This is a genomic window from Clostridium simiarum, assembly GCF_018919175.1.
Lineage (GTDB): Bacteria > Bacillota > Clostridia > Clostridiales > Clostridiaceae > Clostridium_L > Clostridium_L simiarum.
This window is the reverse complement of the sequence record NZ_JAHLQL010000001.1, coordinates 519,045-576,715: the sequence shown is the minus strand read 5'-3', so window position 1 is coordinate 576,715 and position 57,671 is coordinate 519,045. Positions and strand designations below refer to the sequence as shown.

General features: G+C 30.3%; 55 protein-coding genes, 5 tRNA genes and 2 other annotated features (2 of these 62 cut by a window edge). Of the genes, 6 read left to right on the top strand and 54 right to left on the bottom strand.

Going from position 1 to position 57,671, the window contains the following annotated elements:
* The 33 genes from KQI89_RS02695 to ytxC all read right to left on the bottom strand — a co-directional run.
* A protein-coding gene (locus KQI89_RS02695) for an FtsK/SpoIIIE family DNA translocase (RefSeq protein ID WP_216455788.1) crosses the window boundary here: on the bottom strand, positions 1-414 show its 5' portion. Its footprint begins 1,839 nt before the window's first position; only the first 414 of its 2,253 coding nucleotides appear in the window; it begins with the start codon at positions 412-414; its stop codon lies off the left edge, out of view.
* An 86-nt stretch (positions 415-500) separates the two neighbouring features.
* The gene (locus KQI89_RS02690; RefSeq protein ID WP_032121593.1) at positions 501-1,202 is read right to left on the bottom strand and encodes a ClpP family protease; all 702 of its coding nucleotides are present in this window, start codon (positions 1,200-1,202) and stop codon (positions 501-503) included.
* A 54-nt stretch (positions 1,203-1,256) separates the two neighbouring features.
* Positions 1,257-2,453, bottom strand: a complete 1,197-nt coding sequence (gene dapG / locus KQI89_RS02685; RefSeq protein ID WP_216455787.1) for an aspartate kinase — start codon at positions 2,451-2,453, stop codon at positions 1,257-1,259.
* A 52-nt stretch (positions 2,454-2,505) separates the two neighbouring features.
* Complete coding sequence (locus KQI89_RS02680) at positions 2,506-2,781, bottom strand: YlmC/YmxH family sporulation protein (protein ID WP_032121591.1); 276 nt, start codon at positions 2,779-2,781, stop codon at positions 2,506-2,508.
* Positions 2,782-2,887: 106 nt separating this feature from the next.
* Positions 2,888-4,162 (bottom strand): M16 family metallopeptidase, encoded by a 1,275-nt coding sequence (locus KQI89_RS02675; RefSeq protein WP_216455786.1) that lies wholly within the window; start codon positions 4,160-4,162, stop codon positions 2,888-2,890.
* 46 nt (positions 4,163-4,208) lie between these two features.
* A complete protein-coding gene (locus KQI89_RS02670; protein WP_216455785.1) occupies positions 4,209-6,323 on the bottom strand; it encodes a polyribonucleotide nucleotidyltransferase in 2,115 nt (704 codons plus the stop codon).
* A gap of 96 nt (positions 6,324-6,419) precedes the next feature.
* On the bottom strand, positions 6,420-6,683 hold the full coding sequence (gene rpsO, locus KQI89_RS02665) for a 30S ribosomal protein S15 (RefSeq protein WP_032121588.1): 264 nt from the start codon (positions 6,681-6,683) through the stop codon (positions 6,420-6,422).
* A 120-nt stretch (positions 6,684-6,803) separates the two neighbouring features.
* On the bottom strand, positions 6,804-7,733 hold the full coding sequence (locus KQI89_RS02660) for a bifunctional riboflavin kinase/FAD synthetase (protein WP_216455784.1): 930 nt from the start codon (positions 7,731-7,733) through the stop codon (positions 6,804-6,806).
* 12 nt (positions 7,734-7,745) lie between these two features.
* A complete protein-coding gene (truB, locus tag KQI89_RS02655; RefSeq protein WP_216455783.1) occupies positions 7,746-8,615 on the bottom strand; it encodes a tRNA pseudouridine(55) synthase TruB in 870 nt (289 codons plus the stop codon).
* A complete protein-coding gene (locus KQI89_RS02650) occupies positions 8,615-9,565 on the bottom strand; it encodes a DHH family phosphoesterase (protein WP_425514072.1) in 951 nt (316 codons plus the stop codon). The genes truB and KQI89_RS02650 overlap by 1 nt, the downstream gene beginning before the upstream one ends.
* On the bottom strand, positions 9,552-9,908 hold the full coding sequence (gene rbfA, locus KQI89_RS02645) for a 30S ribosome-binding factor RbfA (RefSeq protein ID WP_216455781.1): 357 nt from the start codon (positions 9,906-9,908) through the stop codon (positions 9,552-9,554). Before rbfA ends, KQI89_RS02650 begins: the two co-directional genes overlap by 14 nt.
* A gap of 16 nt (positions 9,909-9,924) precedes the next feature.
* The gene (gene infB, locus KQI89_RS02640; protein ID WP_216455780.1) at positions 9,925-12,012 is read right to left on the bottom strand and encodes a translation initiation factor IF-2; all 2,088 of its coding nucleotides are present in this window, start codon (positions 12,010-12,012) and stop codon (positions 9,925-9,927) included.
* Between the two features lie 42 nt (positions 12,013-12,054).
* Positions 12,055-12,360 carry a ribosomal L7Ae/L30e/S12e/Gadd45 family protein gene (locus KQI89_RS02635; RefSeq protein ID WP_032121583.1) on the bottom strand — a complete coding sequence of 102 codons (306 nt, stop codon included), beginning with the start codon at positions 12,358-12,360 and terminating at the stop codon, positions 12,055-12,057.
* The gene (gene rnpM, locus KQI89_RS02630; protein WP_216455779.1) at positions 12,350-12,619 is read right to left on the bottom strand and encodes an RNase P modulator RnpM; all 270 of its coding nucleotides are present in this window, start codon (positions 12,617-12,619) and stop codon (positions 12,350-12,352) included. The genes KQI89_RS02635 and rnpM overlap by 11 nt, the downstream gene beginning before the upstream one ends.
* Before the next feature lie 20 nt (positions 12,620-12,639).
* On the bottom strand, positions 12,640-13,689 hold the full coding sequence (nusA, locus tag KQI89_RS02625; RefSeq protein WP_032121581.1) for a transcription termination factor NusA: 1,050 nt from the start codon (positions 13,687-13,689) through the stop codon (positions 12,640-12,642).
* Between the two features lie 14 nt (positions 13,690-13,703).
* Positions 13,704-14,165 carry a ribosome maturation factor RimP gene (rimP, locus tag KQI89_RS02620; protein ID WP_032121580.1) on the bottom strand — a complete coding sequence of 154 codons (462 nt, stop codon included), beginning with the start codon at positions 14,163-14,165 and terminating at the stop codon, positions 13,704-13,706.
* A gap of 242 nt (positions 14,166-14,407) precedes the next feature.
* Positions 14,408-18,727: a PolC-type DNA polymerase III gene (locus tag KQI89_RS02615; protein ID WP_216455778.1), complete on the bottom strand. Its 4,320-nt coding sequence runs from the start codon at positions 18,725-18,727 to the stop codon at positions 14,408-14,410.
* Positions 18,728-18,781: 54 nt separating this feature from the next.
* Positions 18,782-19,831: a flavodoxin-dependent (E)-4-hydroxy-3-methylbut-2-enyl-diphosphate synthase gene (gene ispG, locus KQI89_RS02610; protein WP_216455777.1), complete on the bottom strand. Its 1,050-nt coding sequence runs from the start codon at positions 19,829-19,831 to the stop codon at positions 18,782-18,784.
* Positions 19,832-19,843: 12 nt separating this feature from the next.
* Positions 19,844-20,854, bottom strand: a complete 1,011-nt coding sequence (gene rseP, locus KQI89_RS02605; RefSeq protein ID WP_032121577.1) for an RIP metalloprotease RseP — start codon at positions 20,852-20,854, stop codon at positions 19,844-19,846.
* A gap of 13 nt (positions 20,855-20,867) precedes the next feature.
* Positions 20,868-22,022, bottom strand: coding sequence for a 1-deoxy-D-xylulose-5-phosphate reductoisomerase (gene dxr, locus KQI89_RS02600; protein ID WP_216455776.1), 1,155 nt, complete (start codon positions 22,020-22,022; stop codon positions 20,868-20,870).
* Between the two features lie 441 nt (positions 22,023-22,463).
* Positions 22,464-22,913: a 2-thiouracil desulfurase family protein gene (locus KQI89_RS02595; RefSeq protein ID WP_216455775.1), complete on the bottom strand. Its 450-nt coding sequence runs from the start codon at positions 22,911-22,913 to the stop codon at positions 22,464-22,466.
* Between the two features lie 14 nt (positions 22,914-22,927).
* On the bottom strand, positions 22,928-25,288 hold the full coding sequence (locus KQI89_RS02590) for an endonuclease MutS2 (protein WP_216455774.1): 2,361 nt from the start codon (positions 25,286-25,288) through the stop codon (positions 22,928-22,930).
* 21 nt (positions 25,289-25,309) lie between these two features.
* Positions 25,310-27,670, bottom strand: a complete 2,361-nt coding sequence (locus tag KQI89_RS02585; protein ID WP_216455773.1) for a U32 family peptidase — start codon at positions 27,668-27,670, stop codon at positions 25,310-25,312.
* A 131-nt stretch (positions 27,671-27,801) separates the two neighbouring features.
* Positions 27,802-28,404 carry a cell division protein ZapA gene (locus KQI89_RS02580; RefSeq protein ID WP_032121572.1) on the bottom strand — a complete coding sequence of 201 codons (603 nt, stop codon included), beginning with the start codon at positions 28,402-28,404 and terminating at the stop codon, positions 27,802-27,804.
* An 89-nt stretch (positions 28,405-28,493) separates the two neighbouring features.
* The gene (gene pheT, locus KQI89_RS02575) at positions 28,494-30,866 is read right to left on the bottom strand and encodes a phenylalanine--tRNA ligase subunit beta (RefSeq protein ID WP_216455772.1); all 2,373 of its coding nucleotides are present in this window, start codon (positions 30,864-30,866) and stop codon (positions 28,494-28,496) included.
* A gap of 17 nt (positions 30,867-30,883) precedes the next feature.
* Complete coding sequence (pheS, locus tag KQI89_RS02570; RefSeq protein ID WP_032121570.1) at positions 30,884-31,903, bottom strand: phenylalanine--tRNA ligase subunit alpha; 1,020 nt, start codon at positions 31,901-31,903, stop codon at positions 30,884-30,886.
* A 53-nt stretch (positions 31,904-31,956) separates the two neighbouring features.
* Positions 31,957-32,174, bottom strand: a binding site (T-box leader).
* Positions 32,175-32,220: 46 nt separating this feature from the next.
* Positions 32,221-33,000 (bottom strand): TrmH family RNA methyltransferase, encoded by a 780-nt coding sequence (locus KQI89_RS02565; RefSeq protein ID WP_246582940.1) that lies wholly within the window; start codon positions 32,998-33,000, stop codon positions 32,221-32,223.
* A gap of 17 nt (positions 33,001-33,017) precedes the next feature.
* Positions 33,018-33,683, bottom strand: a complete 666-nt coding sequence (locus KQI89_RS02560) for a potassium channel family protein (protein WP_032121568.1) — start codon at positions 33,681-33,683, stop codon at positions 33,018-33,020.
* A 10-nt stretch (positions 33,684-33,693) separates the two neighbouring features.
* Complete coding sequence (locus tag KQI89_RS02555; protein WP_216455771.1) at positions 33,694-35,040, bottom strand: TrkH family potassium uptake protein; 1,347 nt, start codon at positions 35,038-35,040, stop codon at positions 33,694-33,696.
* A gap of 144 nt (positions 35,041-35,184) precedes the next feature.
* A complete protein-coding gene (gene rplT, locus KQI89_RS02550; RefSeq protein ID WP_032121566.1) occupies positions 35,185-35,544 on the bottom strand; it encodes a 50S ribosomal protein L20 in 360 nt (119 codons plus the stop codon).
* A gap of 29 nt (positions 35,545-35,573) precedes the next feature.
* Entirely contained in the window at positions 35,574-35,771 is a 198-nt protein-coding gene (gene rpmI, locus KQI89_RS02545) for a 50S ribosomal protein L35 (protein ID WP_032121565.1), read from the bottom strand.
* Between the two features lie 22 nt (positions 35,772-35,793).
* Positions 35,794-36,315, bottom strand: a complete 522-nt coding sequence (gene infC, locus KQI89_RS02540) for a translation initiation factor IF-3 (protein ID WP_032121564.1) — start codon at positions 36,313-36,315, stop codon at positions 35,794-35,796.
* Between the two features lie 22 nt (positions 36,316-36,337).
* Positions 36,338-36,462, bottom strand: a sequence feature (ribosomal protein L20 leader region).
* 52 nt (positions 36,463-36,514) lie between these two features.
* Entirely contained in the window at positions 36,515-37,420 is a 906-nt protein-coding gene (gene ytxC / locus KQI89_RS02535; protein ID WP_032121563.1) for a putative sporulation protein YtxC, read from the bottom strand.
* A gap of 123 nt (positions 37,421-37,543) precedes the next feature.
* Between ytxC and KQI89_RS02530 the strand changes: the two genes are divergently transcribed.
* Entirely contained in the window at positions 37,544-38,242 is a 699-nt protein-coding gene (locus KQI89_RS02530) for a DUF6873 family GME fold protein (protein ID WP_216455770.1), read from the top strand.
* 41 nt (positions 38,243-38,283) lie between these two features.
* On the opposite strand, the gene KQI89_RS02525 is transcribed toward KQI89_RS02530, so the two are convergent.
* The 10 genes from KQI89_RS02525 to KQI89_RS02480 form a co-directional block, all read right to left on the bottom strand.
* Positions 38,284-38,598, bottom strand: coding sequence for a YbjQ family protein (locus KQI89_RS02525; protein WP_216455769.1), 315 nt, complete (start codon positions 38,596-38,598; stop codon positions 38,284-38,286).
* Between the two features lie 226 nt (positions 38,599-38,824).
* Positions 38,825-39,184: a YxeA family protein gene (locus tag KQI89_RS02520; RefSeq protein ID WP_032121560.1), complete on the bottom strand. Its 360-nt coding sequence runs from the start codon at positions 39,182-39,184 to the stop codon at positions 38,825-38,827.
* Between the two features lie 370 nt (positions 39,185-39,554).
* A tRNA-Cys gene (locus KQI89_RS02515) sits at positions 39,555-39,629 on the bottom strand.
* 5 nt (positions 39,630-39,634) lie between these two features.
* Positions 39,635-39,709, bottom strand: a tRNA-Gly gene (locus tag KQI89_RS02510).
* Positions 39,710-39,716: 7 nt separating this feature from the next.
* Positions 39,717-39,792 (bottom strand) — tRNA-Phe (locus KQI89_RS02505).
* A 6-nt stretch (positions 39,793-39,798) separates the two neighbouring features.
* Positions 39,799-39,875, bottom strand: a tRNA-Asp gene (locus KQI89_RS02500).
* Positions 39,876-39,886: 11 nt separating this feature from the next.
* Positions 39,887-39,962: transfer RNA gene (locus KQI89_RS02495), tRNA-Val, on the bottom strand.
* Positions 39,963-40,031: 69 nt separating this feature from the next.
* A complete protein-coding gene (hslO, locus tag KQI89_RS02490) occupies positions 40,032-40,910 on the bottom strand; it encodes an Hsp33 family molecular chaperone HslO (RefSeq protein ID WP_216455768.1) in 879 nt (292 codons plus the stop codon).
* Positions 40,907-41,662 carry a class I SAM-dependent DNA methyltransferase gene (locus KQI89_RS02485; protein WP_032121558.1) on the bottom strand — a complete coding sequence of 252 codons (756 nt, stop codon included), beginning with the start codon at positions 41,660-41,662 and terminating at the stop codon, positions 40,907-40,909. Before KQI89_RS02485 ends, hslO begins: the two co-directional genes overlap by 4 nt.
* 80 nt (positions 41,663-41,742) lie before the next feature.
* Entirely contained in the window at positions 41,743-42,000 is a 258-nt protein-coding gene (locus tag KQI89_RS02480) for an alpha/beta-type small acid-soluble spore protein (RefSeq protein ID WP_216455767.1), read from the bottom strand.
* A 214-nt stretch (positions 42,001-42,214) separates the two neighbouring features.
* Between KQI89_RS02480 and dapA the strand changes: the two genes are divergently transcribed.
* The gene (gene dapA / locus KQI89_RS02475) at positions 42,215-43,096 is read left to right on the top strand and encodes a 4-hydroxy-tetrahydrodipicolinate synthase (protein ID WP_216455766.1); all 882 of its coding nucleotides are present in this window, start codon (positions 42,215-42,217) and stop codon (positions 43,094-43,096) included.
* A 12-nt stretch (positions 43,097-43,108) separates the two neighbouring features.
* A complete protein-coding gene (gene dapB, locus KQI89_RS02470) occupies positions 43,109-43,867 on the top strand; it encodes a 4-hydroxy-tetrahydrodipicolinate reductase (protein WP_216455765.1) in 759 nt (252 codons plus the stop codon).
* 44 nt (positions 43,868-43,911) lie between these two features.
* Here the strand turns inward: dapB and KQI89_RS02465 are convergent, their stop codons facing one another.
* The 6 genes from KQI89_RS02465 to KQI89_RS02440 form a co-directional block, all read right to left on the bottom strand.
* Positions 43,912-45,579 (bottom strand): peptide ABC transporter substrate-binding protein, encoded by a 1,668-nt coding sequence (locus KQI89_RS02465; RefSeq protein WP_032121554.1) that lies wholly within the window; start codon positions 45,577-45,579, stop codon positions 43,912-43,914.
* Between the two features lie 78 nt (positions 45,580-45,657).
* Positions 45,658-46,638 carry an ABC transporter ATP-binding protein gene (locus tag KQI89_RS02460; protein WP_032121553.1) on the bottom strand — a complete coding sequence of 327 codons (981 nt, stop codon included), beginning with the start codon at positions 46,636-46,638 and terminating at the stop codon, positions 45,658-45,660.
* Positions 46,631-47,650, bottom strand: coding sequence for an ABC transporter ATP-binding protein (locus KQI89_RS02455; protein WP_216455764.1), 1,020 nt, complete (start codon positions 47,648-47,650; stop codon positions 46,631-46,633). Before KQI89_RS02455 ends, KQI89_RS02460 begins: the two co-directional genes overlap by 8 nt.
* Positions 47,651-47,668: 18 nt before the next feature.
* Entirely contained in the window at positions 47,669-48,601 is a 933-nt protein-coding gene (locus KQI89_RS02450) for an ABC transporter permease (protein ID WP_032121551.1), read from the bottom strand.
* Positions 48,602-48,624: 23 nt separating this feature from the next.
* Positions 48,625-49,557, bottom strand: a complete 933-nt coding sequence (locus KQI89_RS02445) for an ABC transporter permease (protein ID WP_032121550.1) — start codon at positions 49,555-49,557, stop codon at positions 48,625-48,627.
* A 674-nt stretch (positions 49,558-50,231) separates the two neighbouring features.
* Positions 50,232-51,380 (bottom strand): pyridoxal phosphate-dependent aminotransferase, encoded by a 1,149-nt coding sequence (locus KQI89_RS02440; RefSeq protein ID WP_216455763.1) that lies wholly within the window; start codon positions 51,378-51,380, stop codon positions 50,232-50,234.
* A 200-nt stretch (positions 51,381-51,580) separates the two neighbouring features.
* Between KQI89_RS02440 and dapD the strand changes: the two genes are divergently transcribed.
* Positions 51,581-52,291 (top strand): 2,3,4,5-tetrahydropyridine-2,6-dicarboxylate N-acetyltransferase, encoded by a 711-nt coding sequence (dapD, locus tag KQI89_RS02435; RefSeq protein ID WP_032121548.1) that lies wholly within the window; start codon positions 51,581-51,583, stop codon positions 52,289-52,291.
* A gap of 48 nt (positions 52,292-52,339) precedes the next feature.
* Here dapD and KQI89_RS02430 read toward each other — a convergent pair whose 3' ends face one another.
* Both KQI89_RS02430 and pdaB read right to left on the bottom strand, forming a co-directional pair.
* Entirely contained in the window at positions 52,340-53,005 is a 666-nt protein-coding gene (locus KQI89_RS02430; RefSeq protein ID WP_216455762.1) for a single-stranded DNA-binding protein, read from the bottom strand.
* Between the two features lie 148 nt (positions 53,006-53,153).
* Positions 53,154-53,915, bottom strand: coding sequence for a polysaccharide deacetylase family sporulation protein PdaB (gene pdaB, locus KQI89_RS02425; protein ID WP_216456649.1), 762 nt, complete (start codon positions 53,913-53,915; stop codon positions 53,154-53,156).
* Between the two features lie 192 nt (positions 53,916-54,107).
* Here pdaB and KQI89_RS02420 point away from each other — a divergent pair, with 192 nt between their 5' ends.
* Positions 54,108-54,635: a DUF4364 family protein gene (locus KQI89_RS02420; RefSeq protein ID WP_032121546.1), complete on the top strand. Its 528-nt coding sequence runs from the start codon at positions 54,108-54,110 to the stop codon at positions 54,633-54,635.
* A gap of 4 nt (positions 54,636-54,639) precedes the next feature.
* Here the strand turns inward: KQI89_RS02420 and KQI89_RS02415 are convergent, their stop codons facing one another.
* A complete protein-coding gene (locus tag KQI89_RS02415; RefSeq protein WP_216455761.1) occupies positions 54,640-55,527 on the bottom strand; it encodes a YncE family protein in 888 nt (295 codons plus the stop codon).
* 180 nt (positions 55,528-55,707) lie between these two features.
* On the opposite strand from KQI89_RS02415, the gene KQI89_RS02410 reads away from it, so the two are divergent.
* On the top strand, positions 55,708-55,956 hold the full coding sequence (locus KQI89_RS02410) for a TIGR03905 family TSCPD domain-containing protein (protein ID WP_032121544.1): 249 nt from the start codon (positions 55,708-55,710) through the stop codon (positions 55,954-55,956).
* A 116-nt stretch (positions 55,957-56,072) separates the two neighbouring features.
* Here the strand turns inward: KQI89_RS02410 and KQI89_RS02405 are convergent, their stop codons facing one another.
* Together KQI89_RS02405 and KQI89_RS02400 are read right to left on the bottom strand one after the other, a co-directional pair.
* Positions 56,073-57,383 carry a bifunctional folylpolyglutamate synthase/dihydrofolate synthase gene (locus tag KQI89_RS02405; RefSeq protein WP_216456648.1) on the bottom strand — a complete coding sequence of 437 codons (1,311 nt, stop codon included), beginning with the start codon at positions 57,381-57,383 and terminating at the stop codon, positions 56,073-56,075.
* Positions 57,384-57,575: 192 nt separating this feature from the next.
* Positions 57,576-57,671 carry the 3' portion of a valine--tRNA ligase gene (locus KQI89_RS02400; RefSeq protein ID WP_216455760.1) on the bottom strand. The gene runs 2,547 nt beyond the window's last position, so 96 of the gene's 2,643 nt are visible here — the last part of the coding sequence; its start codon lies beyond the right edge, outside the window; it ends in the stop codon at positions 57,576-57,578.

Below are 57,671 nucleotides of genomic sequence, written 5' to 3'. Positions count from 1 at the left end.
AGGAACATCTATAATATACCCTAAAATTCCTCCATGTAACTTGCTAGAGGTATTTATAATAACTTTTATACCTTCATAAAAACTATCTACATAATAGTTATCTATATATATCATTTGAAGGAATAGTATAGAATTAAATAGAAATACTGAAATCCCTATAAATCTTCTATCCATAGTATCTTTTCTCAGTAATATGCTTATCCCATAAAATACAAAGATCATAGGCAAGAAGTAAGTTCCTATACCTAATAAAGACCAAGTTATTTTGTTTAAAGCTTGGCCTAGTATTCCTAAGGAGGAAGTTATAACATTTATAAATAAAAATATACCTATTGTTATAAATACTATACCTATAATTTCTTTTTTAAAATCTTCATCATAATCTTTTTTCTTCTTTTTCTTTGTGTTTGCCATATATTTCACCCCATAGTTATATTCTACGAAATAAATAAATATCCTTTTAAATAATTTTTAGAAAGTAATAAACCACAGGAATAAGCCTATGGTTTATCATTAATCATAGATTTTAATTTTTTAATAGAGTCCTTTATTCCACCAACTTCATTTATTAATCCATAATTTACAGCTTCATCTCCAATGAGTATTGTGCCCATATCATTTAATAACTCATTTGTTTCCATCATCAAACTCTTTAAAGTATCTATTTCAATATTTGAAGTTCTTAATATGAAGTCATTTACTCTCTCTTGCATTTTATTAAAATAATTAAAGGTTTGAGGTGCTCCTATAACTAATCCGTTCATTCTTATAGGATGTATTATCATAGTAGCTGATGGGGATATAAAGGAGTACTCTGCTGAGGTGGCTAAAGGTACACCAATGGAGTGTCCACCACCTATAACTAGGGATACTGTAGGCTTACTTAAGCTGTTTATCATTTCCGCTATGGCTAAACCTGCTTCAATATCTCCACCTACGGTATTTAATACAATTAAGACTCCTTTAACCTTATTACTTTGCTCCATAGCTATAAGGTTAGGTATTACATGTTCATATTTTGTGGTTTTAGTTTGTGGTGGTAGTACACCATGACCTTCAATCTGACCTATGATTGGCAATATTTGAATTTCTTCATTAAAAATGGATGATTCAACTCTTCCAAGTTCTTTTATATTATCTATCTGTTCCTTTACTTCACTATTAGTTTCATCAGAGTCATTGTTACTATTTATAAACTTCATTTTCATCCCTCCATATGAACTTATTTTGTTCATATGGAGGGTATATTATACTTGTTATTTTAAAAAGTTGTTATGAAGTAAATTAATAGCTGTTTCTACATCATTACTAGAAATTAAACACCATATAGTAGTATGCGAATCCGCTGTTTGTAGTATTTCAATGTTTGCTTCTCTAAGTATTTTTAATATTTTAGCCATTACTCCTGGCACCCCTCTTATTCTATTACCTATAATAGCTACCTTGCTACAGTTACCTATAGCGGTATATTTTAATTCTAACTTATCCATTATACCCATTAATTTCAGTTCGTCTTTAGAGTCAATAGTAAATATTTTTTCCTTTGGAAATACATTGATTAAATCAATACTTATAGAGTTATCTGCTAACATATCGAATATATCATCATAGTAATTACTGTTTTCATTGCAGTCAAACTTAACATGTATCTGTGTTCTACTACCTACATGGGTTATTCCTGTAACTATAGAATCTTTAGATTTTTCTCCTAGACTATTTATCAATGTACCTTCAGAATCACTTAGAGTATTTTTTATCTTTATAGGAATATTACCTTCCATGGCTATTTCAATAGCTCTAGGATGTATTACTTTAGCTCCTTGCTCAGCTAATTGAAATACTTCATTATAGCTTATAGCATGTATTAAATTTGGTTCTATAACTATTCTTGGATCTGCTGTCATTATTCCATCTACATCTGTATATATGTCTATTTCTTCAGAATTCAATGCAACTCCAAGTAAAGAAGCTGTAACATCACTTCCACCTCTACCTAATGTAGTAAAGTGTCCTTTTTCATTATATCCTTGAAATCCTGTAACAACAGGAATAATATCTTCTTTTAATAATTCCAATATTCTTTCTGGTTTCACCCTAACTACAGATGCATCGTTATAATTTTCATTAGTAACAATCCCTGCTTGCCCGCCTGTTAAAGGCAAAGCTTTTAATCCGTGTTTATAAAATTCATCACACATTACCACGGAGCTTATAATTTCTCCGCAACTCATAAGCAAATCTGTAGCCAAAGGATTATCCTCCTTAAAGCCATCTCTAATCAAAGATAATAAAGTATCTGTAGCATAGGGATCTCCTTTTCTCCCCATGGCAGATACTACGATAACTGGGCTATACCCTTGTTTTTTGGCTTTAACTACCTTTTCAATAACTAACTTTCGTCTATCCACTGTGGATACAGAAGTGCCTCCAAATTTTTGAACTAGTATTTTCATACACTCATCCTCCCTAAAGGGTCTTTTTGAAGTTAATTTAATATATTATAAATTAAAGCTTGGTTTTTTTTATAATCTTTTCTTCTATATCAATAATAATAGTCCTAGCTCCTATTTTTTTTACATACTCCCAAGGTATTTCATAAAATTCTTCATTGCCAAAGAAATTAAATTTACCTTTAAAGTTATGTACAATTAAAAGTTTAAACAAACCTTGGTTATCAATAACTATATCATTATTACCTAAATAGTTATACTTTTCACCATCATTAATATTAATAATCTCATATTTCTCCATTTCGCTATATAATTTAATATTATCTCCCATTAAAATTTCCTCCCTAAAATTGTACTGTTATAATTTATGTAGAGGTTACAAGATTTATTACTATAATTAAAGGCAATAATAATGGGATAAATCTATAGCCTAGATACTAAATTAGTTCCTTAATATCCATTCCAGTTTTCATAGATAAACTATTTAAATCTATATTTCCTACAAAGGCAGAATTTAAAATGCCTTCTTTAAAACAACTACTAAAAATATGATTAATAGAATCCTGACTTATTTTATCTATTTTCATCATCACATCTTCAGGTTTATTCACTCGATTTAAAAACAAAACAGATTTACCATTGCTGAACATTCTGCTACTCATACTTTCTAATCCTAATATATAATTAGCTTTTATTTGTTCCTTAGATTTAAATAATCTTTCTTTGCTGATTCCGTTAATTACAAATTTGTTTAGTTCTTCATTTATTACTTTAATAGTCTCTGCCCCTTGATTTGGGTTAACTCCAGTATAAATATTTAGTATTCCTGTATTATTATATGATGAAAGATAAGAATAGACACTATAACATAGCCCTAATTCCTCTCTTACCTTTTGAAATAATATGGATGACACACTTCCCCCAAATACGCTATTTAAAAGAAGTAATGTATACACATCATCATTTCCTAAGGGGACTCCTCTTACACCAAGGTTTATATGTAATTGTTCTATGGGTTTTTGCTTATAAAAATGTTGATTTAGTATATCTGGTGAGGAATATTCTGCTACCTTTTTATTGGTAGATTTCCAGGTGCCAAAGTACTTTTTAACTAATTTCTCAATTATAGCCATATCTACGTTTCCACATATGGATAAAACTGAGTTTTCAGGTATATAATATTCTTCTATGTACTCCTTTAAGATATCCTTATTAAAAGATCTAATAGTATCTGCAGTTCCTAATATTGGATATGATATAGGATCCTTTCCCCATACTGAAATACTATGAATATCAGAAAGTACATCTTCTGGAGAATCTTCATTCATATTTATTTCTTCAATTATTACACTTTTTTCTTTCTCAATATCTTTATCCTCAAATTTACTATTAAAAAGCATATCTGAAATTACATCGAGACTAAGTTCTAGATGAGAATCTAAAGTTTTAGTATAAAAACAAGTGGCTTCTTTACCTGTAAAGGCATTTATTTGTCCACCTACATCTTCTATTTCTTCTGCAATTTGCTTTGCGGTTCTATTTTCTGTGCCTTTAAAAAGCATATGCTCTATAAAATGAGAGATACCATTATTTAATAAATTTTCATTTCTTGATCCATTTTCCACCCAAAGCCCCACACTAACAGATTTAACATAATCAATTTTTTCTACAATAACTCTTAATCCGTTATCTAGTTTAAATAAATTATACATAAAAACCTCCAGTAAAAAATAAAAAGGCACTTATGCCCTTCTATTTTTATTTATCATCATTATCATCTTTATTTTCAGTATCTTTTATTGCATCTTTTCTAGATAAATTTATTCTGCCTTGGTTATCAATTTCAGTAACCTTTACTAATATTTCATCTCCAACAGATACAACATCCTCAACTTTATTTACTCTGTTAACATCTAACTTAGAGATATGAACTAGCCCTTCTTTATTAGGAAGAATTTCAACAAAAGCTCCAAATTGAGTTATCTTAGTTACTTTTCCAAGATATATTTCTCCTGATTTAACTTCTTTTGTTAGATCCTCAATGATTTTCATTGCTTGTTTTCCACCTGCTGAATCATTGGAAGTTATAAATATCTTTCCATCTTCCTTTATGTCAATCTTAACTCCGGTTTCAGCTATTATTTTATTAATAGTTTTTCCACCTGCTCCGATTACTTCTCTTATCTTATCTGGATGTATGTTCATACTATAAGTCTTAGGAGCATACTTAGAAACCTCTTCTCTAGCTTCAGGTATACACCCATTCATCTTTTCTAAAATGTGCAACCTAGCTTTTTTAGCTGCTTCTATACTATTTTTAATGCAATCCTTAGATAATCCTTTTATTTTAGTATCAACTTGTATTGCTGTAATTCCTCTCTCAGTTCCTGCTACTTTAAAGTCCATATCTCCAAAGAAATCCTCAATACCTTGTATATCTGTTAATATTTCTTCTTCAGACAAATCTTCACTAGTAACAAGACCCATAGCTATACCTGCAGCAGGGCGTTTTATAGGTACTCCCGCGTCTAATAAAGCTAAAGTACTTGCACAAACACTAGCTTGTGATGTTGAACCATTAGAGCTTAATACTTCGGATACTAGTCTTATAGTGTATGGGAAATCTTCTTCTGAAGGAATTAATGGTTCTAGAGCTTTTTCTGCTAGAGCTCCATGGCCAATTTCTCTTCTTCCTGGTCCTCTTAAAGGTCTTACCTCTCCTACACTGTAGGATGGGAAATTGTAATGATGCATATATCTTTTAAATTCTTCTTCACTTATGCCATCTAATATTTGAACATCGCTTAATGCTCCAAGAGTTGCAACTGTTAATACTTGAGTTAATCCTCTAGTAAAAAGTCCTGTTCCATGAGTTCTTGGTAATAAAGCAACCTCACAACTTAGAGGTCTTACTTGGTCAAAAGCTCTTCCATCTGGTCTTTTCTTTTCTACTAGGATCATTTTTCTAACCACTTGTTTTTGAATTTTATAGATTACATCAGCAATATCTGACTTATTGTCTGGATATTTTTCATCAAATTCAGCGCTTATCTTTTCTTTAACTTCAGACATAGCTTTATTTCTATCATCTTTATCTGTTATGTGCATAGCTTCATTTATCATATCAAAACTAAAGTTTTTAACTTCTTTTTGAAGTTCTTCTTCTACTACATATAAGTTTGGAAGCATTTTTTCTTTTCCAAATTTAGACATAGCTTCTTCTTGAAACTTAACTATTTCTTGGCATTTTTCAAATCCAAATATTATAGCATTGTACATAACATCTTCTGGTATCTCATCTCCACCAGCTTCAATCATTATTACTCTATCTTTGGTAGCACATACTGTTAAATTTAAAGTACTAGATTCTCTTTGTTTAGAAGTTGGATTTAATATAAACTCTTCATCAATAAGTCCAACAGACACTGCACCTACTGGATCTTGGAAAGGTATACTAGATAGGCATAATGCTGTAGAAGCAGCATTAATTGCTAATATTTCAGGTAAATTATCGTTTTCTACAGATACAACAGTGCACACTATTTGTACATCATTTCTATATCCATCTGGGAATAGTGGTCTTAAAGGTCTATCTATTGCTCTACCATGTAAGATTGCCTTTTCTGAAGGTTTTCCTTCTCTTTTTATAAAGCCTCCTGGTATTTTGCCTGCAGCATATAATCTTTCTTCATACTCAACGCTTAAAGGAAAGAAATCAATACCCTCTCTAGGTTTCTCTGAGGCATTTGTGTTTACTAATACAACTGTATCTCCATAACTCATTAAAATTGCAGCATTAGATAACATTCCCACTTTTCCGAATTCAAGTTTTAATGTTCTACCTGCAACAGATGTTTCAAGTCTATGGTTCATACAATTACCTCCTTTCAATTAATCAATTATATTATTACCTTATTTTTCTTAATTATTAATAATTTAAAATAATAGAGCGGTTAAACCGCTCTAAGATTACTTTCTTAATCCAAGTTTTGCAATTATATCACGATATCTTTGGATATCTTGTGATTCTAAGTAATTTAAAAGACCTCTTCTTTGACCAACCATCATAAGTAATCCTCTTCTTGAGTGGTGATCTTTCTTATGAGTCTTTAAGTGTCCAGTTAATGAGTTTATTCTTTCAGTTAAAAGTGCTATTTGCACTTCTGGAGAACCAGTGTCTCCTTCATGTCTTCCGTGTTCTTTTATTAATTCTTCTTTTCTTGCCTTATCCATTAGTTTACACCTCCAAGTATTTATCCCCTATATCCAAGATGCAAGTCGGCACTCTACCACCTTAGAAATAGGTTCCCAACAGTCATTATAGCAAATAAGCATGCTGTTGTAAATTACTTTTTATCTATTTATATATATTTTTTTCTGTCTTGCAATGTTCTCATCTTCTTTAAGTTGAATTATCAAATCTTCCAAGGAAGGAAACTTTATTTCTCCCCTTGTTTTTTCAATAAAATACAATTCAATTTCTTCCCCATATATATCCTTATTAAAGTCTAGTATATAAGTTTCAACAGTAAGCTTAGATCCATTTACAGTAGGATTATTACCTACACTAGTCATACCTTTATAAATTTTACCTTCATAATTTACATTGGTATAATAAATTCCAATTCCCGGCAATATATATTCCTCGTCTAGTTTTAGATTTGCTGTAGGATAGCCTAGATTTTTACCACCTATACCTTTTCCATGTTCTATTTTTCCTCTTAACATAAAAGGTTCTAATAAAAGACTATTTGCTTTTTCTATATCGCCTTCTATAATTAGATTTCTTATGCTAGAGCTACTTATTATATCTTCATCAGTAGTCTGAGGTTCTATAACTACAAGTTCTACTCCATATTCTTTACATAAAACCTTTAAAAGTTCTACATTTCCAGAATTTTTATAGCCAAATCTATAGTTAAATCCCACTACTATCCCTCTAACATTATATCTATCATATAAGTCCTTAAAGAATTTTTCTGGTGTAAGTCTCATAAAATCTTCATCAAATTTTACTAAGCAAGTTATATCAACACCTATTTTTTCAAGTAATTGAATCTTTGTATTATTATCCATAATAAGTTTAGGTGCAATTGCTTTATTTACTACAGTTAAGGGATGATTTTGAAAAGTATAAACCATGCTTTTTATATTCATCTCTTTTGCTTTAGTTATAGCGGATTTTATAAGACTCATATGTCCTTTATGAAGACCATCAAAACTACCTAAAGCTATAAAAGTTTGTTCTTTTAAATTATCTGTATAAAAATCAATTATTTTCATAGTAAATACCTCTTATATCAATAACTTAACTATTTTAAATCCCTTATTATATTTTTTTCCTATACCTATAAAATCAGATTTATTAAATACCTTATAAAGCTGATTTTCTAATAACTTCTCTTCACTTAAAGCAGGGTCTTGTACAGTAACACCATTGATTAACAATTTAGAAAATTTATCATCTACGGATATTATAGGATAACTTATCACATCTTCCATAGATAATAAATAATCTTTTATATTTTCTGATGTTAAATCTAATAAGTTTATTGAGTTATCCAAAGAAAATTTTCCTGTAGACTCTCTTTCTAACTTACTCATTACTGCTCCACAGTTTAATTTTACACCTATGTCCTTACACAAACTTCTAATATATGTACCCTTAGAACAATTCACCTTAAATGAGATAAAGGGAAGGTTTATGTAATTTACTTCTATGTAATTTATATTTATTTTTCTTTTTTCCCTTTCTACCTCAATTCCTTCACGAGCTAATGAGTAAAGTCTTTTACCATTTATTTTAATAGCAGAATACATAGGAGGCTCTTGGTAACCTTCACCTAAAAAAGACTCTATTATAGGTCTGATCTGTTCTTCATTAATATGTTCTATAGAACTTCTAGAAATAACAGTACCCTCTCTATCATAAGTATCGGTTTCCAGACCTAATTCTAATTCTACATTATAGGTTTTATCTTCACTCATAAGATACTCAACAATTTTTGTTGCTTTACCTAAGCAAATAGGTAGTATTCCAGAAGCTAAAGGATCTAAGGTTCCAATATGCCCTACCTTTTTTTCTTTACTTAAATATCTAATTTTTTTCACTGCATCAAAAGAAGTCATCCCTTTAGGTTTATAAACATTAATAACTCCATCCATTATATCAACTCTTTTTCTAAAATGCTTATAATTGTTTCTTTGGCTTTTTCAATATAATTTATATCTTTCAATAGAAAACCAGCAGCTCTTTCGTGACCGCCACCACCAAAAGACTCAGCTATTTTTCTTACATCTACTTTCTCTTTAGATCTTAAACTAACTTTTACCCCTTCATCTACTTGTTTTAAAAAAGCTCCAACTTCTATGGTATCAATCTGCATTTGTAAAGATATTATCTCTGCATTATCTCCTAAAGTTTCTCCTTGTTCTTTGTTTATAGCAAGAATAGCTAATCTATCATTTAAGAACAACTCTATCTTATCTAACAATTGTCCATAAAGTTTTAATTTCTGAAGAGGTTTATTTTCAAAAATTCTTCTGTGAATTAAAGGAAAATTAATACCTGTATTTATAAGATCTCCTGCAATGCTATGAGTATTAGATGTTGTGCCTGGATATTTGAAAGAACCAGTATCCGTAATTATAGCTGTATATAAACATTCTGCAATACTTGCATCTATAGGTACATTTAATCCTTTTAATAGAGAGTAAATTATCTCTCCTGTAGCAGAAGCTGAAGTATCAACATAGTTTATATCTCCATACTCATTGTTTGAAAGGTGATGATCTAAGTTTATTATAGTTCTAGAATCTGATATATCTATATTTCCAGAGATCCTTTCCACATTACCACAGTCTACTATTATTAAACATTTTGTATTTTCTTTAGGTGACGCAAAATCCTCACTAACCTCTATGGCAGAAGGGAGAAACCTATATATATCTGGAACTCTGTCTCTAGATATAATATAGGCATCTTTACCTAACTTCCTAAGTCCTAGCATCAACCCTAGAGCACTTCCTAAAGCGTCTCCATCGGGTGATTGATGATAGGTTATAGCAATAGAATTAAAATGCAAAATGTTTTGAATAACTCTATTCATTTCTATTTTCCTTTATTTTTTCTAATAAAGAATCTATATGCATACCTTGCTCTATACTTTCATCAAGTTCGATCATAATCTCTGGAGTATATCTAAGTTTAACTCTACTTCCAACTTCTTTTCTTATAAAGCCAGAAGAACTTTTTAAAGCGTTAAATGTATCTTTTTTTTGTTCATCATCTCCGAAGATACTAACATAAACTTTAGCATAACGTAAGTCTTTAGTTACTTTAACATCTGTAACACTTACCATAGCGTTTATTCTAGGATCTTTAAGTTGATTTCGGATTATATCACTAACCTCTTTTCTAACTTCCTCATTGATTCTTCCATTTCTGTAATTAGCCAATACAATCCCTCCTTTTTTATAGTTTATCTTTTTTAATTTCTTCCATTGTATAAGCTTCTATTATGTCGCCTTCTTTAATGTCGTTAAACTTCTCTACGCTTAAACCACATTCATATCCAGTATTTACTTCTTTAACATCATCTTTAAATCTCTTTAAAGATGCTAACTTAGATTCAAAAATAACTATTCCATCTCTTATTATTCTTATATCACTATTTCTAGTTATTTTTCCTTCTATTATATAACATCCCGCTATAGTTCCAAGGCTTGATATCTTGTAAGTCTGTCTAATTTGAGCTTTTCCTAGGACAACCTCTTTATAATCTGGTTCTAGCATACCTATCATTGCAGATTTAATATCTTCAATAGCATCATATATTACTCTATAAGTTTTTATATCAACCTCTTCTTTTTCAGCTAAAGAAACTGCATTGCCATCTGGTCTAACATTAAATCCAATTACTATAGCATTAGATGCTGCTGCAAGACTTATATCTGTTTCTGTAATTGCCCCAACAGCTCCGTGAAGAACTCTTACTTTAACAGTATCTGTAGATAGTTTTTCTAAAGATTGTCTTATAGCTTCTACTGAACCTTGAACGTCAGCTTTAACTATAACACCTAATTCTTTTATTTTACCTTCTTGGATTTGACTATATAAATCTTCTAAAGATACTCTATGACTAGATTGAAGATATTTTTCTTTATCCTTGTCTTTTCTAGTTTCAGCCATAGTTCTAGCAGTTTTTTCATCTTTTACTTCATTAAATCTATCTCCAGCTGCTGGAACTTCAGATAATCCTAAAATTTCTACTGGAATTGAAGGACCTGCTGACTTAATTTTCTTTCCCTTGTCATCAAACATAGCTCTTATTCTTCCGTAAGTGTTTCCAACAAGTATAGCATCTCCTACATTTAATGTACCGTTTTGTACTAATAATGTAGCTACAGGACCTCTACCTTTATCTAATTTTGCTTCAATTACTGTTCCTTTAGATTTTCTAGACGGATTTGCTTTTAATTCCAACATTTCTGAAGTAAGTAAAACCATCTCTAGTAAAGTGTCTATTCCTTCCTCTGAACGAGCAGATACAGGAACACAAATTGTATCTCCACCCCATTCTTCTGGCACAAGACCATGATCAGAAAGTTCTTGTTTTACTCTATCAGGATTGGCTGTAGGTTTATCCATTTTATTTATAGCAACTACCATAGGAACATTAGCCGCTTTACAATGGTTTATAGCTTCTTTGGTTTGTGGCATTATTCCATCATCCGCAGCAACTACTAGTATTACTACGTCAGTAATTTGCGCTCCACGAGCTCTCATAGCAGTAAAAGCTTCATGTCCTGGAGTATCTAAGAATGTTATTTTTTCTTTATTTACTTCTACAGTATAAGCACCAATATGTTGTGTAATCCCGCCGGCTTCTCTTTCAGTAACCTTAGCTTTTCTTATAGCATCTAACAAAGAAGTCTTTCCATGGTCAACGTGACCCATTACAGTAACTATTGGTGGTCTTTTTTCTGCTTGAACATCCTCTTCTATATCTACTTCTTCTAATTTTCCTATTTCTTCTTCTTTTAATACTAAAGATACTTCAAATTTTTCTGCTACCTTTTCTGCAGTTTCAAAATCAACTTCTTGATTTAAAGCTGCCATAACACCGCTGAATATTAATGCCTTTATTACCTCTGCGTTAGGCTTATTAAGCTTTTCTGCTAAATCCTTAACGGTTATGGTGTTTCCTATTTCGATTACAACCTCTTCTTCTGTATTGTCACTCATATTTGAGCCATCCTCTTCCGAATCCAGAGGTTTTCTAGTTCCTCTTTTATTCTTATTTTTAGATTTTTTGACTTGTTTGTTTATTTCTTCTGATACTAGTTCTTCATACTCATCTACTATGGTTTTGGCTTCATTTTCATCATTATTTTTGCCTTTTTCGTCAATTAATTCTTTTATAAGTTCTGCATCTTCATTTTCAATGACACTCATATGATTTTTAACCTCTATGCCGAACTCCTCCATAAGTAAACTAATAAGATCTTTACTAGTAATTTCTAGTTCTTTTGCTAATTCATATACTCTTATTTTTGACAATTCATTCACCCCCGAAATTTTCTTTAAAAAACTCCAGCAAAGCTAATTTACATTGCATTCTATCAGCTTATCGCTCATGTTTTTATCAATAACTGCTAAAATATTTATTTCAGCTCTTCCTAAACTACTACCTAAATCATACTTTGAATAGTTTTCAATATAGGGTATATTTTTATCGTTGCAGTATCTTAAAAATTCTTTTTTGCTTTTAGGAGAAAGATCTTCCGATAATATCATTAGGTATATCTTTTTATTTCTCTTTATAGCATCTTCACAGCGATTATATCCCTCTATTAAATTTCCAGACTTTTTGACTATTCCTAAAAATTGAAAAAATTTATTTGTCATTATCAATTTCATCCTTTAACTTATTATAAATCTCTTCACTTATGTTTACCTCAAGATTTTTATTTAACCTCTTAGTTTTGAAAGCTTTTTCAAAGCAAGATAAATTTTTACAAACATAAGCGCCTCTTCCAGACTTTTTACCTGTTAAATCCACTGAAACTTCTCCTTCAGAACTTTTAACAACTCTAATCATTTCTTTTTTAGGTTTCATTTCCATGCAGCCATTGCACATTCTTAGTGGTATTTTTTTTACTTTCATATCACAACACCTCTTTATGATTATTGTGAAACCTGAGATACACTCTTAATGTCTATTTTCCATCCTGTTAGTTTGGCAGCTAATCTTACATTCTGTCCTTCCTTACCTATGGCTAAGGACAATTGATTATCTTCAACTACTACCTGGGCAGATTTATTATCTTCATCAATAGAAACATCTAAAACTTTAGCAGGGCTTAAAGAATTGGCAATATACTCTTCAGGTAATTTACTCCATTTAATTATGTCTATTTTTTCATTCTTTAATTCATTTACTATATTTTGTACTCTTATTCCTTTAGGTCCAACACAAGCCCCCATAGCATCTACAGCCTCATCATTTGAATGTACTGCAATTTTAGTACGTGATCCCGCTTCTCTTGCTATGCTTTTTACTTCTACTATACCTTCATATATTTCTGGAACCTCTAACTCAAATAGCCTTTTTACTAATCCAGGATGAGTTCTAGAAACTATAACCTGTGCACCCTTTGTAGTATTCTTTACTTCTACTATATATAGTTTTAATTTTTCATTAAAAATATAGTCTTCTCCTTGCATTTGTTCATTTGGACCTAGCACAGCTTCTATCCTTCCTAAATCAACAAAGACATTACCCTTATCTCTCCTAATAACTGTACCAGTTATTATATCGAATTCTTTTTCTATAAATTCATTATATACTATATTTCTTTCTGCTTCCTTTATTCTTTGTACAACTACTTGTTTTGCTAATTGAGCAGCAACTCTTCCAAAAGTCCTAGGTGTAACTTCTATTTCTACAATATCATCTACTTCATAACGAGGGCTAATATCCTTAGCATCCTCCACTGATATTTCAATGACATCATCATAAACTTCTTCTACAACTGTCTTTTGAGAGTAAACATGAATTTCACCTGTTTCTCTATTCATACTAACTCTTACATTTTGTGATGAAACCCCAGAATTAGCATAATTTTTTTTATAGGCAGCAACTAAAGCATCCTCAATTGTAGTAAAAAGTAAATCTTCGCTTATCCCCTTCTCTTTAACTATTTCTTTTAATGCACCTATAAACTCTTCATTCATCTTTATAGACCTCCTTATATCTCCCCTTCTAAATTGGTAGACCTTACTATATCTCTAGGTATAGACATTTCTTTATCTTCTATAGATAAAACTATGGTTTCATTATTAAATTGAACTAGTTTACCTTTATATAACTTATTGCCATTTAAACTTTTATTTAGCCTAACTAATACTTCTTTATGAAGATTATCTTTATAGTGTTTTTCTGTATATAAATATCTATTGATTCCTGGGGAAGATACTTCTAGGTAATAAGAACTAGAAATTGGATCTTTTTCATCTAGCATATCACTAATAGGTCTGCTTACCTTTTCACAATCTTCTAAGGATATCCCTCTTTCATTTTCAATATATACTCTTAAATAATTTTCACCATCATCTTTTACAAACTCTACATGATATAACTCGTAGCCTTTTTCTTCAACTATGGGTCTTATCAACATCTCTAAATTCTCTACTAAGGAATTAAGTTTCATTTTATCCCTCCTTTTATTTATGATACTTTCTTTTTTATTTTGTGTATTTATCATATTTTTATTAAATATAACCTTATAATTGAAGCAAAAACGCAACAAATGTTGCGTTTTACCATACACAAATATAAAGAGCGGGTTTTTTGACCCACTCTGTTTAAAGCATAGGATATTAAGTAAACTTTACAATATTATATTAACATAGTAAAAAGTTTATTACAAGTAATTTTTCAAATATGTTGATACTATAAGGTAAATAAACTCAACTGGTTAGTTTCAGGTAATCCATTCAAACACCCATGAATACTTAAAGTCTCTATAACAGTTTTTGAAACTCTTGTTCTAATTCTTAGATCTTCTTTAGAAATAAACTCACCCTCACCTCTAGCTTCAACTATATTTTTAGCTGCATTTTCTCCTACCCCTTGAAGTCCGTTTATAGGTGGTCTTATGCCATCTTCTTCAATTAAGAATTTAGTAGCATGAGACTTATAAATATCTACTTTTAAAAACTTAATACCTCTTTTATACATTTCGTAAGATATTTCTAATACCGTTAATAAGCCTTTGTCTTTCTGTGTCATGCTATTACCAAGTTGACTTACTTCCTCCATTTTACTCTTTATAACTTCTTCACCTTTTACAATAAGATCTGCGTCAAAATCATCTGCTCTTACAGTAAAATATGTAGCATAATACGCTTCTGGGTAATACACTTTAAAATATGCTATTCTTACTGCCATCATAACATATGCCACAGCGTGACCTTTAGGGAACATGTATTTTATTTTATTACAAGATTCAATATACCAATCAGGTACCTTATTTTCCTTCATTACTTTTATATCATCTTCTTTTAAACCCTTACCTTTTCTAACCTTCTCCATTATAGTAAAGGCTGTTTTGGGTTCTACTCCTTTATACATTAAATAAACCATTATATCATCTCTAGTAGATATACAATCTTTTAATGTAGTATATCCTTCCTTTATATAATACTGAGCATTATTTAACCATACATCCGTTCCGTGAGAAAGACCTGAGATTCTAACTAAATCAGCAAAATTTTTAGGCTGAGTATCTACCAACATCTGCCTTACAAACTTTGTTCCAAATTCAGGTAACCCATAGGTTCCAACCTCACAACCTAATTCCTCCTTTGTTATGCCTAGAGCTTCTGGTGAAGTGAATAAGCTCATAACTTTTTCATCATTTAAAGGAATTTTTTTAGGATCTAAACTAGTAAGGTCTTGAAGCATCCTTAATACAGTAGGATCATCGTGACCTAGTATATCTAGTTTTAGTAATCTACCACTAATAGAATGATAATCAAAATGAGTAGTGATTATTTCTGTGTTATTATCATCAGCTGGACGTTGAATAGGTGTAAAATTAAATATTTCATTATCTCTTGGTACAACCATTATCCCTCCAGGATGCTGTCCTGTAGTTCTTTTTATTCCGGTACAACCTAAGGTTAACCTATCTATTTCGGCTTGGGGAACCACCATGTTTTTTTCTGCAAGATATTTTTTAACGAAACCATAGGCTGTTTTTTCAGCTATAGTTCCAATAGTACCAGCTTTAAAAACATAACCTTTTCCAAAAAGTACTTCTGTATACTTATGAACCACTGCTTGATATTCTCCAGAAAAGTTAAGGTCTATATCTGGTTCTTTATCTCCTTCAAAACCTAAAAAAGTTTCGAAAGGTATATCATGACCGTCCTTTTTATATAAAGTTCCACATTTTTCACAATTTTTGTCTGGCAAATCTGCTCCTGAACTTATAGACCCATCTAATATAAATTCACTATGTTTACATTTAGGGCATACATAATGAGGCGGTAATCCATTTACCTCTGTAATATCACACATAGTAGCAACTAAAGAAGACCCTACAGAGCCTCTAGAACCAACTAAATATCCATCTTCTAAAGATTTGGCAACCAGCTTATGAGCAATTAAATATAGCACTGCATATCCATTACTGATTATGGAATTAAGTTCTTTATCTAATCTCTTTTTAACTACTTCAGGTAGGTTTTCTCCATATAAAAAACTTGCCCTTTCCATGGTCATTTTTTTTACTTCTTCCTCTGCTCCATCTATTTTAGGAGGAAAGGTCTCATCTGGTATTGGTTTAACATCTTCAACCATATCCGCAATCTTTTGTGTATTATATATAACAACCTCTTTTGACTTCTCTTCACCTAAATATGCAAACTCTCTTAGCATTTCAGTAGTTGTTCTAAGATATAAGGGAGGTTGATTATCTGCATCCTTAAATCCTTGACCAGACATTATTATCCTTCTAAAGATTTCATCCTTTTCATCTATAAAATGAACATCGCAGGTCCCAACTATAAGTTTGCCTTTTCTATTGGCCAATTCACATATCTTTTTATTTATTTGAATTAATTCATCCTTATCTTTCACTCTGCCATCTCTTATTAAAAATTCATTATTTTCTAAGGGCTGAATCTCTAAATAATCATAAAAATCTGCTATATTATCTAGTTCTTCTTCATTTTTACCTTCAAGAATAGCTCTATAGACTTCACCAGCCTCACAGGCAGAACCTATTATAAGCCCCTCTCTATACTCAGAAATTAAAGTTTTAGGTAATCTAGGTCTTTTAAAGAAATTTTCCAAATGGGATTCTGATATTAACTTATATAAGTTTTTTAAACCTATCTGATTTTTCGCAAGCAAAATTATATGGTATGTAGGTTGTTTTTTAATATCCACATTCTTTAAAAACTCATTGTTTAATTGATGTAAGTTAACTATCTCTCTATTTTTTAATTCCTCTATACATTTTATTAAAATATCCGCTGTAGCCTTAGCATCATCTACAGCCCTATGATGATTTTCTAAAGAAATACCTAAATGCTTTGCTACTACATTTAATTTATATCTTTTTAACTCAGGATATAAAAACCTTGTTAAAGGTATAGTATCCATTACAGAGTTATGGAATTCTATATTAATATCTCTACAATTTTTTCTTATAAAAGACATATCAAAGGATGCGTTATGAGCTACAATTATACTATCTCCTACAAACTTCATGAATCTTGGAAGTACTTCCTCTATAGAATCACTATCCTTTACCATATCGTCAGTAATACTAGTTAATTCAACAATCTTAGCAGGTATTGATCTTTTAGGATTAACAAATTCACTAAATTGATCTATGATTTTTCCTTCCTTAATCTTAACGGCTCCTATTTCAATTATACTGTCATTTTTATTTGAAAAACCAGTAGTTTCTATATCAAAAACCACAAAGGTATCCTCTAAATTTTGTCCTTTTTCTCTTTCTACTATAGGTGTTCCGTTATCCACTAAGTATCCTTCTACACCATATATAACTTTTATATTATGTTTTTTTGCTGCATCCATAGCTTCAGGGTAAGCTTGAACTACACCATGATCTGTAATTGCTATAGCTTTATGTCCCCACTTTGCTGCTCGCTCTATAAGTTTACTTACAGGAGTTATAGCATCCATAGCACTCATAGTTGAATGTACATGTAACTCTACACGCTTTTCTTCATTAGTATCCATTCTTTCTATTTTAGGAATCTTAACTATATTTCTTGCCATAATAACTATTTCTTTTGCGTAAGGGTCATTTACCACTTCCCCTTTAATCTTACAATGTAATCCTGTCTTTACATTTTCCAATACCTTTTCTATATCCTTTGGTCTTGGAAAACATTTAACCGTAATAGAACTAGTGTAATCTGTAATGGAAAATGTTACTATTTTCTTCCCGGTTCTAGTTTCAATTATATCTGTTTTAAACACATCTCCAGAAACTGTTACAAAACCAGAAGTTTCATCTAAGGATATTATAGGAATATTATCCTCTGTAATGTTTCTACCCATTATTATATTATCATTTGAGTCATCATTATTATTTTCAGCGAATCTATTACTTCCTTTGTTTGAAATATTGGTTGTTTTAGCTTCTTTCTTTATTGGTTTTATATCCTTAAATGCTGTTTCTATTATAGTTACGTCTTCTTTGTTCTTTACACCTATATAATCCTTTTCTTCAAGCTTTTCGTCATAAATTATTTTAATTCCACAATTAATTCCAAAAAGATTAACTATACTTTCCTTTATAATTTCATTAACTTTTCGTCTTTTAAGCATTCTACATATAAATTCATTACCATAGTATATTTCAATCATATTTCCATTTATATTTTTCTTACTTGAAGTTAACACATCTTTACATAAAGGCATTTTTTCAATTACATCTGTCATTATATTAACCCAATATTTATTTAATACATCCTCTAGAGATACATTTTTAATATCCCTATAGAAAACCAAATCTATATTGAAATTTTCACCTATTTGCTTTTGTATTAAAGATTTAATATTATCCTTTTGTAACTCATCTATTACCTCTGGGGATTTAAATATGACTTTAACACAATTGGTTTTTTTATAAAATTGTATCTTTACTAATTTTAAGTTTTTAAATATATCTTCACTAAATAAACTCTTTTTTGAAGTTGGAGTATTTTGAGTGACATCTATACTCATTACCATTCCTCCCACATCACTTAATAGTTAATTAAAAATATGTAGGCTCTCAGCCTACATATTTTCTATTTCTTTTATTAAAGCTTCTACTAACTCTTCTTCTCTTACTTTTTTTACTATCTCACCCTTTTTAAATATTAAGCCTTCACCATTACCACCGGCAATTCCAATATCCGCTTCTCTAGCCTCACCTGGGCCATTAACTACACATCCCATAACAGCAACTTTGATATCTTTATTTAAATTTGTTATTTTATCTTCTACTTCTTTTGCAATTTTTATAAGATCAATTTGAGTTCTTCCACAAGTTGGACAAGATATAAATTGTACGCCACCTTTTATCATGCCTAAAGATTTTAAAATTTCTTTACCAACTTTCACTTCTTCTATGGGATCTCCCGTTAAAGATACTCTTATGGTATCTCCAATTCCTTCTGCTAATAAAGTGCCTATTCCTACAGAGGACTTTATAGTTCCTCTCCATATAGTCCCAGCCTCTGTAACCCCTAAGTGAAGAGGATAATCTACTTTTTTAGACATTAATCTATAACTATCTATCATCATTATAACATCAGAGGATTTAATAGATATAACAATATCATTAAAGTTAACCTTCTCCAATATACTTACATGTTCTAGAGCACTTTCCACTAATGCTTCTGCCGTTACTTTCCCGTATTTATTTAAAAGTTTTTTATCTAAAGAACCGCTATTTACTCCTATTCTAATAGGGATATTCTTTTCTTTAGCAGCCTTTGCTAATAATTCTACCCTATCTATACTACCAATATTCCCTGGATTTATTCTTAATGCTGATATACCATTATTTATTGATTCTAGAGCTAGTTTATAATCAAAATGTATGTCAGCCACTAGAGGGATATCTATAAACTTCACTATTTCTTTTATAGATTGTGCAGCCTCCATATCTGGCACTGCACATCTTATTATATCACAACCTGCTTTAGCTAGATTATTGATTTGCTCTATAGTAGACTTAACATCTCTAGTATCCGTATTAGTCATAGATTGAACAGTTATAGGAGCATCTCCTCCTACATATATATTTCCAACCTTAACCTTACGTGTAATTCTTTTATCCATTGCATTCATCTCCTAAAAACTTATTGGAAACAATATATCCTTTATGGTTACTGCTATCATCATTATTATAAGAAGAGAAAATCCTATATAATTTAATGTTCCAATTATTTTGTCATTTATCTTTTTTCTTGTTATAAGTTCTATAAACATTATAAATATCCATCCACCATCTAAGGCTGGAAAAGGTAATAAATTAAATATACCTAATTGAACACTTAAAAGTGCAGCGAAGAATAATAGATTCCATATGCCAGACTTAGCTGCTACTCCAGTTGCCTTTATTATGGTAACTGGTCCTCCAAAATCATTTAATTTTGCTTTTCCAGTAAAAATAGTCTTCAAAGCTCCAAAGGTTTGTTTTATTAAAAATCTACATTCCACAAAGCTATGTTTTATGGATTCACCAAAGCTAGGTTTTTCAACTGCAGTAGGACCTATACCTATGGCATATTTACCTAATTCTTCATTGAATCTAGGTGTTATAGTATAGCTTTTAATCTCTCCTGCCCGTTCTACTTCTAAATTTAAAGGATTTCCATTATTATTAGATGCAGCCATAGAAAAGTCTTCCCATGTTAAAATTTTATTACCATTAAGACTTTTTATTTCATCTCCAGAAATAAGTCCAGCTTCCATAGCAGGAGAATTAGGAGAAACCTGATTAATCTTAGGTAATACAAACCCATTATTCATTGATATAAGTGTAAATAAAAGCAAAGCTAGTATAAAGTTCATTATAGGACCTGCCGCAATAACACTTATTCTTCTTAATGGGGATTTAGAAGAAAAGGCTCTTTCGTCATCTACATTGTCCTCTTCTCCTAGCATCTTAACATACCCACCAATAGGTAGAGCTTTTATCATATACTCCGTTTCTTTCCCTTTAAAACCTAAAATTTTAGGTCCCATACCTAAAGAAAACTCCTCTACCTTAATTCCGTTAAGTTTTGCTAGTGTGAAGTGTCCAAATTCATGACCTACTATTAGTAAACTAAAGGCCAATATACCCCAAATTATATACATATATCTATCCCTCCTAATTATATTCTAAATTTATATATCTTCTTACTTCCATATCCATATCTTTTATATTATTCAAACTCATCTCTAGTTTATAATCAAATTTTTTCATACATCCCTCTATTATTTTAGGTATATGTAAAAATTCTATTTTATGATTCAAGAAAAGACTAACACAAACTTCATTAGCTGCATTTAAGATTGTAGGCATAAGACCTCCCATTTTACCTGCTTGAAAAGCTAAATCCAAACATCTAAAAGTCTCTATATCAGGCTTTTCAAAGGTTAAAGGCTTTAATGAAAAAAAGTCTAATTTATCTACCACACAATCCTTTCTCTTTGGATAATTCAAAGCATATTGTATAGGTAATCTCATATCTGGATTTCCCATCTGAGCAATAACAGATCCATCTTTAAATTGAACTGCTGAGTGTATTATACTTTGAGGATGAACCACTACATTTATATCCTCATAATCAGCATTAAACAGGAAATGTGCTTCTATTACTTCTAAACCTTTGTTCATTAAGGTAGCTGAGTCAATGGTTATTTTACTTCCCATAGCCCAATTAGGATGTTTTAACGCCTGCTCTACCTTCACCATCTTTAATTCTTCTAAGGTTTTTCCTCTAAAAGGTCCACCAGAGGCTGTTAATATTATTTTATCTAAGTCATTTGTTTCACTACCCTGTATACATTGAAAAATGGCACTATGTTCCGAATCCACTGGCAATATATTAACATTATTTAGCCTAGCTTCTTTCATAACAATTTCTCCAGCTACCACTAAGGTTTCTTTATTGGCTAAGGCTATATCTTTTCCAGATCGTATTGCGGTAATAGTAGGATCTAATCCTATCATTCCAACTATAGAAGTAACTACAACATCTACTTCTTTTAGAGAAGAAATATAATTTAGTCCTTCCATGTCTTTTAATAGAGAGGTTTTCTTTTTTTCTTTTTCTAGGTAGGTTTTTACAATAGAATAACTTTCGTAATCATTAATAACCATATATTTAGGTTCAAATTCTTCTATTATTTCAATGGCTTTTTTATAATTTTTATTTAAAGATACTCCTATAACATTAAAGTTTTCTCTATCCTTTCTTATCACATCTAGAGTTTGTGTTCCTATGGAGCCAGTGGCACCAATTATGCTAATATTTTTCATTAAAATTCCTCCCGATCTTATACTCCCATGTTTTATAAGTTTCAGTTTGATTATTACATCATAAATAAATCCTATTAATTAAAATCTTTATAAAGTTTAATATATCATATTTATCTTCTAATATAAAGAAACATTATTATTTTACCTTTATACTCAACTTTTTTATATTATTATATTAAATTACTTAAAATATAAAAACAAATCTGCATAGGAGATTTAGAATAAGTGGACTTTAAATTACTTATAATATCTTATTATTAGCATTACTTTTTATTCCTTTTTGCTTTTATTTAATTATATTCTTATTTTTTTGAATTTATAATGTTTTTAAGTTTACATTTTATTTTTAATTTACATAATATTTATTATGTAAATTAGTTGTTTTAGCTTTAAAAAAAGGATTGATTTAAATTATACAAAACCAATCCTTTTTTTAAATTTTTATTCTTTTAAATCTTTTTCGCTAATTACTTCTATTCCATTATCTAAAAGTAATTGAGCTGTAACGCCATTACCCTCTTTTAAGATTCCTTTGAAATCCCCATTATAAATCTTTTTATAGCCACAGGAGGGGCTGTTGGATTTTAAAATAGCCTTTTTCACCTGAAATAGCTTAGCTATTTTTAAAGTTTCCTCTGCACCCTTTATAAAATATCCTGTATAATCTTCTCCATTTATAGATATTACCTTTCCTTTACCCTTTAATACTTCTTCTCCCGTACCATTAGATATTTCACTAGGATCTCTCGGTGTAGGAAGTCCCCCTAGTTGCTCTGGACATACTGGAATAATATCTTCTTTTTCTAATTTTCTAATTATGTCAATAGCCTCATTGTTTTTTCCATTATACTTACAATTTAATCCACAAAGACAAGCGCTTACTATTATCATAAGATCACTCCTAGTTATTTTAAATGTACCATTGTGACTCCATCGCCACCTTCTCCATATTCCCCTAGTCTATAATTCTTTACATGTGGATGGCTTCTAAGCATATCATTAATAGCTTTTCTTAATATCCCTGTACCTTTTCCATGTATAAGGGAAACCTCTCCAAGACCAGCTAAATAGGCTTCATCTAAGTACTTATCAGCATTATAACATGCCTCTTCTGAGTCTAAACCTCTAAGGTCTATAGAACTACTTACAGCATTTAGATTTAGCTTTACTTCTTTTTTCCTATTTTTTCTTTCTTTACTCTCAGTGCCACCAGTGCTTTTTCTCAAATCCTCTAATTTAACATTTATTTTCATTATGCCTGCTTGTACTTGAACCTCACCTTTGTTATCAGGAGTAGTAAGTACAATTACCTTTTGATTTAATGAAGGTATGTATACCTCCTCACCAGGCTTTACCTCTAATAATTTTTCTCCTTTATGATTCTTTGGCAATATGTCTACTTGCTGCTTATCTAATTCCTTATTTAGCTTATTTCTATATTCCTCTAATTCTTGTCTTGCTTTAGAAGAATATCCTAATTTTTCTAAATCTCTCATGTTTTTTAATATAGAATCTGCTTCCTCTTTTGCTTCCTTTAATAAACTTCTAGCCTTCCTTTTAGCTTCCTCTAACATGTTCTCTTTAGATTTTTCAAGCCCTTGAAGTCTTTGTTCATATTTTTCTTTAAGTCTTTCACTTTCATCTTTAAAAACCTTAGCATCTCTTTCAAATTTTTCAGCTTGTATGCTCTTTGATTGTAAATTTTGAATTAAATCTTCAAATTCTAAGCTATCCTTTGATATACGCTCTTTAGAATTATCAATAATATAATCAGGTAATCCTAATCTTCTGGATATTTCAAAAGCATTGGATTTTCCTGGAATTCCTATTAACAATCTATAGGTAGGTCTCAAAGTCTCTACACTAAACTCCACTGATGCATTTTCTACTCTTTCAGCTTTAAGAGCATAAGCTTTTAATTCACTATAATGTGTAGTTGCAATTATTTTTACACCCTTAGATTTAAGGTTTTCTAATATAGAAATAGCTAAAGCAGCTCCTTCTGTAGGATCTGTACCAGCTCCTAATTCATCAAATAATACTAAGGAATTTCTATCTGCTTCATTTATTATACTTACTATATTAGTCATATGAGAAGAAAATGTAGATAGACTCTGCTCTATGCTTTGCTCATCACCTATATCAGCAAATACTTCTTTAAAGAAGCTAATAGATGAATTATGAGAAGCTGGAATCATTACACCACTCATAGCCATAATATGAAGTAATCCCACAGTTTTTAAGGTTACTGTCTTTCCTCCAGTGTTAGGTCCCGTAATCACAAGGGATGTAAATTTTTCCCCCAAATAAATATCCGAAGGCACTACTACTTTAGAATCAATAAGTGGATGTCTTCCTTGTATTATATTAAAACTTCCATCTTCCTTCACAGTTGGCTTTATAGCATTTATTTCATTTGCATATTTAGCCTTTGAAAAAATAAAATCCAATTCCCAAATGATATCAGCGTTAATTTTTATAACTTCAATTTTTTCATAAACTTTAGCACATAACTCTGATAAGATTCTTTCAATTTCAGTTTTTTCTTTTAACATAAGTTCTTTTATCTCATTATTCAAATTCACCAAGCTCATAGGCTCTATAAATAGAGTAGCACCCGAAGAACTTTGGTCATGTACAAGTCCTGGCACCATTCCTTTGTGTTCAGCTTTAACAGGTATTACATACCTGTCTCCTCTTACAGTATAAAGGTTTTCCTGCAAGTATTTAGAATAACTTCTTATTAAAGAGTTCACTTTATCCTTTACTGAGCTATTCTTATCTTTTAGACTTCTTCTTATATTATATAATGTATCACTAGCTCTATCGGATATCTCTTCATCACTAATTATAACCCTAAATATTTCCTCTTCTAGAGCTTTTAAGGGAACTAGTCCTTCACATATATCCTCTAACATAGGAAAGGATTCCTCTTCAGTTTTTCTAGAAATATATTCCTTTAAACCCCTGCTACACCTTAATAAATCTGCTATTTTTAATAGGCTTCCTGCTAAAACACTAGCTCCCTTTTCAATTCTGCTTAAATATTCTCTCACATCATATAGTCCATAAAAGGGAGGAGCCCCTTTCTTTACCATAATCATAAATGCCTCTTCAGTTTCATTTAAACTTCTATTTATTTCATAAACATTGTCATAGGGCTTCAAAGAATCTATTATATCTTTTGCAGCTTGAGTAGATGTGTATTTTTTAATTTCTTCTTTTATTTTGTTAAACTCTAAAATCTGTAATGCTCTATTATTCATAAATAATCAACTCCTTACCCTTTACTCTACGCCTCTTTTGTAATGACCTCTAGTATAATTAATTTTTAAATCCTCTAGACTTCCTTCTTTTAATGATTTTAACACATTATTTACCATATTATAATCTTCATCAATAAAATCTAATCTAAAAGAGTCCACCCCAAAGGATTTTAACTCATCTATTTTATCTATTAAGTTTATTGGTACCGTATTATAAATGTGACTTCTACAGTATCTATCAGTTTTCAATAGAAATTCTTCATTTTTTCTATCTCTTAATATATAATTTCCTTCTAAGCATTTTAAATTCCCATTTGAGAAATTATCCTGTAATGCTGAACATTGATTTAAGCTACCTATAGGACAATATTCACTTACCATAAGCTCCGGCTTTCCGTATACATATATTTGGGTAGCATGATTTTTATTTTTTAATAATTCCCTTATTTCTTTTCTATTTAATTCTATACTTAAACAGTTTAAATCAGTAAAATCATACAACATGCTTAGTGCTAAGTTATTATACACATTTAGTTTATAATTTCCTATTATATTAGTTTTATTTTTAAATTTATTTATTATCCCTAAATTTGAAGTTACAATACCTGATATGTTCTCTATATTATCTTCAAGAAACTTTACTATACTACAAAATTCTTTCCTTATTATATTAGGTACTTCTATATATATCCTCAAATCCCTTTCTATATTTGAAAAATCTATGAAGTTTATTGACCCCTCTCCTCTAAAATAAGGATTTATAATTATATCCTTAATATTATTTTCTAAGGCGGCAGTGAATTGGGCATAGGTATTTACTGACACCATTATTTCTGGTCCCTTAAATTGTTTTTTATTTTTTAAGGTATAGTTTTTTACTTCTTCTTTATCTCTTCTGTAGGATTTTATTATTTTTTCTTCTATTCTCTGAAGAAGATTCCTTCTAAGTTCATTTATACTAGAAATAGGTAAAAAACCTTCTTCATAATTTATAAAATCCACTTTAGCTATCCTTAAAACCTCTCCAGATGCCTTACATAAATTCTCCACTATCCTATCTTTACTTAAGGGTCTATTCTTAGCCTTTTCTACTATATCACCTTGAATTTTTTCTACTACTCCATCATGTTTTACTTCTAAATAGAAAGGTTCTCCTATAGTGAAATTGGCTTTTGCTTCTAATAAAATATTGCTTTTTTTCTTATAGGAATCCTGATACTCATTCATAAGAACAGTATCTAGGGTTTTAAATAACTCTGTACCTTTTTTATATTCCATAGGATATAACTTTACCTTATCTCCAACCTTAGCAAAATCAACTTCTTTATTATTTAAAAGTATTTTAGATACAGTAAACCCCTTATCTTCGTATCTTATTCCATCCTTTAAATTTATAGGCTCTTTTAGAAGAATACTTCCATCCTTATTTACAATACCTATAGCTATTCCTGTATTTTTAGGATAATTATAAGCCATATTTTCTTTACCCTTATTTCCATAAAGATAAGCTTTTGAAAAGCCTTCCCTATTAAATAATTGTAATAATTTCTTTCTTCCTTTTTCCAAGTCTAAATCTTTCTTATCTTTTAAAATATTATCTATGGCTGACCTATAGGTTTCTACTACCCCTGCTACATATTCTGGCCTTTTCATTCTTCCTTCAATTTTTAAAGAATAAGTTTTTGTATTTATTATATCTTTAATATCCTCTATGGTGCACATATCTTTAGGGCTTAATATAAAAGCACTTTTTTCATCTCCAGTATCCTTGTTAACTAAAGTATAGGGTAATCTACAGGGTTGAGCACACCTTCCCCTATTGCCACTTCTTCCTCCAATAATACTACTCATTAGGCATTGTCCAGAATAGCATATACAGAGCGCTCCATGGATAAACATTTCTGTTTCTATGCCCAAATCGTCGGATATGTACTTTATTTCCTCTATGGATAACTCCCTTGATAGCACAATCCTTTTAAATCCTAGATTCTTAAGAAAAGTTGCTCCTTCACCATTATGTATAGTCATTTGAGTGGATGCATGTATTTCAAAATCTTTAAATAAATTTTGTATTATGTATGCAACACCTAAGTCCTGTGTTATTAAAGCATCTACTCCTATTTTATATAAAAACCTTATATAGTCTATTACCTCATCTATCTCATGTTGTTTTATTAGAGTGTTTAAAGTTATATATACCTTCTTACCATTTAGGTGTACGTAATCTACTGCTTTTATTAAATCCTCATTATTAAAGTTAGTTGCATATGCCCTAGCAGAAAACTTACTTCCCCCCATATATACTGCATCAGCTCCACTATTTATTGCCGCATATAGACTTTCTATACTCCCTGCTGGAGCTAAAAGCTCAATTTTTTCCATCTATATCTCTCCTAATTTAAAATATCAAGTTATATTATACAGTATTTAGTATAAAAAAAGAACTTATTCTAAAATATTAGAAATGGTTCTTTAATTATAAAAAAAGCCCTGTGTTTCCACAGGGACTTTTTTTATTTTACCTTATCAGCCACTAAAGGATTTCTCTCTTTTTTAATTTTTACCAAATCAATTTGATTCTCTAGCAATCTATGCTGCATATCAATAAGCTTATACTTTGAAGACTGCAATTGGAACTTCAACTCTTTATTAAAAGCTTTGAGTTCTTGATTCTCTTTTAGATAAATCTTAGCATTCTCTTCTAAATGCTTATTTTGCCCTTTTAGTTTATCTAGTTCATCTTTTAATTCACCACTATTATTTTTTTGAGATTCAATGGAATTGATTTTACTTTGAAGCTCATTATTGTAATTCTCCATATGAACCAATTGCTTTTTAAGCACTTCTAGCTGCTCTTTTAAATCTATCTCTGTATTTTCTAATCTCTCTATTTTTTCTGTTAAACTTATCAATTTAGTTTCACTTTTAAAAAGATCATCTACCACATTCATAGATGTTAAAATGGAAGCTGAGGAAACACTTAGCTTTTTATTATTGTCCATTATGGATTTTAATTTTTTATCTACACAATTGGCAATCTTATGTAAATATTCTTCGCTTTCATCGCCTTTTAGATTATAATCTATTCCATTAATTTTTACAGTGATTACATTCATGCAAAACACCCTCTTAGATAAAATCATATTTTAAAAAAATCATATAATTATATTCTAACACATAATTCATTTTCAGCAAATATGAAGTTTTATCTTAATTGACATCCTAACTTATATTCTAAAGATCTAAGGATTTTATCATGTACTTTATTCACTTCACTGTCTGTCAGTGTTTTGCCTTCTGCTCTATAAACTATAGCATAAGCCACACTTTTCTTTCCTTCAGGTATTTGTTTTCCTTTATATACATCAAATAGCTTAACACTTTCTACCAAACTACCGCCAGTCTTCTTTATTACAGCTTCAATTTCTTGAACAAGTATAGTATCCTCCACTAATAAAGCAATATCTCTTGTTACTGCAGGGAATTTAGGTAATGGTTTGTAGCTCTTAATAACATTAGAGTTTTTATATAATAGATCTAGATTTACTTCAGCTATATAACATTCAGTGTCAATATCATACCTTTCGCATATATCTGGGTGAACTTCTCCTAATATTCCAGCACATTCTTTATGAATAAATAAATCTGCTGTTTTACCTGGATGGAAAGTTGGATTTTCTTTTTGTCTTTCATAATGGGTTTTATCCACATCTAAAGTTTCAATTAAATTTTCTATAACTCCCTTTAAGTTAAGGTAATCGGCATTTCCATACATCCCCACTACCAATATATTTCTTTCTTCAGGTAATTCTTTGTCAGTTTTTATATATACCTTACCTATTTCAAATAATCTAGCCTCTTCATTATTTCTAACATAATTTCTTGATAAAGATTCCATCATAGAAGGTATTGTAGTAGTTCTCATAATACTATAATCTTCTCCTAATGGATTTTTTATAGAAATAACATCTCTTAAGCTACTTTCCATTGGAATATTAATGCTATCAAATACCTTAGGACTTACAAAAGAATAACTTATGGATTGATTAAGCCCACTACTAAGTAAAGTTGATATAACCTTATCATCTAAATGCTGCTTTTCATTTTTTCCACCCTTTAAGTTTACAGTTTCACTAAAAGTAGTTGGTATATTATTGTATCCATAAATTCTTGCAATTTCTTCTGCTATGTCTTCTTTTATATTTATGTCTATTCTAAATGTTGGTACATCTATAACTAACATATCCCCATTAAAAGATGTCTTTAACTCTAATCTGTCTAGATATTCTTTCATAGATTCTTTGCTTAAAGAAATACCTAAAAACTTATTAATCCAATTGTAATCAACTTCTAACCTTTTAGGTTCAATTTTACTTTCATACTTATCAATGGTTCCTTCAATAATTTCTCCTATCTTTAATTCCTCTACTAAATTACACGCTCTATCTAATGCCATTTGAACTAAATCAGGATCTATGTCTTTTTCAAACCTTGAGGAAGATTCTGTTCTAATACCTAACTTTTTAGAGTTAACCCTTATGTTGGTTCCATCAAAATTTGCACATTCAAATATTACAGACTTTGTATCTTCTTTTATTTCTGAATTTAATCCACCCATAATACCTGCTAGGGCAACAGCTTTTTCTCCATCTCTTATGGTTAAAATACTTTCATCTAAAACTCTTTCCACTTCATCTAAAGTTATAAATTTCTCTTCTGCTTTAGCTCTATCTATAACTATTGAATTACTTTTGATTTCCCTCATATCAAAAGCATGCATTGGTTGACCTAATTCAAGCATAACGAAGTTTGTAATATCAACTATATTATTTATTGGTCTAACTCCAGCTTCTAATAATCTTTCTTGCATCCAAGATGGGGATGGTTTAATCTCAACATTTTTAATAACTCTTGCCATATATCTTTTACATAAAGGATCCTTTACTTCAACTTTAATAAGATCTTTTATATTTTCTTTATTAGAAGTCTTATAATCTATATTAGGTATTTTATATTCTATTCCAAGAGTAGCTGCCGTTTCTCTTGCAATACCTACTATACTCATGCAATCTGGCCTATTAGAAGTTATTTCAAAATCAATAACAGCTCTGTCAAGTCCTAGCACCTCTTTTATATCTTTACCTATAGGTGTATTTTCAGGCAATATCATAAGTCCCTGTACTGTTCCCTCTTCTGCAATGCCTAGCTCCTCTTCAGAACACATCATTCCATTAGAAACTATGCCTCTCAATTTACCTTTTTTTATTTTTAATCCATTGGTAAGTATAGCCCCATGAAGAGCCACTGGAACTATATCTTCCTCTTTCATATTGTTTGCTCCTGTCACGATTTGAACAGGCTCTTCCTTACCAACATCTAATTGACAAATCACAAGTTTATCTGCATCTGGATGAGGTTCAATTTTCATAAGTTTACCTGTAACCACATTTTGAATCTCGTCACCAGTAGTTATAACTTCCTCTACCTTTGAACCTGAAAGAGTCAATTTATCTGCTAAATCTTTTACATTAATATCTATATCCACATAATCTTTAAGCCACGTAAATGGTACTTTCATCTAATATTCCTCCTTAATTAAAATTGATTTAAGAATCTCATATCACTTTCATATAATAATCTTATATCATCAATGCCATATTTTAGCATAACCATTCTATCTACACCAAAACCAAAAGCAAAGCCGCTATAAATTTCAGGATCTATCCCGCAGTTTCTTAAAACTTCAGGATGTACCATTCCACATCCTAATAATTCAATCCATCCGCTTCCTTTACAAACTCTACAACCTTTTCCTTCACATACAAAACAAGTAGCATCCATTTCTGCTGAAGGTTCTGTAAATGGGAAATGGTGAGGTCTAAATTTAGTCTTTACAGAATCACCAAACATTTTTTTAGCGAATATTTCTAAAGTTCCTTTCAAATCTGCAAAGGTTATACCTTTATCTATAACTAAACCTTCCATTTGATAAAATATAGGCGAATGAGTAGCATCCGCTGCATCTGATCTATAAACTTTACCTGGAGAAATCATTTTTATTGGGGGCTTTTGATTCTCCATAACCCTTACCTGCACAGGTGAAGTTTGAGTTCTAAGCACTTGTTTTTCACTTATGTAAAATGTATCTTGTTCACTTCTAGCTGGATGGTTTTTAGGTATATTTAAAGCTTCAAAGTTATAGTAATCTAATTCTATCTCTGGACCTTCTTCTATAGAAAACCCCATAGATATAAATATTTCCTTCATACTTTCTAAAGTAAGATCTAAAGGATGTCTTTTTCCTATTGTTTGTCTCTTTCCTGGAAGAGATATATCAATAGTCTCATTACTTAACTTTTCTAATTTTTCTTTTTCTTTTATCTTCTTGGCAGCTTCGCTAATAAGCCCCTCTATTACCCCTCTTACTTCATTTGCTAATTTACCTATTTTTGGTCTTTCCTCCTCAGATAATCCACCCATGCCTCTTAATATACTTGTTAACTCACCTTTTTTTCCTAAATATTTTATCTTTATAGATTCAATATCATTAGAAGACTTAACTATTTTTAATTCTTCCATAGCTTTTTCTTTTATTAAGCTTAAATTTTCCTTCATAAACTTTTCTCCTTTCTATATTGGATAATTAAATACAAAAAAACCGTCCCTAAAAAAGGGACGGAATATCCGCGGTACCACCCTACTTAGTAGTATTAATACTACTCTCTTTGGTATAAAATAACGGTTTTATCCGCTAACTACTACTAAGCTTCACAGTTAGGACTCAAGAGTGAACTTCAGTATAAACTACATTTAAAGAGGCTTACAGTCTATGACCTCTTATCCCTTAAAATAAATTTATACTTACTCTCTCCTTCATAGTCAATATTTATTTCATTAAAAATATTATACATAGTATGTTAAATAAATTCAACCTAAGAATTTATTTGTCTTACAATTTCAAACATCATTATAGAGGAAGCTATTGATACATTTAGAGATTCCGCTCCTCCAGGCATAGGTATCTTAACCTTAATATCACTTAGCTTATATATATCATCACTTATACCCTTTCCTTCATTACCAACACATATAACTAAATTTTGTTTTAGATCTACAGAGTAAAAATTTTTATCTGTATCTAAACTGCTAACTATAAACTTAAATCCATTTCGCTTAAGTTCATCTATATAGCTAAGATTTCTATCTTCTATTACAGGTATATAAAATATAGATCCCATAGTAGCCCTTAAAACCTTTTGATTATATACATCCACTGTACCTTTTGTAGTTATAACAGCTTTCGCACCGCTAGCATGTGCAGATCTTATTATAGTACCCAAATTGCCTGGATCTTGCACTTTATCTACTAATACATAAAAGCCATCTTCTACATTAAAGTCTTTAACTATAATATTACAAACAGCCATTATTCCCTGTGGAGTCTCTGTGTCACATAAAGACTTAAAAACTTCATCCTCCACTATAAATATATTATTCGGTGTTATATTTGAGCTATTTATTATGCTTTCATACTTCTCCTTATAACTTTTACCTACAAACAGATATTCTATGGGATAGTTTTCATTTATTGCTTCCTCAACAAATCTAAAGCCCTCTACAATAAACTTATTCATCAAAGCTCTATATTTTTTCTCTTGAAGTTTTTTTATTTCCTTAATCAATGGGTTGTTTTTACTCTCAATTAAATTCAAAACATTCACCCCTTAATTTAGTCTCTTCCTATAATACTCTCTAGTTTAGCTAAATCATCAATGGATCCTATAACTACTAGTATGTCATGTGGTTCAATTACGTCCTCTGCTGTTGGAGAAACATTAATTTCATTATTCTTTCTTACTGCCATTATATTAATTCCAAAATTTGCTCTTACATTTAAATCTCTCAAAGTTTCTCCAACCCACTCTTTAGGTGATTCAATCTCAATTATGCTATAATCTGGCGATAATTCAATATAGTCTAGTATGTTAGAAGAAACTAAGTTGTGAGCAACTCTTACTCCCATATCCTTTTCCGGTAAAACAACTCTATCTGCTCCAATTTTATATAATACTTTAGCATGTAATTCACTATGTCCTTTAGCTATTATATACTTAATTCCAAGTTCTTTTACTAAAAGAGTAACCATAACACTAGCTTGAATATTTGATCCAATGGTTATAACCGCCACATCAAAGTTTCTAACACCTAATGTTCTTAATGCATTTTCATCTGTAGCATCCATTTGAACAGCATGGGTTACGCTATCAGATATATCCTGCACTAAATCTTCATCCATATCTATTGCCAAAACATCATGTCCCATGGCATAAAGAGTTTTAGCCACAGAAATTCCAAATCTACCAAGTCCAATAACTACATATTGTTTACTACTCATAAAAACACCTCTATCCAACCATTATCTTTTCTTCAGGATACTTAATTGCATTATTGCTCTTTTTATTTGTTAAAGCTAAAGCTACAGTCATAGGTCCTACCCTTCCACAATACATAGTAAGTATTATAAGAATTTTTCCTATGGCACTTAATTTAGTTGTAAGTCCCAAGGTCAATCCTACAGTAGCAAAAGCTGAGGTAACTTCATATAATAAATATTCAAAGCTAGCTCCTACTTCAGTTATAGATAGTATCATTGTTACACCAACAACTATAGCTAATCCAATAGTAGTAACAGCAAAAGCTCTATAAACTATATCTTTTGAAATCCTTCTTTTAAATACTTCTGTATCTCCTCTTCCTTTAATAACAGACACCACAGTCATAAGTAAGATTCCAGCAGTAGAAGTTTTTATACCTCCTGCTGTAGATCCTGGGGATCCTCCAATAAACATTAAAATTATAGTTAAAAACTTACCTGCTGTAGTCATATCAGAGGTAGAAACGGAATTAAAACCTGCTGTTCTTGGCGATACTGAGGCAAATACTGAAGATAAAAACTTACCTTTAAAAGACATATCTTTCATAGTTCCTGGGTTTCTAAATTCAAAAGCAAACATTAAAACCGTACCTACTACTATTAAAAATATAGTCATGGAAACAACCACCTTAGTATGTAAGGATAGTTTCTTAGATGCTTTATAATTATATAACTCTGACCAAACTGCAAATCCTAATCCACCTATAACAATCAAAGATCCTATAGTAAGTATAATAACAGAATTATCAGCATATCCAGTTAAACTTGAAAAATTACCTATAAGATCAAAACCTGCATTACAAAAGGCTGATATAGAATGAAAAACACTATAATAAATACCTTTAGCAAGGCCAAAATCTGGTATAAACTGTGTTGATAATAGAAGTGCTCCAGCGAACTGGACAGAAAAAGTAAACACCAGCACATATTTAACCAGCTTTACCAATCCTTGAATGTTGGAGGCATTTAAAGCCTCTTGCATAAGTAACCTCTCTTTTAAAGTTATCTTTTTTCCTATTAATAAGGCTATTAAAGTAGCAAAAGACATAAATCCAAGTCCGCCTATTTCAATTAATAGCATTATAACAGTTTTGCCAAAATAACTCCAGTGAGTTCCCGTATCTACAGTAATTAACCCTGTTACACAAACTGCTGAAGTCGATGTAAACAATGAATCTAAAAAATTTGTAGATGTTCCATCTGAGGACGCAACTGGCAAAGTTAGCAGTATAGCCCCTGTAAATATTACTATTGCAAATCCTAGTGCTAATATTTGCACTGCATTTAATTTTACTTTTTTAAAAAATTTTATTTGCATATACTCACCTCAAGTGATGTAATAGTCTATTATGCCCACTTTTAATATTATAATAGTATTCTATGATAAAATAAAACCATATATTTTCTATTATTCTTTATAATATAAATAAAAATGCGACTATAGTCGCATTAGTATCATTTATTATGCATTTACGTGTTTTTTAGCTACTTCTACTAATTCTGTAAAAGCCTTTGGATCATTTATAGCTATTTCTGATAACATCTTTCTGTTTATATCTACTCCAGCTAATTTGATTCCATTCATGAATTTTGAATATGAAAGACCATTCATTCTAGCTCCTGCATTTATTCTTGCAATCCAAAGCTTTCTATAATCTCTCTTCTTTAACTTTCTTCCTACATAAGCATTTCTAAGTGCTCTTATAACTGATTCATTAGCTGTTTTAAATAACTTGCTTTTTCCACCATAATATCCTTTTGCAAGCTTTAGTACTTTTTTATGATTTTTACGAGAATTTACCGCTCTCTTTACTCTTGCCATCTTATAACCCTCCTAACAAGTAATATCTATTATAGATATGGTAATAGTTTCTTCATTGCTTTTTCTTGAGTGCATGAAACGTAAGCTGATTTTCTTAAGTTTCTTTTTCTTTTAGATGATTTCTTTGTTAATATGTGGCTTTTAAAAGCTTTCGCTCTTTTTAACTTTCCACTTCCTGTTAATTTAAATCTTTTTGCTGCTCCTCTATGAGTTTTCATTTTTGGCATGATAAAATCCTCCCTCCAGAATCTATGCTTTTTTTGGAGCCAAAACCATAGTCATATTTCTTCCCTCTAGTTTGGCAGGTTTCTCAACTACACATATATCTTCCATCTTTTCTAAAAATGTATCTAAAATTTTCTTTCCTACATGAGCGTAATCAGCTTCTCTACCTCTGAATCTTACAGTTACTTTAACTTTATCGCCATCTAATAAGAATTTTTTAGCATTTTTAGCTTTTATAGTAATATCGTGTTCTTCTATAGTTGGGCTAAACCTTATTTCCTTAATATTTATAACCTTTTGCTTTTTCTTAGCTTCTTTTTCCTTCTTAGATTGTTCATAGATATACTTGCCAAAGTCCATAATTTTACAAACAGGCGGTTTAGCATTTGGTGATATCATAACTAAATCTAATTCTTTTTCTTCAGCTAAGGCCAAGGCATCTCTAGAAGTCATAATCCCTAATTGGCCTCCATCATCACTTACTACTCTAATCTCTTTTTCTCTAATATTTTCATTTACAAGTAAATTTTTATTAATATTCTTCACCTCCACATTAATTCAAAATATATTAAATTAAAAAAGACGGCATGAAATGCCGTCTCAATATACTAATTAACTTCACTTTAAAAGCTAATATGCTTTACCTTACTAGCAATGCTGTAAGGTGAGAAACGGCTGTTTCTTCTTGACGTTATTATTTTATCATCATATATTTGTATTGTCAACAATAATTTTAAAATCATTATCAGTATTCCTTAGATAGTATAATGGTTTTCTCTTTGCATAATTTACAACCTTCACAAAATTCAACTCTATCTCCAAATACGTTTTTTATAGTATCTATAAATTCCTTATTCAAACAGTTTAATCTTCCATGAATGGTTATAAACTTTGGAACATTGGTTATTAATCCACTCATAATAACATCCTCCATATTAATGGAAGGATTATTAAATCTAAATTCTATAACTTCCGATATAAAACTATTTAATAAATCATTACCTTCTTCATCTTTTATGCTATAAGTTCCGTCTTCTGCTATTATAATATTCACTTTATCAAATTTACTTTCCTGTATTTCAACAAAATACTTAAGCAATTTAATAAATTCGTTGTATTCTTTTTCTACCATATATCTTTCTATTGCTTTATTTGATATCTCCTCTATATCACACATTATTTCTTTAACTCGAAATGTCATATACCCATCTATATTCAGTTCTCCTCTTTCCTCCATACATTCTTGTATTTTGGTTAATATATTATTTTTTTTATTTGCATAATATATATCAATCTCTTCCTCTATACCCTTATTCACCTTTAATATATTAACTATTTTTTCTTCCACTTCTCTTATTTCATCTTCTCCAAGAAAAAAGTAATTATCCTCTATATATTTATATATTTCCTCTTCACATATCAAATTTATTATTATATCATATATGCAGTTACTTATATGATAATTAAGTTTTTGCATTAAAGACTTATCATAATTTTTATCATCACATATTATTTTAATGAAGTGAGTATTGTTATTCTGGCTTTCGCAAATACCAAGATTAACATTTTTATTTTTAAAAACTTGGATTGTATCTTGAAGATTAGCACAAATATCTAAATTTTTCTCATAAACTAAAGTAAGTAAAAGCATGTTATCACTCCCTTCTTAAACATAGTATGTGTTTTAAATCAATGTCTATACAAAAAAACCTTAACAATTATCGACATATAATTTACTATTTTAAATACACATATATAGAAAGTGAGTTTTTCCATGAAAACAGCTATAGTAGATTTTAGAATTTCAGAGGAAGAAATTAAAAATTTAAAGTTATTAGGACTTAATGTTTTAAAATGTCCACCTTATGATGGCGTTTACAATGCCATTTGTGGTCATCCTGATATTCAAATAAACATATTATCTGAAAAAAAAATAATGGTACATCCCAAAATAAATAAAGATTTTTTAAATAAAATCCTTAACCTAGGTTATGACATAAGCTTTTCTTCTTCATTAATAGGTTATAATTATCCAGAGAATATAATATTAAATGCAGTAAATACAAATAAAGTCTTTATGCATAATTTAAGCTATACAGATAAAAATTTATTAAAATCTTTACATAGTAAAAAAATTTTAAATGTGTCTCAAGGTTATACCAAGTGCTCTACCGCTATAATTTCAGAAGAAGCTTTTATAACCAGTGATACTAAAATAAAGAAAGCTTTAGAATCTATGGATGCAGACGTGTTGTTACTGCCTCCTGGGGATATAGAACTACCGCCATTAAATTATGGCTTTATAGGAGGAACTTGCGGTCTTATAAGTGAAGACACTATAGTTTTTTTCGGTAACCTAGAAAAATATGAATACGGCAATAAAGTTCATGACTTTTTAAAAAAGCATCATATAACCCCCATATATCTAAAGGATGATATTTTAACAGACAGGGGAAGCTTATTTATAATATAAAAAAATAGAGAGCTCTTTTAAAGCTCTCTATTTTTTATTCTCTATTTAACTTTTACAGCAGTAGCTGTAGCCATAACAGCAAGGGTTGAACCTTGTGCCATAGATGTCATTGTATATTTTACATTTATTAAAGCTTCTGCTCCAATTCCTTCAGCTTTTTGTATCATTTTACTTAAAACTAAATCTTTAGCATCCTCCACCATCTCTGAGTAACTCTTAACTTCTCCTCCCACCATATTTTTAAATCCAGCCATAATATCTTTTCCTATATGTTTAGAGAAAACAGTAACCCCATCCACCATATTAATTACTTCAATTTCTTTTCCTGGTACATAACTTAAATTTGATACAATCATAATTTACCTCCATTAAATTTAGTATAGATTTCATTAAAATGATTCTAATTTATAATTATTCCATAAAAATAGCTAAATATCCTTTTATAAAAATAAATTTTTGTTATATGAAACTGAGTTGTAATTTAATGGTTTTTACATTTTGCTAATATGCTGTTTTAAAATATTAATAATTTCTATTTACTTTATAAAAACTATATTATCTATATGCTTCTTTCTTTAAAAATTAATTTTTCTTTACTCCTAACCCTTCCTTTGCTTTTTCAGGAATATCTTTTTCTTCTACCTCTTCGTAAGTTATAGCCTTATCTTTTTTCATATAAACCTTTAAATATGCATCTTCTCTTAACTGTTTCATTCCATTAAAGGTTATATCCTTTTTTTCTCCTTTATCATCATAAGCTGGCAACGTATATTCATAAATCTGAATATCATCAGCCCCCTTCTTTTCTCCTTTGCCCTTTATTTGAGTATAATATTTCTTAGATCCAACCTTCTTTACGTTGACAGTGTTACATCCAGAAAGCACCGTACCAAATGTTAATAGCATAATAAATATAGCTATATATTTCCCTGATTTTTTCATATTTCTACCTCCTTTTTATAAATCTATGATATAATAACGAGTTTTTATAAACCATAAGAAAAACTTACAATTACATTGATCTGCCTTACATTTTTGTAACCTTTAGATAATATTTTATATAAAATATTTATGAACAATCCTCTTCTATTTTGACCTTAATTAATAATTTCAAATTAAATAAAAAAATCTACTACTGATATACTTACCAATCAGTAGTAGATTTAAAATAACCTTCTATTTGCAACAAGGAGCATTTTTTTATATTTTTGTCCTTCTGTACACTTAAGAAATACGAAGGGTGCATTTTCTATTTTAAAAACCATATTAAAATTAAAACCTTTGGAAGCACTAGATTCCAAAGGTTTTGATATGGAGGCGCCACCCGGATTTGAACCGGGGGATAGAGGTTTTGCAGACCTTTGCCTTACCACTTGGCTATAGCGCCATATTTGGAGCGGAAGATGGGATTCGAACCCACGACGTTCACCTTGGCAAGGTGACGCTCTACCACTGAGCCACTCCCGCATTAACCTGGTGGCCAGACCAGGAATCGAACCAGGGACACGAGGATTTTCAGTCCTCTGCTCTACCGACTGAGCTATCTAGCCAGGTTATGGCGACCCAGAAGGGACTCGAACCCTCGACCTCCGGCGTGACAGGCCGGCACTCTAACCAACTGAGCCACTGGGCCATAAAATAAAATGGTGGGCACAACAGGGATCGAACCTGTGACCCTCTGCTTGTAAGGCAGATGCTCTCCCAGCTGAGCTATGCGCCCTCAACCATTTACTGCATTTATATTATAATGTTAATAAATATATTTGTCAATATATTATATGCACTATTTTTATATATTATTTAATAAATTTCCTATTTCTTCATGTGTAAATTTATAGGATTCATTACAGAAGTGACATTTAAGTTCTTCAGTTTTTCCATCATCATATAACTCTTGTAAGTCTTTTTTTCCAATGCTAATTAAAGCCTTCTCTACTTTTTCTTTAGAGCAATTACATTGAAATTTAGGGGTAGTTGACTCCATAATATTCAAATCCATATCTTCAAAAATATATTTAATTATTTCTTCTATACTCATCCCTTTTGAAAGCATTTCCGTTACTGGCGGTATCTCTTCTAATCTATAGGTTAAAAGATCTGCTATAAGTTCATCTGCTCCTGGCATCATTTGTATTATAAACCCACCAGAAGCCTTTATTGTGTAATCTGTATCCACTAGAACCCCTAAAGCTACTGCTGAAGGTACTTGCTCTGAAACTGTAAAGTAATAAGCTAAATCTTCTCCTATTTCTCCAGTATATATAGGAACTTGTCCTATGTAGGGTTCTTTTAATCCCAAATCTCTTATAACTGTAAGGTTTCCATTCTTTCCTATAGCTCCACCTACATCTAGTTTACCTTTTTCATTAAGAGGAATATCTACATGAGGATTACCTATATATCCTTTTACACTTCCATCACTATAAGCAGTGACTACAACTCCTTGAGCTGGACCACCCCCTGACATTTGAAGTGTTAATGTATCTTTTTCTGATTTTAACATAACCCCCATAATGGATCCTGCTGTTAACATTCTACCTAAGGCTGCAGCTGCTGTGGGTGTGCAATTATGTATTTCAACAGCTTTATTTGTAAGCTCAGTGGTATTTGCTCCTATTATTCTTATCATTCCATCTTTTGCTGTACATCTAATTAAATTATCTTTCATTGTTTACCTCCACTATATTTTTTAACCACATATACTATTCTTTCTGTGTGGTCACTTATATCTCTTTTTGAATAGCCATCAAATCTATTTATTATATTAAGATTTGCATAACTTAACATATGCTTTATTTCACTATCTTTATAAGCCCTTTCTAAGTGCTCTTCATGAAACCTTTCATAAAGATCTTCTTTTTTAAAGAAAAATGTAAGATACATATTTAATACATCCTCTTCAAAAGTATTTTCCCATGTATAAAATATATCTTCTTCATCATATATAAAGCTGTTATTTCCTAGAACTTCACTTAATTTATAATAGGAGTTTATATCAAAAATAAATACTCCTTCCTCTTTAAGATGTTTTGATACACTGCAGAAAAAACTTTGAAGGTCCTCTTCTTCTATTATATAATTTACCGCATCTAATGTGCATGTAATAAGATCAAATTTATGATTAAGATTTAAACTGCACATATCTTGACAAATAATCTTAGGATTTAACTTTTTACTTTTAAATTTATCAAAAGCTTCACTTAACATAGGTGAAGATGAATCTACAAGCCATGTATACTTGAAATAAGGCGAGATAATAAGTGATAAATTCCCTGTTCCACAGCCCACATCAAGATAATCTTCCCTGCTTACATTTAAATCTTCCACTATATTCATTATGCTTTTTGAAAAAAAGTTATAATCAATATCTTCTTTTATAAGCCTATCGTAAACTTCAGATAGTTTAGTATAACTCTCCATTACTGTCCCCCTAGTTTTTTATAAACAAAATCATACTAACTATTATTATATATCTTTTGTGATTTAGTCAACTACTTATATCACTTTTTTAAATTTGCTAATATTTCTTTATTACTTGGAATATTTCTATCTTTTTTTCTTTTAGTCATTATACCACCTATTCTACCTGTTTCTTCTGAGGTAAGGGCAGACCATCCTAAAGCATCTACTTTATCTTTAAGTCCTAGTTCTTCTGCTATTTCATATTTTAATTCTTCTCTTAATTGTTCTGCCGGAGTTAACTCTTTGTTGGATTTTAATTTGGATTTTATAACCTTCTTTAATTGAGTTTTTGCCATAATATCTGTCCCTTCGTACTTTTAATATAATTAGATATTTTTATTTTTGCCTAAGAACACATATTTATTCATAGTAAAACTCCTTATAATAAAATCAAAATATAAATAAAGTATATATTTTTATCACCATTGACTATATAATATAGTATAAAGAAATCATAAAGGATAATTAATTATTCTTTATATAAATAATTATGAAAAGCGAGGGATTTTTATGGCATTATTTAAAGGTTCAGGTGTAGCTATTGTAACGCCTTTTAACGAAAGAGGAGTAGACTTTGATAAATTAAAGGAATTATTAGAGTGGCATGTTAGTTCTAATACAGATGCCATAATCATATGCGGTACTACTGGCGAAGCTTCTACTATGTCAGAATCTGAGAGAAAAGAAGCTATAAAATTTACAGTAGATGTGATTAACAAAAGAATTCCTGTTATAGCAGGTACAGGAAATAACGATACAAAGGCTTCTGTTGAAATGAGTAAATGGGCTGAATCTGTAGGGGTAGATGGTTTACTAGTTATAACGCCTTATTATAACAAAACTACTCAAAAAGGATTAATAGAGCATTTTAAAGCTATCTCTGATGCAGTAAATACACCTATTATACTTTACAATGTTCCTGGAAGAACAGGAATGAATATTTCTCCTTCAACTCTTTTAGAACTTACAAAACTTAAAAATGTAAAAGCCGTTAAAGAGGCTAGCGGAGATATTTCTCAAGTAGCTAAATACAAAGCTCTTTGCAAAGATAAAATAGATATTTACTCTGGAAATGATGATCAAATTATACCTATATTATCTTTAGGTGGCATAGGGGTAATATCTGTTTTAGCTAATATAATACCTAAAGCTGTTCATGATATGTGTACACTTTATTTAGAAGGAAATACAGAAGATGCTTTAAATATACAGCTTAAAGCTTTAGACTTAACCAATGCTTTATTTATAGAAACAAATCCAATTCCAGTAAAAACTGCTCTTAATCTAATGGACATGAATGTAGGTCATCTAAGATTGCCTTTGTGTTCTATGGAAGATAAGAATTTAGATATCCTAAAAAATGAAATGAAGCAATATGGTTTATTAAAATAAGGAGAATTTTTTATGGTTAAAATATTATTAAATGGTTGTAATGGAAAAATGGGAAGAGTTGTTACTGAAGCTATAAATAATTTTAAAAACATATCCATAGTAGCGGGAATAGATAAAAATAAGGAATCTTACTCTTCTTATCCAGTATTTGAAAATATTGATCAGTGCAATGTTTCAGTTGATGTTATACTTGACTTTTCAAGAAAAGAAGCCTTAAGTTCTCTTTTACAGTATGCAAAGTCAAAAAATACACCTATAGTTTTATGTACCACAGGATATACAGAGGAAGATATTGATTTAATAAATGAATGTAGTAAGCATATTCCAATATTTAGATCTGCTAACATGAGTATAGGTGTAAATGTAGTTAATAATATACTAAGAAACATTTCTTCTTCTCTATACAAAAATTTTGATATAGAAGTAATAGAGAAACATCATAACCAGAAGGTAGATGCCCCTAGTGGAACAGCACTATTATTAGCTCACACTATACAAGAAACTATAAAAGAACCTACGGATATAATATATGGTAGGGAAGGAAACAAAAAAAGAGAGCATAAAGAAATAGGTGTGCATGCTATAAGAGGGGGAAGTATAGTTGGAGATCACGATATAATCTTTGCCGGTTCTGGAGAAGTAATAGAAATAAGCCATAAAGCTATTTCTAGAGAAGTATTTGCAGTAGGTGCAATAAATGCTTGTGAATTTATTTTGAACAAACCTCATGGAATATATAATATGGATCATATGTTAAATCTATCTAAGTAAAAGATAAAAAATAAAGTGGCATAAAAACCACTTTATTTTTTAATCTATTTTTTTTCAACATAAGCCTTTTCAAAGAATGTAAATCCAAGAGGTGACTTTCTTACACCTTTAACATAGTCTTTTTGACATATAACGTTTGTATAGTAGTATATAGGTATTATAGGCATATCTTCCATAAAAACATCCTCTGCTTTATGCAATATTTCCATTCTCTTTGTCAAATCCAACTCTTTTTTTGATGCACTTATTAATTTGTCATATTCTGGATTTTTATATGATGCATCATTGTTTCCAGAGGTTGATATCCACATTTCTAAGAAACTCATAGGATCTGTATAATCTGATATCCATCCATGTCTTGCCATAATATAATTTTTCTCATTTCTAGTCTCTTGGAATACTTTCCACTCTTCATTTCTTAATTCAACTTCTATACCTAAATTCTTTTTCCACATATCTTGAACCGCTTGAGCTATATTTTGATGTCCCTGATTAGTATTGTAAGTTAGTGGTATCTTAGGGAATCCTTTTCCTTCTGGATACCCTGCTTCTGCTAATAGTTTTTTAGCTTGTTCTATATCTCCTTCTGGTTTGTAGTATGCTTTGTTTTGGAATTCTTTACCTGGTGATTCTTCTATTCCTTTAGGAACAAAGCTAACTGCTGGGACTTGTTCTGCTTTAGTTACGTTTTCAACTATATCTTTTCTATTTATAGCTAAAGATAAAGCTTTTCTAACCTTAGGATCTTTTAGAGCCTTGGCTGCTTCTTTATCTACACCTTCAGCCTTATCAGACAAGTTTATACAATAAAAGTAAGTTCCTAAATATGGGTATATTTTTGCTATACCTTCCTTTAAAAGTGTAGGAAGTTCTTGAGCTGGCGGAGCTTCTATAATATCAAATTGCCCTGTTTTAAAAGCAGATAATGAAGCAGTGGCATCATCAATCATTTTGTAGTTTATTTTATCTAACTTTACTTCTTTTGCCCCCCAATAATTTTCATTTTTAACAAAGGTTATTGTATCCTTTGGTTTCCATTCAGACATTTTAAAAGGCCCATTAGAAACATAAGACTCAGGTTTTGTAGCCCATTCTTTTGGTTCTTTTTCTACTATATCTTTTCTAACTGGAAAATAAGTAGGAAAAGCCATTAAAGATAAAAAGTACACTGTAGGATTCTCAAGGGTAACCTTAAGAGTATTATCATCTGTAGCTTTTACTCCAACCTCATCTACAGAAACCTCTTTATGGTTGTAAGCCTCTCCATTTTTTAAGTAATATAATTGATACGCATATTCTGCTGCTATATCAGGATTTAAAGCTCTCTTCCAAGCATATTCAAAATCTGAAGCTTTTACAGGTTGCCCGTCTGACCATTTTGCGTCTTTACGCAAATAGAATACATACTCTAATCCATCGCTGGAAACATCCCACTTTTCAGCCACTCCCTTAACAGGCTTATCTTTGTCATCTAATCTTGTTAATCCTTCAAAAGCGTTTGATAATACAGTAGCTCCATCTACAGCTGCATTCAAAGCTGGATCTAAAGTTTTTGGATCTGCACCAAGATTATATACTATTACCTGATCTACTTTTTTAGGCTCCTTTGGCTCTTCTCCTTGTTCTTGTTTAGTGGTACATCCAGCTAAAGTGGTTACTGTCATAGCAATACACATTAACGAAGTTATTATTCTTTTATTTCTTTTTAACATTTTCTTTCCCCCTTTATAATAAACTTTATTCTTTTCTACTTTGTTTTTCCTATGTTCACCTCCTAAAATTGATATATATTAATATAGGTGACAGGCCACAAAGTGATCTTTATCAGTTTCTTTTAATTCTGGATCTTCTTCAGAGCATATAGGTTTTGCATACTTACATCTCCCCTTAAATCTACATCCAGGCGGTGGATCTATAGGGGATGGTATTTCACCTTCTAAAACTATTCTTTTTTTAGCTTCCGATTCATCCGGATCTGGTATAGGTATCGAAGAAAGTAAAGCCTGAGTATAAGGATGTAGAGGATGGGTATAGAGTTCATTACTCTCCCCCATTTCCACCATTCTACCTAAGTACATTACACCAATTTTATTTGATATATGCTTTACCATAGACAAATCATGAGCTATAAAAAGATAAGTTAGTCCTAAATCCTTTTGCAAATCCTCTAGCATATTAACAACTTGAGCTTGTATAGAAACATCTAAAGCAGAAATAGGTTCATCACAAATTATAAACTCTGGCTCTACAGCAAGAGCTCTAGCTATTCCAATTCTTTGCCTTTGCCCTCCAGAAAACTCATGAGGATATCTACTTATGTGATCTCCATTTAAACCAACTTTATCTAAAAGATATCTAATTTTTTCAATTCGCTCTTTACCCTTACCTAAACCATGAATATCTATAGCTTCTCCAACTATATCCCCAACAGTCATTCTAGAATCTAAAGAAGCATAAGGATCTTGAAATATCATTTGCATCTTCCTTCTATAAGGAAGCATTTGTTGCTGAGTATATTTTGCTAAATTTACCCCATTGTATATTATTTCTCCAGCCGTAGGTTCATAAAGCTTTACTATGGTTCTTCCTGTAGTAGTTTTTCCACACCCGGATTCTCCAACTAATCCCAAAGTCTCCCCTTTATTGATTTTAAAAGTAACCCTATCTACAGCTTTAACATAACTTTTCCCATTTGAAAACATAGCTTTCTTAACAGGAAAAAATTTAGTTAGATTATTTACCTCTAATAGTACTTGCTTTTTTTCAGCCATTTATAATCTCCTCCCTTCCCACAGGTGCTTTTACCTTATTTGCTTTTGGATGATTTAACCAACAGGCAGCAGAATGATCTTCATCAATACTAAAGAAAGGAGGCCTTTCTGATAAACATATCTTCATTGCATATTCACATCTTGGAGCAAAAGGACACCCTACTGGAGGTTTTAATAAATCTGGAGGTTGTCCGTCAATAGGCTTCAATCTCTCTTTTACTATATTTTTAGGATTTGGAACGCTTTTAAGTAATCCCCAAGTATATGGATGCTTAGGTGAATAAAAAATATCCCTTTTACTACCTTTTTCAACTATTAATCCTCCATACATTACATTTATGTTGTTACAGACATCTGCAACTACACCTAAATCATGGGTTATCAATATAATAGAAGTGTTTATTTTTTCCTTTAAATCTTTCATAAGTTCCAATATTTGAGCCTGAATAGTTACATCCAAGGCCGTGGTAGGCTCATCTGCAATAAGAAGCTTTGGATTACATACCATAGCCATAGCTATCATTACCCTTTGTCGCATACCACCTGAAAATTCATGAGGATATTGCTTCATTCTTTTTTCTGGACTTGGTATTCCTACAATAGATAACATTTTTAAAGCAGTTTCATAAGCCTGAGTTTTATTCATATTTTTATGTTTAATTAGAGGCTCCATAACCTGTTTTCCCACAGTATAAACAGGATTTAAGGATGTCATAGGATCTTGAAATATCATCCCTATATCATTACCTCTCACCTTTTCCATTTCTTTTTCTTTTAAGTCTACTAAGTTCCTTCCTTCGAATATTATATCTCCATTAATTATTTTTCCATTCTCTTCTAAGAGTCTCATTAAAGACATCATAGTAACACTTTTTCCACTACCAGACTCCCCTACTATGCCAAGAGCCTCTCCTTTTTTTAGAGAAAAAGATATACCGCCAACAGCTTTTACTTCACCTACATGAGTAAAAAACGTGGTTTTTAAATCCTTTATTTCTAATAAGTTATCCATATACAGCCCTCCTGCTACTTATTTTCTTAATTTTGGATCTAAAGCATCTCTAAGCCCATCACCTAGTAGATTAAAAGCTAATATAGTTAAACATATAGCTAAAGCAGGGAATATTAACTGATAAGGATATATCAAATACCCTTGAAGAGCCTCAGATGTTAAAGTTCCCCAAGAAGCTCTAGGTGCAGGAATACCTAACCCTACAAAGCTTAAAAAAGATTCTGTAAATATAGCAGAAGGAATCAATAATGTTAATGTTACAATTATAGGTCCCATGCTATTAGGTATCAAATGTCTTAATAATATTCTCTTTCCATTAGCACCCAAAACTCTTGCTGCAAGAACAAATTCCTGTTGTTTTAATTGAAGAATTTCTCCTCTAACAATACGAGCCATGGAAAGCCAGTAAGAGATAGCAAGAGCTATTATTATACTTGTTAGTCCCTGTTCCATAATAACCATAAGTAATATTACATATATCATCATAGGGATAGAATATATAACATCAACGATTCTCATCATTATAGTATCTAATGTACCTCCTACATAACCAGATATACCGCCGTATAGCACCCCTATAATTAAATTAAGAAAAGATGCCACATAAGCTATGGCAAGAGAGTATCTAGCTCCATACATAATCCTTACAAACTGATCCCGTCCAAACTGATCAGTTCCAAACCAATGAACAGAACTAGGTCTTTGATTAGCCACTGAAAAATCATTGGTATAATAATCAAATTTAGAAAATATAGGTATAAAAATAGCACCTAAAGTAATAAGTAAAATAAAAATTAAAGATATAATGGCAAGCTTGTTGGCTTTAAGCCTCCTCCAAGCATCCTGCCAATAAGTAACACTAGGTCTTACTATTCCATTAATTGTTTTTTCTTCTTCTGTAGCCTTTTCGAACATCTCTATATCAAATTCTAACTCCTTATTTACTTCCATGATAAGTCACCCCCCTTTTTTTACTATTGAGCCTCTAAACTATCTAGCTTAATTCTTGGATCTATAATTACATATAAAATATCAACAATAAAATTACATACAACCAGCAATGTGCTATAAAAAACCGTAACCCCTAAAAGAGTTGTGTAATCTCTATGATTAATGGAATTTACAAACTCTCCACCAAGGCCAGGTATTCCAAAAATTCTTTCTACCACAAAACTTCCTGTTAATATTCCTGCTACTAAAGGTCCCATATAGGTAACAATAGGAATCAAAGAATTTCTTAAAGCATGCTTATATATTACCGTGCTTCTACTTAAACCTTTAGCCTTAGCAGTTCTTATATAATCTTGCTTTACAACTTCAATTAATCTTGATCTGGTAAGTCTTGCTATAAATGCAATGGAATATCCACCAAGAGCTAATACCGGCATTATATAATTCTTAGGTCCTTCAAAACCAATTACAGGAAGAAGCTGGAGCTTAACAGATAAAACTAATATAAGTAACGTAGCCATTACAAAACTAGGAACAGTAACTCCTAAAGTGGCCAAAATCATACAGACATAATCAGGCCATTTACCGCGATTCAAAGCTGAAACTACGCCCATATAAACACCTAAAATTAAAGAAACCAATACAGCTACAGCTCCTAATTTCGCTGAAGTAGGAAATGAATATCCTATAACCCACCTAACAGTTCTCCCCTCATATTTCATTGAGGGCCCTAAGTCTCCCTTAAGTAGATTTTTTAGATACATAGTATATTGTGTTCCTAAAGGCTTATCCATTCCAAACTTTGCCTCTAAATTCGCCTTAATTTGCTCAGGAACTTTTTTCTCACCATCAAAAGGTCCTCCTGGCATTAGTCTCATTAAGAAAAATGTTAAAGTAATAACAACCCAGATGGTAATAATACTTGCAAATAGTCTTTTTAAAATATATTTAACCATAGACCCTATCCCCCTTATTAAAATTAAAGTAAAGCAAGTCCACCTCCCATATTTCAAAATAATTTGAAAATTTAAAAAATAATATAATATTTTAAAGTATGAACAGAAATAATTTATATTGGGATTAATTAAGTAATACGAACTACTAGAAAATTTATTTATGATAAGCATTAGTTTTACAACTTATATATCTGTAAATTTAAGTAAAGAATTGTAATAGAAATTGACTCTTCTATGTATTTGTGTTTCATTTTTTATAATATTATCACAATAGTTTTTTTATGTCAATAATGTTTTTATATGTTCTTAAATTATATTAATAATATACTTGATTATTTTCCAAATTATTCTATGTTGTTTTGATTTTACTGTACATAGATAAACATTTTCACCTATTTAATATAAAAACCATTGAAGATTTTTACTATATTTTCCGTAATAATAAGTATCAATAAAAAAAGAACTCCCATTCACCAAAACAGCTATAATCATATAAAAACCACACAAACCACAGTGGCGTTATACATTATCCCCCTATTTTAATCATGAATTTTAGAGTTCTTTGTTTACTAATCATTAATTATAATTTGTATTCTATAATTACTATAATATGCTATTAATTAATTTTGATACAATATTTTAACATATTATTAATTATTTTCAACGGAACCTTTTTAAATCATTTGCTTATTATATTGCTTTAACCATTCCTCCAGTATATTTAAAGACTTTTCTAAGGTATCCATATGGTAACAATAAGAAATTCTTATATGCCCTTCTCCTAGAGAACCAAAAGCAGAACCTGGAACACAAGCCACTTTTACCTCTTCTAATAATTTAGTGCAAAATTCTTCACTACTTAGCCCAAATTTCTTAATGGATGGAAATATATAAAATGCTCCTTGAGGTAAAGTGCATAAAAGCCCCATGTTTTGGAGCCTATTATATACATAATCCCTTCTTATTTTGAACTCATTTTTCATTACACTTACAGATTTCAACCCTTCATCAAACCCTTCATATAACCCCCATTGTACAATAGATGGAGCAGATGAAACATTATATTGATGGACCTTTAAAAATTCTTTCATATATTTTTCTTTTGCACAAACATAACCTACCCTAAGGCCTGTCATAGAAAACATCTTAGAAAAACCACTAACTAAAATTACTCTATCTAGCACATCTTCATATTGAGCTATGGAATAGTACTCCTCATTAAAAATAACAGAACTATATATCTCATCAGTAATTATAGTAACAGAACTTTTTTTAAGTAGATTATGTAAGTCTTGCATATCCTCTTTACTTAATACAGCTCCTGTAGGGTTAGATGGAAAGGATAAAACTATAGCTTTTACATCATCTTTTAATTTTTTTTCTAAATCTTCTATGTCTATAGAAAAGTCTCCTTTTAAACTATAATTCACCACTGTGGCACCTAAAATATTTGCTATACCTTCATAGGCTGGATAAGAAGGATTAGGAATTAAAACCTTATCTCCTTTGTTTAAAACAGCCATCAATACAGAAAATAATCCTTCGCTTCCTCCTACAGTTATGCAAACCTCTTCTGCATCATAATTAATATTCATTGTAGCTAAATACTCACTTATTTTATTCCTAAGTGGGTATATTCCACTATTAGGTGTATATTGAGTTTTATCTTCATTTAAAGCCTTAATTATAGCTTCTTTTAATGGATCTGGTACCGGAAAATCAGGCTGTCCCAAAGTTAAAGAAATAGCTCCATCAACTTTTGATACTTTATTAAAAAATTTTCTTATTCCTGAAATTTCAACATCTTTAACATTTTTATTCATAAAAGTTACCTCTTTCTTTAGAATATTGTCTGTATAATATGGTATAATCTATTATATTATATTATTTACTAAAATTCATTTCTCTTAATATATATTATTTTTATAAAAATAATATATATTAAAACCCTTTAAAGTATGTATGTTCTTTATTATAATAACTATATACTTTAAAACATATTTAGAAAGGATGATTTAAACCTATGAATTATGATTTAACAGATCCATATGAAATTGCAAGATACATAAAAGAATCTAAAAAGTCTACTCCTGTAAAAGCTTATATAAATGGTAAACTAGACCATTGTCCTACAGGCAATATAGAATGGTATGGAGCAGAAGGAATATATGTGCTTTTTGGTGAAAGTGATGAAATATCAAATTTTATACTTGATAATAAAGATAATATAAAAAACTTTAGAATAGAAAATGATAGAAGAAACTCCGCAATACCTCTTATGAATCTTCTAAATATAGATGCTCGAATAGAACCAGGTGCTGTTATAAGAGATAAGGTTTCTATAGGTAAAAATGCAGTTATAATGATGGGAGCAATTATAAACATAGGAGCTGAAATCGGTGAAGGCTCTATGGTAGACATGAATGCTGTAGTTGGAGCTCGTGGAAAATTAGGAAAAAGAGTTCATCTTGGAGCAGGTGCAGTTGTTGCTGGGGTTTTAGAACCACCTAGCAAAAGCCCTTGCGAGATTTGTGATGATGTATTAATAGGCGCTAATGCAGTCATATTAGAAGGTGTAAAAATTGGAAAAGGTTCTGTGGTAGCAGCTGGATCTGTAGTAGTTGAAGACGTACCAGCTGGAGTAGTTGTAGCTGGTACTCCTGCAAAAGTTATAAAAATTGTAGATGATCAAACAAAAGATAAAACTCAAATTTTAGAGGATTTAAGAAAATAGCTTATGTGAAAAAAGGTATCTCAATAATAATGAGATACCTTTTTTCCTTTAAACTACTTCCTCACTGTGTCCTAATTCTTCAGTAGAAGAATCCTCTTTTGTGACTCTTTCCATTTTAGATATAGAAACCTCATAAGCTACTTTTTTAATATAGTCGTTTTCAGATAATTTCTTTTGATATTCTCTACTTTGAAGTCTCCCCCAGATCCTAATATTATCTCCCACCTCTAAAGTTTGACAAAACCTTGAGTTCCTTCCCCAAGCTATAGTAGGTATATAATCAGATTTATTATAAGGTCTATTTACAGCTAATAAAATATCTGCTATTTCCCTTCCAAAAGGAGTGGTTCTATATACTGGCTCTTTACATATAAATCCATCTAAAAATATTTCATTAGGATTTTTACTTCTCTCTATACAAGGTTCAATATTTCTAGCAAAAACCGTTAAAATAAGTCTGTTAGAGCCATCAATAAACTTGTTATAAGATCTCAATTGCCCCTCTACAATTACTTCAGAACCTATTTCAAAATTCACTCCAGTCATTAACCTTTCAGATATTGTAATGGATAAAACATCACTGGCATCACTAAGTCTCATAACGTCTAAATAAAATGTATAAAAACCCTCTCCATACATCTCATGACTGAACTCTAAAGGCGAAAGAATCTTTCCCTCTAAATAGATTTTATTGTTTAACATCAAATTATCCATCTTAACCCCTCTCTCTCCCTTGGTTTTTTTAATCATCTTACATAATTAAAATATTCTACTATATATAAAATTATTACTACTTTTTTTATAATCCACACATACTCTTACATTATATACATAGATATAATTTTTTTCAAGAATTTAGTAATTATTTAATCTTCTGCCTTCCTTCCCCATCAATAATATAATTTTCTTTGTATATCAAATCAGAAACCTTAACTAATTCATATTCTTGAGACTTAAAATATTCAACAATTCTAGGTATATTGTAAGGAGTATATTTAGCATCATTATGAAATAATAATATAGATCCTGGTTTTGTTTTACTTATAACCCTATTATATTCAACCTCTGCTCCTTCAGACTTCCAATCTATGCTATCTACATCCCACTGAATTACGTAATAATTAAGTCTCTCTGCAGTTTCAATAAGCAAGTCATTATAAGAGCCACTTGGACATCTAAAAAGTTTAGGTTCTTCACCAGTTATATTTTTTATTTTAGTATTAGTAGTTTCTAATTCCTTTATAATTCTATCTTTGGAGATTTTACTCATATCAGGATGCATATTGCTATGATTTCCTATTTCATGTCCTCTATTATGTATCTCCTTAACCATATCTTTATTTTTACTATTATAATCAATCCACCCACCTACTACAAAAAACGTAGCCTTTACATTATACTTATCTAATATATTTAATATATCCTCTACATTATCTAACCCCCAACTTATATCAAAGGTCAGCGCTACCTTTTTTTCTTTAGTATCCACAGAATAAATCGGTAGTTTTCTATTTTTAGACGAAGATACTGCAATACTTCTATTTGATAGAAGTACGCTAATTATCCCCACTATAAATAATAGTATTACAGCTAGTAAACTTTTTTTTATCATCTTTGCTTTAATATCTTTATTCAATATAACTCCCTCCGTTATTTTTCTATACTTTAATTATTATTAAAGTTATCATTTATATATTCAAAATTTATAAATATATTTATTCTTGTTAAAAAAATTTAAGCGCTGAGGTTTTTCAGCGCTTTTTATGTTATAATATATGAGTACACTTTCACTTATACACGGAGGGTGGGAATAGTAATGTATGAGAGCACTTTAGAGTTAGCAGAAAATAAATTAATGGTGCTATATATATTAAAAAGTATAAAAATGCCTATATCTAACAGTCAATTAACAGAGATCATTTTAGAAAACGGATTTATAAATTACTTTACACTACAGCAATATGTTTCTGAATTGATTTCATCATCTTTTATCCGTTATGACCGAAAAAACGAAAAAAAAGTTTTAGTCTTATCTGATAAAGGAGAGAAAGTTTTATCCATGTTTAAGGATAGGATATCCGCTTCTAAAATAGAAGCCATTGATTCCTATATAAAGGAGAGAATAGATACTATAAAAAAAGAGCTTACCTTAACAGCTAATTATACCATTGATGATAATGATAATTTTATGGTAAATTTAAAAGCTATTGAAAATGACACCTTGCTTATGGATTTAAAAATAAATGTTGCATCGAATAAGCAAGCTATATCTCTCTGCGATAAGTGGAAATCAAACTCTTCAGAAATATATAATAAGATAATGCAACTTCTTATAAACAGTTAGTGTATCATATCAATGTCATTCCATTTGGTTCCTTACCTATGGTAATGACATTTTTATTTCCTTTATAAATATCATATCTGTTTAATATATTATTATAATTATCTCCTACATACAAACATCTTTTATGCTTTAATATCCCTCTTGGCATCCCTCCTAAATAAATCCTATCCACTTCCTCTAGTATATCTAAATCTAAAACACTTACTGTACCATCTAAAAAGTTAGATACAAAGGCCATGCTCTTACTCCACTCTATACATATATCTACAGGAGATTTTCCCGTCTCAATAGTAGCTATGGATCTACCACTTTTTACAGATGCAATATTTACCTTACCATTACAATCCATACCAATATTGCTCTCACAAGTTAATACCCTCTCACCATCTTTACTAAATACTGCCTTAGTTGGATACGATCCATAAAGCTTTATAGTTTTTAAACCTTCATTCTTAACACAATCTATAATAGATATATCATCACTTTCCATATTTGCCACTACTGCCATTCCTGTATCTAAGCATATATCAATGCTATGTGGCATATTTCCACAAGGAATTTCCCTTATTATTTTACCATTTATTAAATCGAATATTACTAATGTATTGGATTCACCACAAACTATATAAGCATGATCCTTAAACACCTTTAGATCATTACAATGAACCCCTATATAATAATTACACATCTCTTTATCTTCTATAATGTCTAATACAGACATAGTATCGTTATAATTATTAGCTACTAATACATAACTTTTCCAACCGCATATTCCATGAGGACCTACTCTTTCATGTTCTTTGTAAATATCAATAGTTTTTTCCTTGAAATCTTTCAAACATACTTTAGATATTGAATCAGAGCCTGTGTTACATATATAGATATAGTCCATAATGCTACTACTTCCTCAGGCATAGAAGTAGCTTTTCACCTCCTTTCTTAAGACTATAATACTCATTATATGTAATTAATAATAATTGGATAATATGATTTTAAATAGGTTTATTTATTTACTAATATGACTTATAATTTAAATGATATTATATTTTACTTAAAGGAGAGATTTAAAAATATGTATAATTACAATACTAAAGGTGTTTGCTCAAAAAATATAACCTTTGAAGTGGTGGATGACAAGATTACTAATGTTAATTTTCAAGGAGGGTGTCCTGGAAATCTAATAGGCATATCTAGTTTAGTAGAAGGTATGACTGTTGAAGAAGCTGCCAAGAGACTAAAAGGCATAAAGTGTGGCTCTAAATCCACTTCCTGTCCAGATCAACTTTCTATAGCTATAGAAACATTAGTTTTAAATAAATAAAGTAACCCTTTAAATAAGTAAAGCTTGCTATTTCAGTAAATTTAAATAGCAAGCTTTGTTGTATTATATATTAAAAATAACCTTTAAATAATGTATAAAATTTATGTCTTCAAAAATTAATTATTATCTAAATCTTTTATTATTTTTCTCATATCACCAATCATGTATAAAGAACCTGATATTACAACTATATCTTCTTTTGAAGCATAAGTTAGAGCCTTTTTGTAAGCTTCCCTATAGTCCTCCATAGCTTCACAGTTCTTATTATAGTTTTTAATATGTTTTTCTAATTCTGAAGCCATCTCTCCTCTTTCACTGTGAGGTGTTACTGCTATAATCTTCTTACTTAAAGGAGCTAAGGCTTGTATCATCTTTTCTACTTCCTTATCAGCCAGTATACCTAATATAAGAATTATATTATCATATTTAAAATACTTTGTTATGCTATTTCTCAATTTTATTATTCCATCTATATTATGAGCACCATCAATAACCACCTTAGGAGAAAATTTCATAATCTCTAGCCTTCCTGGCCATTTTACCTTAGAAAGAGCCCCTAACACCACATCTTTTGATATTTGTATATTTTCAATTTCACAGAGTTTTTCAATAGTATTTACTGCAAGAGCACAATTCAATAATTGATGTTCCCCTAAAAGTGATAGCTCTATATTGTAACTATTCTTATTTGTATGTAACTCTAATAATTGGGCTAAAGAACACTTTCTTTCGATCACATGAATAAATTTTACTGAATTCTTTTCGAAAGATATTAACTCACAATGTTTTTCTATACATTTATCCTTTATAACTTGAAAGGCTTCTTCTTGTTGGGGATAACATATAACTGGAACCTTATCTTTAATTATACCTGCTTTTTCTCCTGCAATTTCTTTTAATGTTGACCCTAAAATATTCATGTGATCATAACTAATAGAACTTATAACTGATATTATAGGATTTATAACATTTGTAGAATCTAGTCTACCACCTAATCCTACTTCAATTACTGCGTAATCTACTTTCTTTAAATAAAAGTGTAAATACATGGCACAGGTTATTATTTCAAACTCTGTAGGATGTTCATATCCTAAAAGTATTACCTTATCTACAGCTCTAGATACTTCTGTGACTATTTTAGCTAAATCATTCCTTGAAATATTCTCATTATTAATTTGAATCCTCTCTTCAAACTCCTCTAAATAAGGAGAAGTATACATACCTACCTTATATCCTGCTCTGCATAATATCTCGTTTATCATGGCTGTAGTTGATCCCTTACCATTAGTACCAGCTATATGTATACACTTTATATTTTTATGAGGATTTCCTAATAATTCTAAAATCTTTTCTGTCCTTGATAATCCATAGTTATTACCAAACTTAGCTGTATCCCTTATGTAACTCATAGCTTGTTTATAGGTCATTAAATTCTCTGTATTATTATCAGTCAATTAATTCACCCCCTTTAATCTTATGCAAATATTAAAACTATTTTAAACATATAAGTAGGAAAATGAATTTATTCCTTCATTTTCCTACTTATATCTTAGGTATAATTTATTATATTGTCAATTTATTTGTTACTTTTCTTAAACAGGTTAAATAGAACTAAGCGATTATTTCAAGCTTTCAATTCTTCCTAAAACAGCATCTAACATAGTCTTATATTTTTCACCCTTAGCCTTTTCCTCTTCTACTACCGCCTCAGGAGC

Excerpts from the sequence above, each read along its gene's own strand:
- KQI89_RS02675 (WP_216455786.1), bottom strand. The coding sequence starts at position 4,162 with ATGTATAATTTATTTAAACTAGATAACGGATTAAGAGTTATTGTAGAA.
- ispG (WP_216455777.1), bottom strand. The coding sequence starts at position 19,831 with ATGGATAAAAGAATTACACGTAAGGTTAAGGTTGGAAATATATATGTA.
- rplT (WP_032121566.1), bottom strand. The coding sequence starts at position 35,544 with ATGGCAAGAGTAAAGAGAGCGGTAAATTCTCGTAAAAATCATAAAAAA.
- KQI89_RS02455 (WP_216455764.1), bottom strand. The coding sequence starts at position 47,650 with ATGGATAACTTATTAGAAATAAAGGATTTAAAAACCACGTTTTTTACT.
- KQI89_RS02440 (WP_216455763.1), bottom strand. The coding sequence starts at position 51,380 with ATGAATAAAAATGTTAAAGATGTTGAAATTTCAGGAATAAGAAAATTT.
- KQI89_RS02520 (WP_032121560.1), bottom strand. The coding sequence starts at position 39,184 with ATGAAAAAATCAGGGAAATATATAGCTATATTTATTATGCTATTAACA.
- KQI89_RS02615 (WP_216455778.1), bottom strand. The coding sequence starts at position 18,727 with ATGAGTATAGATGTCACTCAAAATACTCCAACTTCAAAAAAGAGTTTA.
- dapD (WP_032121548.1), top strand. The coding sequence starts at position 51,581 with ATGAATTATGATTTAACAGATCCATATGAAATTGCAAGATACATAAAA.
- dapB (WP_216455765.1), top strand. The coding sequence starts at position 43,109 with ATGGTTAAAATATTATTAAATGGTTGTAATGGAAAAATGGGAAGAGTT.
- rnpM (WP_216455779.1), bottom strand. The coding sequence starts at position 12,619 with ATGAAAGTAAAAAAAATACCACTAAGAATGTGCAATGGCTGCATGGAA.
- KQI89_RS02430 (WP_216455762.1), bottom strand. The coding sequence starts at position 53,005 with ATGGATAATTTGATGTTAAACAATAAAATCTATTTAGAGGGAAAGATT.
- KQI89_RS02450 (WP_032121551.1), bottom strand. The coding sequence starts at position 48,601 with ATGGAAGTAAATAAGGAGTTAGAATTTGATATAGAGATGTTCGAAAAG.
- KQI89_RS02585 (WP_216455773.1), bottom strand. The coding sequence starts at position 27,670 with ATGGAAAAAATTGAGCTTTTAGCTCCAGCAGGGAGTATAGAAAGTCTA.
- ytxC (WP_032121563.1), bottom strand. The coding sequence starts at position 37,420 with ATGCTTTTACTTACTTTAGTTTATGAGAAAAATTTAGATATTTGTGCT.
- rpsO (WP_032121588.1), bottom strand. The coding sequence starts at position 6,683 with ATGGATAAGGCAAGAAAAGAAGAATTAATAAAAGAACACGGAAGACAT.
- dapA (WP_216455766.1), top strand. The coding sequence starts at position 42,215 with ATGGCATTATTTAAAGGTTCAGGTGTAGCTATTGTAACGCCTTTTAAC.
- pheT (WP_216455772.1), bottom strand. The coding sequence starts at position 30,866 with ATGAAAGTACCATTTACGTGGCTTAAAGATTATGTGGATATAGATATT.
- dapG (WP_216455787.1), bottom strand. The coding sequence starts at position 2,453 with ATGAAAATACTAGTTCAAAAATTTGGAGGCACTTCTGTATCCACAGTG.
- rseP (WP_032121577.1), bottom strand. The coding sequence starts at position 20,854 with ATGTATATAATTTGGGGTATATTGGCCTTTAGTTTACTAATAGTAGGT.
- KQI89_RS02635 (WP_032121583.1), bottom strand. The coding sequence starts at position 12,360 with ATGACAAATAAATTTTTTCAATTTTTAGGAATAGTCAAAAAGTCTGGA.
- KQI89_RS02670 (WP_216455785.1), bottom strand. The coding sequence starts at position 6,323 with ATGAACCATAGACTTGAAACATCTGTTGCAGGTAGAACATTAAAACTT.
- KQI89_RS02445 (WP_032121550.1), bottom strand. The coding sequence starts at position 49,557 with ATGGTTAAATATATTTTAAAAAGACTATTTGCAAGTATTATTACCATC.
- KQI89_RS02680 (WP_032121591.1), bottom strand. The coding sequence starts at position 2,781 with ATGGGAGATAATATTAAATTATATAGCGAAATGGAGAAATATGAGATT.
- KQI89_RS02525 (WP_216455769.1), bottom strand. The coding sequence starts at position 38,598 with ATGATTGTATCAAATTTAAGTTATGTACCAGGAAAAGAAATTGAAGTA.
- KQI89_RS02555 (WP_216455771.1), bottom strand. The coding sequence starts at position 35,040 with ATGCAAATAAAATTTTTTAAAAAAGTAAAATTAAATGCAGTGCAAATA.
- dxr (WP_216455776.1), bottom strand. The coding sequence starts at position 22,022 with ATGAAAAATATTAGCATAATTGGTGCCACTGGCTCCATAGGAACACAA.
- KQI89_RS02405 (WP_216456648.1), bottom strand. The coding sequence starts at position 57,383 with ATGACCTATAAACAAGCTATGAGTTACATAAGGGATACAGCTAAGTTT.
- KQI89_RS02415 (WP_216455761.1), bottom strand. The coding sequence starts at position 55,527 with ATGGACTATATCTATATATGTAACACAGGCTCTGATTCAATATCTAAA.
- KQI89_RS02465 (WP_032121554.1), bottom strand. The coding sequence starts at position 45,579 with ATGTTAAAAAGAAATAAAAGAATAATAACTTCGTTAATGTGTATTGCT.
- KQI89_RS02690 (WP_032121593.1), bottom strand. The coding sequence starts at position 1,202 with ATGAAGTTTATAAATAGTAACAATGACTCTGATGAAACTAATAGTGAA.
- truB (WP_216455783.1), bottom strand. The coding sequence starts at position 8,615 with ATGGATGGAGTTATTAATGTTTATAAACCTAAAGGGATGACTTCTTTT.
- KQI89_RS02560 (WP_032121568.1), bottom strand. The coding sequence starts at position 33,683 with ATGAGTAGTAAACAATATGTAGTTATTGGACTTGGTAGATTTGGAATT.
- KQI89_RS02480 (WP_216455767.1), bottom strand. The coding sequence starts at position 42,000 with ATGGCAAAAACTCAATTAAAGAAGGTTATAAAATCCAAATTAAAATCC.
- KQI89_RS02590 (WP_216455774.1), bottom strand. The coding sequence starts at position 25,288 with ATGAATAATAGAGCATTACAGATTTTAGAGTTTAACAAAATAAAAGAA.
- KQI89_RS02410 (WP_032121544.1), top strand. The coding sequence starts at position 55,708 with ATGTATAATTACAATACTAAAGGTGTTTGCTCAAAAAATATAACCTTT.
- KQI89_RS02460 (WP_032121553.1), bottom strand. The coding sequence starts at position 46,638 with ATGGCTGAAAAAAAGCAAGTACTATTAGAGGTAAATAATCTAACTAAA.
- KQI89_RS02595 (WP_216455775.1), bottom strand. The coding sequence starts at position 22,913 with ATGATAATAGTAAGCGCTTGTCTTTGTGGATTAAATTGTAAGTATAAT.
- rpmI (WP_032121565.1), bottom strand. The coding sequence starts at position 35,771 with ATGCCAAAAATGAAAACTCATAGAGGAGCAGCAAAAAGATTTAAATTA.
- KQI89_RS02580 (WP_032121572.1), bottom strand. The coding sequence starts at position 28,404 with ATGAATGTAATCACTGTAAAAATTAATGGAATAGATTATAATCTAAAA.
- hslO (WP_216455768.1), bottom strand. The coding sequence starts at position 40,910 with ATGAAAGATAATTTAATTAGATGTACAGCAAAAGATGGAATGATAAGA.
- rimP (WP_032121580.1), bottom strand. The coding sequence starts at position 14,165 with ATGAAACTTAATTCCTTAGTAGAGAATTTAGAGATGTTGATAAGACCC.
- KQI89_RS02530 (WP_216455770.1), top strand. The coding sequence starts at position 37,544 with ATGAAAACAGCTATAGTAGATTTTAGAATTTCAGAGGAAGAAATTAAA.
- KQI89_RS02420 (WP_032121546.1), top strand. The coding sequence starts at position 54,108 with ATGTATGAGAGCACTTTAGAGTTAGCAGAAAATAAATTAATGGTGCTA.
- KQI89_RS02485 (WP_032121558.1), bottom strand. The coding sequence starts at position 41,662 with ATGGAGAGTTATACTAAACTATCTGAAGTTTACGATAGGCTTATAAAA.
- KQI89_RS02660 (WP_216455784.1), bottom strand. The coding sequence starts at position 7,733 with ATGAAAATAATTGATTTTTATACAGATAATTTAAAAGAACAAACTTTT.
- nusA (WP_032121581.1), bottom strand. The coding sequence starts at position 13,689 with ATGAATGAAGAGTTTATAGGTGCATTAAAAGAAATAGTTAAAGAGAAG.
- pheS (WP_032121570.1), bottom strand. The coding sequence starts at position 31,903 with ATGAAGGAAAATTTAAGCTTAATAAAAGAAAAAGCTATGGAAGAATTA.